This window comes from Microcoleus sp. LEGE 07076 (assembly GCF_015207455.1).
Taxonomy (GTDB): Bacteria; Cyanobacteriota; Cyanobacteriia; order Cyanobacteriales; family Microcoleaceae; genus Microcoleus.
Genome location: NZ_JADEWV010000039.1, coordinates 1 through 40741 on the forward strand (window position 1 = coordinate 1; position 40741 = coordinate 40741).

General features: G+C 45.0%; 38 protein-coding genes. 21 read left to right on the forward strand and 17 right to left on the reverse strand.

The window, feature by feature from the left end; genetic code table 11:
* Positions 1–1859: NACHT domain-containing NTPase (locus IQ270_RS09125; RefSeq protein ID WP_193972903.1), on the reverse strand; the 1859-nt coding region annotated here is incomplete at its 3' end.
* Positions 1860–2150: 291 nt separating this feature from the next.
* On the opposite strand from IQ270_RS09125, the gene IQ270_RS31855 reads away from it, so the two are divergent.
* The 3 genes from IQ270_RS31855 to IQ270_RS09135 all read left to right on the forward strand — a co-directional run bounded on the left by IQ270_RS31855 (position 2151) and on the right by IQ270_RS09135 (position 3094).
* Entirely contained in the window at positions 2151–2285 is a 135-nt protein-coding gene (locus IQ270_RS31855) for a hypothetical protein (RefSeq protein ID WP_255532395.1), read from the forward strand.
* 171 nt (positions 2286–2456) lie between these two features.
* A complete protein-coding gene (locus IQ270_RS09130) occupies positions 2457–2729 on the forward strand; it encodes a hypothetical protein (RefSeq protein WP_193972904.1) in 273 nt (90 codons plus the stop codon).
* On the forward strand, positions 2726–3094 hold the full coding sequence (locus IQ270_RS09135; protein WP_193972905.1) for a clan AA aspartic protease: 369 nt from the start codon (positions 2726–2728) through the stop codon (positions 3092–3094). The genes IQ270_RS09130 and IQ270_RS09135 overlap by 4 nt, the downstream gene beginning before the upstream one ends.
* Here IQ270_RS09135 and IQ270_RS09140 read toward each other — a convergent pair.
* A complete protein-coding gene (locus tag IQ270_RS09140) occupies positions 3087–3356 on the reverse strand; it encodes a helix-turn-helix domain-containing protein (RefSeq protein WP_193972906.1) in 270 nt (89 codons plus the stop codon). The genes IQ270_RS09135 and IQ270_RS09140 overlap by 8 nt on opposite strands.
* A gap of 52 nt (positions 3357–3408) precedes the next feature.
* Here IQ270_RS09140 and IQ270_RS09145 point away from each other — a divergent pair, with 52 nt between their 5' ends.
* Positions 3409–4539 (forward strand): Rpn family recombination-promoting nuclease/putative transposase, encoded by a 1131-nt coding sequence (locus tag IQ270_RS09145; RefSeq protein ID WP_193972907.1) that lies wholly within the window; start codon positions 3409–3411, stop codon positions 4537–4539.
* Between the two features lie 241 nt (positions 4540–4780).
* On the opposite strand, the gene IQ270_RS09150 is transcribed toward IQ270_RS09145, so the two are convergent.
* The 6 genes from IQ270_RS09150 to IQ270_RS09175 form a co-directional block, all read right to left on the reverse strand.
* A complete protein-coding gene (locus IQ270_RS09150) occupies positions 4781–5068 on the reverse strand; it encodes an NfeD family protein (protein ID WP_193972908.1) in 288 nt (95 codons plus the stop codon).
* Positions 5069–6087: 1019 nt separating this feature from the next.
* A complete protein-coding gene (locus IQ270_RS09155) occupies positions 6088–6555 on the reverse strand; it encodes a GNAT family N-acetyltransferase (RefSeq protein ID WP_193972909.1) in 468 nt (155 codons plus the stop codon).
* Complete coding sequence (locus IQ270_RS09160; RefSeq protein WP_193972910.1) at positions 6552–7184, reverse strand: type I restriction endonuclease; 633 nt, start codon at positions 7182–7184, stop codon at positions 6552–6554. The genes IQ270_RS09155 and IQ270_RS09160 overlap by 4 nt, the downstream gene beginning before the upstream one ends.
* A gap of 36 nt (positions 7185–7220) precedes the next feature.
* Positions 7221–8270: a DUF1611 domain-containing protein gene (locus IQ270_RS09165; protein ID WP_193972911.1), complete on the reverse strand. Its 1050-nt coding sequence runs from the start codon at positions 8268–8270 to the stop codon at positions 7221–7223.
* Positions 8271–8633: 363 nt separating this feature from the next.
* Positions 8634–9440 (reverse strand): Uma2 family endonuclease, encoded by an 807-nt coding sequence (locus IQ270_RS09170; protein ID WP_193972936.1) that lies wholly within the window; start codon positions 9438–9440, stop codon positions 8634–8636.
* 224 nt (positions 9441–9664) lie between these two features.
* Positions 9665–10735 carry a dipeptide epimerase gene (locus IQ270_RS09175; RefSeq protein ID WP_193972912.1) on the reverse strand — a complete coding sequence of 357 codons (1071 nt, stop codon included), beginning with the start codon at positions 10733–10735 and terminating at the stop codon, positions 9665–9667.
* Positions 10736–10881: 146 nt separating this feature from the next.
* On the opposite strand from IQ270_RS09175, the gene IQ270_RS09180 reads away from it, so the two are divergent.
* Positions 10882–11322, forward strand: a complete 441-nt coding sequence (locus IQ270_RS09180) for an NADAR family protein (RefSeq protein WP_193972913.1) — start codon at positions 10882–10884, stop codon at positions 11320–11322.
* Between the two features lie 499 nt (positions 11323–11821).
* Here the strand turns inward: IQ270_RS09180 and IQ270_RS09185 are convergent, their stop codons facing one another.
* Positions 11822–12541, reverse strand: coding sequence for a hypothetical protein (locus tag IQ270_RS09185; protein ID WP_193972914.1), 720 nt, complete (start codon positions 12539–12541; stop codon positions 11822–11824).
* Between the two features lie 878 nt (positions 12542–13419).
* Between IQ270_RS09185 and IQ270_RS09190 the strand changes: the two genes are divergently transcribed.
* The 7 genes from IQ270_RS09190 to IQ270_RS09220 all read left to right on the forward strand — a co-directional run bounded on the left by IQ270_RS09190 (position 13420) and on the right by IQ270_RS09220 (position 23908).
* Entirely contained in the window at positions 13420–15993 is a 2574-nt protein-coding gene (locus tag IQ270_RS09190; protein ID WP_193972915.1) for a protein-arginine deiminase family protein, read from the forward strand.
* A gap of 248 nt (positions 15994–16241) precedes the next feature.
* The gene (locus IQ270_RS09195) at positions 16242–16568 is read left to right on the forward strand and encodes a DUF433 domain-containing protein (protein WP_193972916.1); all 327 of its coding nucleotides are present in this window, start codon (positions 16242–16244) and stop codon (positions 16566–16568) included.
* Between the two features lie 4 nt (positions 16569–16572).
* Positions 16573–16917, forward strand: a complete 345-nt coding sequence (locus IQ270_RS09200) for a DUF5615 family PIN-like protein (protein ID WP_193972917.1) — start codon at positions 16573–16575, stop codon at positions 16915–16917.
* A 169-nt stretch (positions 16918–17086) separates the two neighbouring features.
* A complete protein-coding gene (locus IQ270_RS09205) occupies positions 17087–18103 on the forward strand; it encodes a hypothetical protein (RefSeq protein ID WP_193972918.1) in 1017 nt (338 codons plus the stop codon).
* Between the two features lie 383 nt (positions 18104–18486).
* The gene (gene pruA / locus IQ270_RS09210) at positions 18487–21459 is read left to right on the forward strand and encodes an L-glutamate gamma-semialdehyde dehydrogenase (RefSeq protein WP_193972919.1); all 2973 of its coding nucleotides are present in this window, start codon (positions 18487–18489) and stop codon (positions 21457–21459) included.
* A gap of 175 nt (positions 21460–21634) precedes the next feature.
* Entirely contained in the window at positions 21635–23275 is a 1641-nt protein-coding gene (locus tag IQ270_RS09215; RefSeq protein WP_228056199.1) for a glycosyltransferase family 39 protein, read from the forward strand.
* 153 nt (positions 23276–23428) lie between these two features.
* The gene (locus IQ270_RS09220) at positions 23429–23908 is read left to right on the forward strand and encodes a hypothetical protein (protein ID WP_193972921.1); all 480 of its coding nucleotides are present in this window, start codon (positions 23429–23431) and stop codon (positions 23906–23908) included.
* Between the two features lie 134 nt (positions 23909–24042).
* Here the strand turns inward: IQ270_RS09220 and IQ270_RS32120 are convergent, their stop codons facing one another.
* Positions 24043–26088 (reverse strand): S8 family serine peptidase, encoded by a 2046-nt coding sequence (locus tag IQ270_RS32120; RefSeq protein WP_193972922.1) that lies wholly within the window; start codon positions 26086–26088, stop codon positions 24043–24045.
* A 103-nt stretch (positions 26089–26191) separates the two neighbouring features.
* Here IQ270_RS32120 and IQ270_RS09230 point away from each other — a divergent pair, with 103 nt between their 5' ends.
* The 4 genes from IQ270_RS09230 (at position 26192) to IQ270_RS09250 (ending at position 28560) form a co-directional block, all read left to right on the forward strand.
* Positions 26192–27241 (forward strand): lysylphosphatidylglycerol synthase domain-containing protein, encoded by a 1050-nt coding sequence (locus IQ270_RS09230; RefSeq protein WP_193972923.1) that lies wholly within the window; start codon positions 26192–26194, stop codon positions 27239–27241.
* Positions 27192–27434, forward strand: coding sequence for a hypothetical protein (locus IQ270_RS09235; protein ID WP_193972924.1), 243 nt, complete (start codon positions 27192–27194; stop codon positions 27432–27434). Before IQ270_RS09230 ends, IQ270_RS09235 begins: the two co-directional genes overlap by 50 nt.
* 612 nt (positions 27435–28046) lie before the next feature.
* A complete protein-coding gene (locus tag IQ270_RS09245) occupies positions 28047–28367 on the forward strand; it encodes a DUF433 domain-containing protein (protein WP_193972925.1) in 321 nt (106 codons plus the stop codon).
* A complete protein-coding gene (locus tag IQ270_RS09250) occupies positions 28360–28560 on the forward strand; it encodes a DUF5615 family PIN-like protein (RefSeq protein ID WP_193972926.1) in 201 nt (66 codons plus the stop codon). Before IQ270_RS09245 ends, IQ270_RS09250 begins: the two co-directional genes overlap by 8 nt.
* 108 nt (positions 28561–28668) lie before the next feature.
* Here IQ270_RS09250 and IQ270_RS09255 read toward each other — a convergent pair whose 3' ends face one another.
* From IQ270_RS09255 to IQ270_RS09275, 5 genes are all read right to left on the reverse strand, one after another.
* Positions 28669–29070, reverse strand: coding sequence for an HNH endonuclease signature motif containing protein (locus IQ270_RS09255; RefSeq protein ID WP_193972927.1), 402 nt, complete (start codon positions 29068–29070; stop codon positions 28669–28671).
* Between the two features lie 3 nt (positions 29071–29073).
* On the reverse strand, positions 29074–29421 hold the full coding sequence (locus IQ270_RS09260; RefSeq protein ID WP_193972928.1) for a hypothetical protein: 348 nt from the start codon (positions 29419–29421) through the stop codon (positions 29074–29076).
* Positions 29422–29521: 100 nt separating this feature from the next.
* On the reverse strand, positions 29522–29770 hold the full coding sequence (locus IQ270_RS09265; protein WP_228056201.1) for a hypothetical protein: 249 nt from the start codon (positions 29768–29770) through the stop codon (positions 29522–29524).
* Positions 29767–30045, reverse strand: a complete 279-nt coding sequence (locus IQ270_RS09270; protein WP_193972929.1) for a hypothetical protein — start codon at positions 30043–30045, stop codon at positions 29767–29769. The genes IQ270_RS09265 and IQ270_RS09270 overlap by 4 nt, the downstream gene beginning before the upstream one ends.
* A 524-nt stretch (positions 30046–30569) precedes the next feature.
* Positions 30570–33395, reverse strand: a complete 2826-nt coding sequence (locus IQ270_RS09275) for a DUF4347 domain-containing protein (protein WP_193972930.1) — start codon at positions 33393–33395, stop codon at positions 30570–30572.
* Positions 33396–34197: 802 nt separating this feature from the next.
* On the opposite strand from IQ270_RS09275, the gene IQ270_RS09280 reads away from it, so the two are divergent.
* From IQ270_RS09280 to IQ270_RS09285, 3 genes are read left to right on the forward strand one after another with little or no spacing between them, the layout of a single operon-like run.
* Positions 34198–35394, forward strand: coding sequence for an NB-ARC domain-containing protein (locus tag IQ270_RS09280; protein WP_228056202.1), 1197 nt, complete (start codon positions 34198–34200; stop codon positions 35392–35394).
* Entirely contained in the window at positions 35395–35844 is a 450-nt protein-coding gene (locus tag IQ270_RS30855; RefSeq protein ID WP_228056203.1) for a hypothetical protein, read from the forward strand.
* A gap of 11 nt (positions 35845–35855) precedes the next feature.
* Positions 35856–36110, forward strand: coding sequence for a hypothetical protein (locus IQ270_RS09285; protein WP_193972931.1), 255 nt, complete (start codon positions 35856–35858; stop codon positions 36108–36110).
* Here the strand turns inward: IQ270_RS09285 and IQ270_RS09290 are convergent.
* Entirely contained in the window at positions 36100–37044 is a 945-nt protein-coding gene (locus IQ270_RS09290) for an ABC transporter ATP-binding protein (RefSeq protein ID WP_228056207.1), read from the reverse strand. The two genes, IQ270_RS09285 and IQ270_RS09290, sit on opposite strands and share 11 nt — an antisense overlap.
* Positions 37045–37407: 363 nt before the next feature.
* Between IQ270_RS09290 and IQ270_RS09295 the strand changes: the two genes are divergently transcribed.
* Positions 37408–37596 (forward strand): hypothetical protein, encoded by a 189-nt coding sequence (locus IQ270_RS09295; protein ID WP_193972933.1) that lies wholly within the window; start codon positions 37408–37410, stop codon positions 37594–37596.
* Positions 37597–37727: 131 nt separating this feature from the next.
* Here the strand turns inward: IQ270_RS09295 and IQ270_RS09300 are convergent, their stop codons facing one another.
* Entirely contained in the window at positions 37728–38657 is a 930-nt protein-coding gene (locus tag IQ270_RS09300) for a phosphoribulokinase (protein ID WP_193972934.1), read from the reverse strand.
* Between the two features lie 882 nt (positions 38658–39539).
* On the opposite strand from IQ270_RS09300, the gene IQ270_RS09305 reads away from it, so the two are divergent.
* On the forward strand, positions 39540–40673 hold the full coding sequence (locus IQ270_RS09305; protein WP_193972935.1) for an adenylate/guanylate cyclase domain-containing protein: 1134 nt from the start codon (positions 39540–39542) through the stop codon (positions 40671–40673).
* Positions 40674–40741 lie beyond the last annotated feature (68 nt).

Genomic DNA, 40741 nt, shown 5'->3' on the forward strand with positions numbered 1-40741 from the left:
GCATTAAATAAATCCCAATAAAAATACCTACATTCAGATATTAACCTAGCCGTAAAAATACTTTTTTTAAAATCTTCACTTGACAAAGTTACAATATCTTTTCCTAAAGCAACAGCGTCAAGCATTTTTATACTCATACTTGTCCAATTCCAATGAGATATTTCTATAGCTGCTAAGTTAGATTTTCGATCTATCCAGTGAATAATTTCGCCTACAATAGTGATGTCTCTTTGTATTTCTATAACTTTGATATTAATAAATTCAAGATGAGTGCTAGAGTCTTTCAGTATTTCAATTGTCAGCAAAAATATTTCTTTCCACTGCCTCTCTGTAATGTGATTTACGAATTTTTCTAGCTCGGATAGCTTGCAAAACCGCTTCGCTACTAAATACTCTTGAAACGTCAGGTGCGAAAACGACCAAACCTTCTGTGCCCTCTCAATCAACAATCCATGCTGCTTTTCCATCGCCTTCAAAACCACCCCACTATCCCGCTGCCCAATCCCCAAAAACTCCGCAATATATCCCTCAATTTCCGCCTGCTCAAATAGCACATATTGCTCTTGCTCAAACTTCTTCACTGCCAAAAAGCTCAATAACTCCAGCTTCCGCTCTACCGACAAATCACGATAAATCTCATCCCGATCGATCTCCCGCGACTTGTCCCACCGCTCCAGTAGCAACTCTAAGCCATCTTCATAAAGCTCCGATCGCTTCGAGCAAAACTTCCCCGTCTTGTAAAACACCGCACAGGTCAAACTCAGCAAAATCGGCGTAATTGTTAACTCCCGAATCGGCTTATTCGACTCTAAAAATAGTTGTTCTAAAAACTCCTTTGTCTTCGCAAGTCCCGCCGACTCATCCCCCATCACCGTCTTAAACCAATGTTCTGAAAACAATTGCACCTGCGTTTCATTAAAATCCGCCACCTCCACAAACTGAAAGCGTAGAGATTTCCAGTCCATTTCGCCAGTAAAACTCTGCGTTCGACAGGTCACAATTACTTGCACCTGCGGATAGTCACGAGCAAACTTCTTAATTTCCTCGGTGATCTTCTTCCCATTGCCCCCCGTCACCTCATCTAACCCATCCAGCAGAACCAGCACCCGACCTTGCTTGAGTAAGGTTTCTGCATCTGATAACTTCCAACATTTCTCTAGATAAGGCTTTAGGGTATAGGAAACCTCACGTCCATCCCTCACAAAATCCCGCAGCCTAATCAAAAACGGAATCCGGTGCGCTTGTAAATTCCCTGCATTGCACTCCGTTACCCCTCGTTGCAAATATGTCGTTTTGCCCGAACCCGGTTTGCCCACCACCATTAGGTTTGTATTCTTCGCCAGCACCTCTAAGCCTGACACTCGTTCCTGTTCCTTGCCCAAGCCAATGCGATCTAAACCTCGATGGCTGGGATTGTTCATGAAATCTTGTGACAAGTCATGGATTTCCGACTTACGACTACTACTCAGTTCCTCCAGAATGTTGACATCCACAAACAACTCACCCAGCGGTACCCAACTATCCATCCCCCAAAGTGGCATAGTGCCGTGCAACCGTTGAATGTCATCGTGGAGGCGCGATCGTACCTGCTGAACTAACGCATCAATATTAGAGTCTTTGTTTTGCACTGGTTCTGCTGCTTCTGGCTCAGCAATGTCTTCCCACTTTAGCCCTAGCTTTGTGCATACATCCATGAAAACATCGCAATCAATTGGGTTGCCTTTGAGCAAACTCCAGATGGTTTGTCGAGAACAATCCACAGCACCAGCCAGGTAAGTTTGTCCTCCTTGTTTTCGTTTCAATGCTTTTCGGATGTCTTTAATACCTTGTGTAGAAGCTTGGAGTGTTCGCCGTGCCATTAACAAACCTAGAAGTTTATCCTCTCAATTATGGCAAATCTGACAAGTTTGACAAGTCTGACAAGTCTGACAAATAGTCAAACACTTACTCTGACCATGCTTCGGAGCCTTTTTGAAACGATGTAAGAGTCGATTTCAAACTACTCCTGATGAAACTGTCCAACAAAAAGAAATGGCTGAAAGTAATCGAATTTGCAGTGGTTGGCTTTGCGACTTTGTGCGATCCAACAGCAGGCGGGTTACTGTTTCTGCTCAAGCTGTGCTTTCTAGGCCTGACAACATTGCAGAAAGATGATCCGACTGAAACAGACTAATGACAAACGGACAAAACCGCGTTTGTGCGATCGCCAGCAATTCGATCGAGAGCCAGCCATCACGAGGCGATCGCTTCCTCATACTCCAGTTAAGTCTACCAAGGAGCAATAGTTAAATTAGTCTCACGATTTGTAGGTGCGATCGCTCGTCAAACTATCGAGCGATCGCCCGTTTATTGCGATCGAAGTAATTCTCATCCTGACGCTAAAGCTGCTTCAGAATTTCGATTTTGCACTAGGATAGAGAAAGCAGCCGAGGAACTTTAGCTAGGAACTTACTTTTATGACTCATCCCACCCTTAGCCGCGAAGAAATTGCTCAGCGTGGCAAAGAGATATACCAACAACGCATCCGTACCCATATTGAAACAACAGAGAATATCGGTAAAATCATCGCGATCGATCTCAATACTGGTGAATACGAGATTGACAAAGATTTGCTAGCAGCTTGTCATCGCCTGCAAGCCAAACAGCCTAATACCATCACTTGGGCAGAGCGCATCGGTTATGATGCTGTATACGCAATCGGTGGAACATTGGTTAGGACAGCATTGTGATTAATGGAATAGTTGTTGGGCTTCAAGCACGCATGGGAATTATTCTCTACCCTCCGGGACGTGCAGAAATAGAAATCGAATGTGTTATTGATACAGGCTTTGAAGGGTTCTTAACTTTGCCGCCTACTGTAGTTACAGAGCTTCAGTTACCTTACGTTGCACCAATTAATGCAAATTTGGCTGACAACTCCCGCATCGTAACCAACGTTCATCAAGGCACGATCCTTTGGAATGGGGTGGAGCAAGTGATTCCAGTTTTAGCAATGGGTCGTCGTCCTCTCATCGGGACAGCACTTTTAGAAGATTATCATCTTAGTATTGATTTTTGCGAAGGAGGCATCGTACTGGTAGATGACATCATGTAATTTCTGGATCGAGTCGATTGAGGAAAATCAGTAGCTTGTCCTCGCTAAACTGTTGAAACTCTCCGTTCATTAAATGAGATACTTCTAGCTGTGCAATGCCAAGAAGTTGACTAACTTCGCGTTGTTTCAAGTTGCGTTGTTTCAGGATACGGATTACTTGAATCCCGATTTTGCCTCGCATAAAAAGTTCATCTGCATCCTGGAATCCAAGGTCAGCAAATACATTACCGCTGCTTTCTTCAAAAATCGGTTCTTGTGTCATAGTTCTCTCTTGACATGGTATAGTACCAATCTTCGATTCCCATCGACAACTGATGAAAACAGACACCATTTTCTACAGCCTGTTTCAAGAATTTCCCCGCTTTTTCTTTGAACTAATCGATCGCCCTCCAGACGAAGCCGCCGCCTATGAATTCACCTCCCGCGAAATCAAACAACTCGCATTCCGCATCGACGGCTTATTTCTCCCCAAAACCGAAGCACCGGAAAAACCCTTTTACTTAGCGGAAGTTCAGTTTCAACCCGATCCCGACTTGTACTACCGCATCTTTGGCGAACTCTTTCTCTATCTGCGACAATACAAACCCGTCAATCCTTGGCGCGTGGTTGTCATCTATCCCAATCGTCGCATCGAACACGAACAGATGCTGCAATTTCAGGAGCTCCTAACCAGTCAGCGTGTCCAACGGATTTACCTCGATGAATTGCCAGAAGCAGCCGATCAATCGCTGGGAGTGAAAATTGTTAAACTGGTAATCGAGCCAGCAGAGACAGCCGCAGAGCAAGCACGGCAATCGATCGCCCTGGCCCGACAACAGTTATCCGATCCGATCGTTCTACGCGATTTAATCAACCTCATCGAAACAATTATCGTCTACAAACTCCCCCAAAAAAGCCGCGAGGAAATTGCCGCCATGTTGAATTTAAGCGAACTCAGACAAACTCGATTTTATCAGGAAGTCAAGCAAGAAGGTTTAGAAGAAGGACTCGAACAAGGTGAATTGCAGGCGAAGTTAGAAGCCATTCGTCGCATGATCGCGTTTGGAATGAATTTAGAGACGATCGCCCAATTATTAGATTTGTCTCTCGAATTTGTGCGGCAAACAATTAACAAAATCCAACGGGAATCGATGTCACTACCCGAACAAAATATCGACTCGTTTATCGAACTCTTAACTCAGCAGCGATCGCTCTTTTCGGCCGCACAATTAACGGAACTAGCGCAGCTAATTGAACCATTATCCGACGAGAGCGATGTTCTTGCAGCAGCGATTTCATCCTGGGCTGAAAATTACCCTGCAATTGGGGAAGCTCGATCCAAACTGCTCGAACCAATACCGCCAAGTAACGCATCAGAAATAGCAGCAGAAAGCCCAGAAAGTAGCGAATCTCCAATGGGCGATCGGCTTAATAAACAAGCTCTCAAAAATGCTATTTTATTGTAGCGCAGAACAGCTTACCTCTTTTATGATTCGGCGGTTGAAACCGCTACTACACAAACAAAGCCCACCTCCGCGGGCTAAGAAATAAAGAGGGTTTTTAAGCTAAATTGCAAGGCTCTTGTAGGGGCAATCCCCCCGTGGTTGCCCCTAGCCCTAGGCATAGTGCGTCTCTAAAAAACAGAATAGTCAGAGCCCCGACTTCTTTAAGAAGTCGGGGCTCTAAGGTTATGAATTACTTTCTGGTTTAGTCGGCGGGAGCGAGGGAAACTAAGAGAGTGATGTTGTCAACGCCGATGACATAAACCGTGTCTCCAGGTGTGAGGGTGATTTGGCGATCGCACCGTGCGGGCCACCAGCTACCTTGGAAGCGGACGCGACCTGTTTGATTCGGGTAAATCGATTCATCGACGACTGCTTCTTCGTTGAAATAGTTAAAGTTGGTGTTGACGTAATTTTTGAGTAACATATTGTTAGCTGCGCTGTATCCTTGAGTGGAAAAAATTGAACCGAAAGCTTTTACTACGTTGAACATTTTAGTGACTCCTTTTGTGTTAAAATATATGGATGTGTAATTGTCTTTCTGTGCTATTTGATCAGCTGTATTTGCTTGGCTTGAGATTGATTGGCCTGATATTTCATTGTTCTTGTCTGTGGTGCTTCCATCAGGATAAAAGGCAAAAAATTTTTGAAATATTGAAGGCATTTGAGCAGCGGTTGCCGGGAGTCTAAATCGACTAATTCCGAAGTATTGAATTAAGAATTTAGCGGTTTTGTCCTTGGCTGGATTTGCCTCAAGATTAGATGTTGTTAGCTACATTAGCGCTTGGTTGATTCCGCATTACTGTTGCTTTGAAGATGTTTTATTTTTGCGTTGGCTTTTTTGACTCGGTTGTGATTCGTTTGCTTTACACTTACTAATTTGCCACGAGTCGAATGTCTGTGGTGCGATCGCCCTGACACTTTCGGGCTCCGGTACTGGCACAGGACACTTGTGTCCCGATAAACAACGATTTATCAGTATTTTCAGCCTATGACTCTGGCCGCTAGCTGTGCCAATTGAGCAAAGTGGACTACCGCCAGCGGTGAATTTTGAGTTTACGCAATGTCGATCGGCAAATCCGGAATATCGGTACATATCTAGTGCGCGAGTCACACCATCGCCGATAAAATACCGTTATGGGCTTGTAGTGAGGGCCCAACTCCTCTCTCGTCTGATCAATACCCAAGTCCGATCGGAACTCACATCTTGCACCATTCTCGCTCGCACAGGCTGTCCGGCCTCTTCTTTCAAAAATTAAATTTTCTTGTGGGATGGGCGGGAGAGCCCGTCCGTGAAAGGCTAGTTGAGAATGGTGCAAGATATCCGATCGGAACCGATTTTGCGTACTTAGTCATCAAAAATGCACGCTGAGACTGACGCAGACCTCACGAAGCCGTAGGAGTTTTAGATCCGCAGAGTTCGATCGCACCCTGCAATCGCAATTATTCAACAAGTCAAACTTAAAATCAATTCATAAATTCAGCATCTTAAATTCATAAAAGTCATAATTATCAAAAACTTTCTTGATACTGCATAATTGTTACAGGAACTCTGAATAAAATTTTAGCTAACTGAGACAAACCGAACTTGAATTTAAGCGACTGCGGCAAATCTTCCACAGGAACTTCTAGGAACCCAAAGCGACTGTAAAATGATGCGAGTCGCTTTCCCAAACATTCTAAATATAGCGGTTTCGTAGCTTGTTGAATTAAATATTGTGTCAGGTAGCTTCCCAAACCTCGATCGCGCCAATCCTTCGCCACCACCAAACTACCCAACTCTTGCGCGCCCGTAAACTTCCGCAACTGGCCGCAAGCAGCCAATTTCCCATCACATTCGATCACCCAAAATTGCTCCCAGCGCAACTGAGTCGGATCGAGTTTGGCGCTCCAAACTAACTTTCTAATTGATTTGATATCTTGCTCCGACGCTTGGCGGATTCTGCATTCTTGGGGTAAGGAAACAGAACTTGCAATCATGAGTTATAGCTGGAAACTACAGCAGCGATTCGTTTGAAAATGCGGAAAACTTCGTAAAAGTCCTGGCCGCGATCGATTACGAACTCATAAGATAAAGCGTACTGCGGAGTATCTTGTTTAACCAATTTAATGAATCTGAAGTTGCTGCCATTTGTCAGCATCCCAAAAGTTGGTCTGTCAGGATTGGGGTTACTCAGCATATAAAATAGCAATTGGGGAAGTCCCGCATCAAGGGAGTATTGAGCTCGCTTAGCTTCGATCGCCACAACCCAAAAAGATTCAATTAAAAGCAGAATATCAATGCTGCCTCTGACCAGTATACCTTCATCCAAAGTCAGAAGTTCCACCGATTTTTCGGACTCTATGTGAAACGGAGTTAGAAAAAAATCTGCTAAAAATAGCAAAGGAGCTAGTACCACCATTTTCACGGTATCTTCTATCATGGGGTACTCGGCACTGTTAGTATAGCCAACCTTTATTTTGTCTAGATATCGCTTTTCTTCATCAGTAATTTCAGGTAAATCGTCAATCCATTCTCGGAAAAATTGCTCGTCTTCAGCAAGTTGGAAGTTAAATTTTGTTTTGACATCGCGCAGTGTCAGTGCTTTTGCTTGAATTGATTGTGTCATAACTTTGCATCTTCAATTTAAATTTATTCTAGCATACTAATCGTCGATCGCCCTTAACAACACCTCCGCGCCAAACCGCACCGGATCGGTACAAAGCAATCCCGTTTCCGCTTGAACTTCAGCTATTGCTAACAGCGCATCTGCCTCATTTAAGTGGTGAGTATTAAGAGCGATCGCACACACTTTTGTCCCAACAAAAGCACCCGCAGCAGCAGCCACCATTTCGTACAATTCAACCACTTTCAACAAACTAGGAATCGATACGTGAGGGTGATTGCGAATGTGAGTTTGTCCGGCTCGGTGGGCTAAAATTAAGTGACTTGGCTGCGCGCCCCGCAACAGCGGCAGAGTCGCCGTCGAACCCGGATGCAATAGCGAACCTTGCCCTTCTACGTGCAGAATATCGCATTCAGTACCCAGTTTAATCACCGCTTGTTCGATCGCACCAGCAGCAAAATCCACTCGCACAGCATCCAAAGCAATGCCTTCATTTCCAATCATTAAACCCGTTTGTCCGGTTGCTAAAAATCTCGAACGCAAACCCCGCTGCAAACAAGTGCGATTGAGTTCCAAACTGGTTGACATTTTGCCAATGCTCATATCTGTACCGACAGTTAACACGCGGCGACAGCTTAATTTAGCAGCGGCCGCAGAGGCGATCGCCCCAACAGACTTCGGTTCCTGACGCACATCCCAAATCCATTGATTTTCGGTTAACGGAACCGTTATCAAAGGTGCAAGTTTCGCGTGCAAACCGTTGACAACCGACAAACCTGCTGCTACCGCTTGATTAATTTCTGGCAGCCATTCAGCCGGCAAAACACCGCCGGATGGAGCAATACCAATTAGCAGAATATCCGGCGAAAATTGCAGCGCTTCTGCAACAGAAGCAACTATGGGGACTTGTTGGGGAATGCCAGTTAATTCAGATAAAGATTGTCCCGAACATTGGCGGTCAATTACTGCTACAATTTGTGCTTCGCTGTAGCGCAAAAATGCTAAACCAGTTTTGCCGGAAGTACCGAGAATTCCCTCGTGCAACAAGATAGCAACTTTGCCATTTTTGATGGGATAGTTTTTAGTCATTGGTTCACTTTTGAAATTTACGATTGGAGATTTTAGATTATAGCCAAAATCTCAAATCAATTGAGTATTAGATCGTGTTGGATCGAGATAATACAAATAAATCGTTTGTAGTGAGGACTTTAGTCCTCAAATTTATAAGGACTAAAGCAGGGCTGTTTCATTCTCAAGAAAACGATGATTTTGTAGGGGTAGTGCCCCGTGCCTACCCTCCCCATTCACGATTTTGTAGTTGTTTCAGACATAGGGGCAGCCACGGGGGGCGGCACCTACAAGAGAATGAAACAGCCCTGGGACTTTAATCCTGATTACAAACACTTTTTATTTCGGTAATTGAGCCGACATCATATTAAATCCGATTGGGGATTACTGGTTTAAAGCATTCGGATCTTCTCCCAACTCTCGCAATCTGGCCTCTAGTCGCGAGGCTCGCTGGCGTTGCTGTTCTGCTTGCTGTTGAGCAGCTTCGACTTGCTGTTGAGCAGCTTCGACTTGCTGTTGAGCAGCTTCGACTTGCTGTTGAGCAGCTTCTTCCGGTAACAGAATTAGATTGCCCGATTCGTCGAAAAAACGCACCCAAGTTGCTGTTTCTCGATCGACAATTCCGTCCCAAGTCCCCAACCAAAAGCCCAAACTTTGACTCCACAGCCAGCCATGCTCGTTGGGGACTAACGGTTGATAGCGTTGATTGTTATCTAAATGCCATCCCTGCAAAGAATTCGGATCGAAAGGATCGAAAACAAAGTAATCTGGAGTTCTAAAAACCTGCTCGTAAATATCCTTTTTTTTGCCTGTATCCTGATTAGCCGTTGATGGTGAAAGCAGTTCCACAATGATATCCGGGTAACGTCCGTTTTCTTCCCAAACTACCCAGCCTTGTCGGGAAGTATTGCCGTCAACACCCAACACAGCGAAAAAATCCGGGCCTCGATAATCCCGATTGCGAATCTGTTGGGCACTGAAGTAGATAAACATATTGCCACCGACAAAAAAATCGTTCCGGTTAGCTAAACCTTGTTCTGCCGAACGGATTAAAATAGTCATTGCTATGCGGTGGCGGTTGCTTTCCATTTCTGCACCATCATCAAAAATTAAATCAGTGGGCGGCTTGTGTGCTTCATAGAAAAGCTCTGCTTCTATATGAAGTTGCTCTGCAATTGATTCTACTGCCATCATACTATCTCCAGATTTATTTTGAGCGAAATTCATGGTTTTAAAACCCCCGTTTTTAGGTTGAATATTTTTAGGGTTGACTGTAAATCCCCATCCTGAAAACCTCGCACTTCCTCTATCAACTGTCAACTGTAAGTAATGTGCGTCGCTGTGCGATGGTCGATTTTTATTTGTGATGGTTGGTGGCGAGGCACCCTACAACTGTCAACTGTTTAACGATACTTCTATTCTACAAGGTCAATTGGCTGCACTCCCAATCCCGATCGCCCGTTTGGCATCAAACACCCATTTTCGATGCTTGCACCCGTAAAAGGATCGTCAATTAAATTCAAGTGACTGTCCAAATCCAAGTAATCAGCGAGGGGCGAAAGTTGGGCTGCTGCTGTATTTGCGATCGCACTATCGGAATAGCACCCGAACATCACTTGCAAACCACAAGCTTTTGCTGTGTGAATCATCCGCATTGCTTCAGTTAATCCGCCTGACTTCATCATTTTGATATTGATGCCATGTACGCAGGGCGCTAACTTGGGAATATCGGAACTATTAAAGCAACTTTCATCAGCAAAAATTGGCAGCGGCGATTGACGGTACAGTTCCGAGAATTCAGCCAAATCTGCGACTGGTGACAGCGGTTGTTCGACATAATTTATGTTATATTTTTCCAGCCAGCTACACATTTCTACTGCTTCTTTCAAATTCCAGCCACCGTTAGCATCTACACTGATTTGAATGTTAGCCTGCGCTTCCTCCAGGACTGCTATTAGCATAGCTTTATCGGCTTCAATTCCTTCAGGATTGCCCAACTTAACTTTGACAGCGCGGTATTTGATATTTTCGGGATCTTTGCCAAACCAATCGCGAACTCTTTCCCTCGCACTCGTCGGCGAATTTATGCCGATGGTGACGGATGTGGGGACAATGCGCGATCGATCTAATCCCCACATTTTCCACAGCGGCAAGTCTGCTTTTTTGCCCAGCCAGTCGTGCATTGCCATGTCGATGCCGGCGCGGGCGGCCGAGGGTAACTCGACTTCTGTGAATAGTTGTTCAATTTTTTGGCGATCGCACGGACTAAACTTTTCTAGTAGCGGTGCAACTTCCTGCAAAGCTGCTAGCAGAGTTTCGGTAGTTTGGGGCTTAGAACCTGTGGAAAATGGCGAAGCTTCTCCCCAGCCTTCGATGCCTTCGTGTTCGATTTTTACCCATAAATTAGTAGTTTGGGCTGTTGTACCGCGGCTGATCGTAAGCGCAAACCGCTTGCGGACAGTGAAGGTGTGAATTTTAAGCTGCATAATTAATTATAAGTAGTGGATGGCAGGTAAAAGACTTTTACTATTTTACTAAAAATTTGTAACAAACCCAATTGCCACTTGTTGATTGTGGCATAATTATAGGTAGTATAATATCCGCCCTAAATCATAAAATATCAAAAGATATTATGACAATTTACTTTTACAGCACTCGCGGCGAATACGGCAGTTTCTCTAACTTTTCCCGTCACGGATTCGAGTTAGACGGAGAATACTGGCCGACTACCGAACATTATTTTCAAGCACAAAAGTTTCTCGAAACGGAACACTGCGACCAAATTCGCCAAGCAAAAACGCCGAAAGATGCAGCAGAAATGGGGCGCGATCGCTCTCGCCCTCTCCGCAAAGATTGGGAACAAGTCAAAGACGATATCATGCGAAAAGCTGTACTCTGCAAATTTGAAACTCATGCCGATATCCGCGAAATTTTACTCGCTACCGGGGATGAAGAAATAGTCGAAAATGCACCGGGAGATTATTATTGGGGTTGCGGGAAAGATGGCAGCGGCAAAAATATGTTGGGACACATTTTAATGGAAGTTAGGGATATTTTGTGTAGGTTGGGTTGAAGAATGAAAACCAACTTCGGGCCTGTTGAAAGTTGGGTAACGCTGCGCTCAACCAAACCTACGAATAATCCGATCGCACAATAAAACAGGACTTATTTTATAGTAAGTCCTGGGAAGCTGCTAAGTGAGCATTTTCTCAATTTTGTTAAACACTGAACTCAAAAACCTACTTGACAAACTGTCCAATTCTGTGCCAATCTCCTCAGACTGTTCTAGTAGAGGGTTTAGCCTCTCCTCGGAGACTGCAAAGCAGGGGAAACGGTAAAAACCCTGCACCACTTGTTTTTGTTTTAACCACTAAGGTCAACTGGAATTAACTTTTATCGTCCTAATTACAGCATTGTTCGCCAGTCGCTTTCCTGACACCGTTCTCCTAAGGTTGGCGATTCACAGGTAAAACAGCAAAACACCTGTTCTGGTTAACATTTGTTTGTTATTAATGCTGCATTTTTCTATTGTGTGCGATTTTGAGAGAATGTGAGCTGTTGTACAGAATTCTTTACATTTTTTGGATTTGTTTTGGCACACTCGTATCGATTTGTCGCAATCGCTGTTGAATGCGGTTGAATTCTTTTTCTTCTTCTGGGAGCAAGGTATTCTCGATCGGCGATCGCATATCCCACTGCAATTCTGACAATAACAGCAAACAACCGGCCATAATTATGCCTGTGGTTAGATATTGCCAAGGAGCAACAAAAGTTAATAGAGGAATGCTGAATAAGTGAGTTAGTCCGATCGCGATAAAAGTGCGCGATCGCAAACCCAAACCAGTCAACACATACCCGACCGCGCTTAAACCCAACCACAAATCGCACAGGTGCAGCAGCAAACTTCCCCAACCGGTAAAAATGCTGTAATCAGTGATTGCCAAACCAGCGATCGTCAAAATCGCCCAAGAGTAAAGAATCCAGCTAACTCGCTCGACTCTTACCCAAAACAAAGTCAAAACCGCCATGATCGCAGTGCCAATTAGAGTCAAAGTTGACCACATAATCGCCTGAAAGCTCCAACTGATCGGAAAAAACTGAGCCGTAAAAAAAATCCCTCCCGTCACCAAAGCCCAAAGCAGAAAAGTTTGGTCAATGCGGGTATAAAATCCTGAGAAAAGAGTAATATTTCCGACTTGCCAGCGGAGGCGCAACAGGCCTGCGAGGTCTTGTACGTCGAGATGTTGTTGTTTGCAGCGGATTAGAGGTTCACAGGGGTTGAAGAAGGTCATTCGGTGTGAGGGCGAATATTCAGTTTTCCGTATTTTAACAAAACTTCACCCATATTTTTTACATTTTTTCTCATTTTTTCTGGTTCCCAAACTCTGTCTGAGGATATATATCTGTCCGCTCTGCCTTCTGTGGTACTGATTTTGCGTAGCTCCAATATACGTCAAATTTAAATTACAAAAAAAATAACGTATAGCCTTTCGAGCGTAACATCAGGTGCTCTCCTAGGCATAGGCTAGGAGTGGGCATAGGCTAGGAGTGGAAGTATCCCGGATACCTCACAACGCGATCGAACCGCTATATATATGACAATATAATTAACCACAAAAAAATGAAAGCAAATCCAGGGGGCGAAATTGCCCCAGCAGAAGTCATGGGTACCGACCAGCTAATTTCTGATTTGTAGGAGATTTTAGAGCAGCAAAGTGTTATTTTGAGTGCAGAGTGCCGGATGGGTAAAACCTCGGTAATTAAGAAAATGCGATCGCCAGCTAGCTCAGACAAATTACAGATTTATCGCGCCTGATAAAATATTCGATCGTCCTGAGAGTTTTCCCTGGACAGTATTTAAAGATGTCGAAGAGTATTTAAGCCAGCCGTTTTAATCGCAGTTTAAGCAATACTTGGCAAGGAATAAGCTGTTGCGGGATTTAAATTTTGGTCGCAATGTTTTGACAGTGCAGGAAGCTGGAAATGGTGGACTGGGGATTCCTGATTGACTCCGACAAAGAAACCAGGTTTTTCGCTTAATCTATTAACAACTACGAAACATTTTCGTAAAAAACCCGGTTTCTGGGCCTCATGCGTAAGTTTTTAGAATTAAATTTCCCATTTATCCCAATATTAGGTAAAATCATTTGGGTGTCTGAGGATAAACTATATGCAGTTAGTTAAATATATTACGATCGCCATTGTCAATGCTTTCGGTGTCGTCATCGGTATTATTTGGGTTGCTGTGCCCGCAACAGTGGCTCAACCTTCCCTCCACTACCAACTCGCACTCTCAGGGCGACAGTCAGACGGCGACACTCCGCAATCGCTCCCGGAACTCTACAAATTGCGCGATCGCCTCAAAGTAAAATTAGATAATCTTGCGAAAAATCCCGACAGCAGCCTGTTTTCCCCACAACATTATTGGAACCGCCAGCAATCGGAAAATTTGGCACAGCAACTCCAAAACGCTCAAATTCAGATTCAAACCGAAGAAAGAGCTAAAAATAATTGGGAAGACGCTGCTAAAATAGCCGCCAAAGCTGTCGTAATTGGACGCACTTCTCAAGCTTCTCCTGCTACTTGGGAAGAGTCACAACGCCTGTGGGAAATGGCGCTAAACCACCTGCGACTCATTCCTCGCGATTCTTTTTTGGCCGAGCGGGCGATCGACAAAACCATCGAATATCAAGGAAACCTCACTGTCGCTACCTACGAATGGCAAGTAGCACGTTCTCAAGAGAAAATTAGAGCCGAGGAAGAACAAGTAAGAGAGCTAGCCAGAAAAGAGCAAGAGAAAAAAGAATTCGCCCGCCGAGAAATACAGAGAAAAGAACAAGAGAAAAAAGAACTCGCCCGCCAAGAACGAGAAAAGCAAGAATTAGCCCGCCAAGAATTAATCCGCCAAGAACTAGAAAAACAAGAACTCGCCAGACAAGAATTAATCCGCCAAGAACGAGAAAAACAAGAACTCGCCCGCCAAGAATTAGAAAAGCAGGAATTAGCCCGCCAAGAACTCGCCCGCCAAGAACTCGCCCGCCAAGAATTAGAAAAGCAGGAATTAGCCCGCCAAGAACTCGTCCGCCAAGAATTAGAAAGAAATCAGCAAGCAACTCCTCAACCAACTCCTGAATCAACCGCAACTGCAACTCCCGCCCCTGTAGACCTCGCAGCCTCGCCGACCAACTTCTTCTTTGCGGGAGATACTAACAGAGACGGCGAAATTAATCAACTAGACGAAGCCGGAAAAGAACAATGGTCATTGTCTAGCGGGGCGCTAATTGCATTTAACGATCCCAAGAACGATCGCACAAAAATAGCCGCTTGGAAACAAACCAAAGTTAGCGTCCCCCGCCGCGCAGCCATGCTTTCTCAAGTTAACTTAACTTTGTCTGAAAACTTCAAAACCTCTCAATTATTTATCACTGCTGATAGTATCGCCAGCCCTCATATCAACGTTTTCCAGAAAATCGGCGATGGATGGCAAGCTGTAGATATATCCGGTACAAAACCCCTAGTTTTCAGCACGAATATTGTTTTAGGTGTCGAAGCTAAACAATTTGCCGATCGCAATTGGAGTGGCAAAGTCAATCTCAAAGCAACTGCCGAAAACAACGGTCAACAAATCGCCACCACCACAATCCAAATGGGTGTCAGTCCTTGGATAATACCAGCCAATACCGCACCAGTAACAGAAGTTCAAGTCAGCGACAGAGGGGCCGCCAACAGTGAATTTATCTCGCAACTAAAACAAGCAGTAGAACCCACAGGCGCTCGAATAAAAATCATTCAGGGCGACAATGCTTGGATGCAAAATATTCAGAAAAACGGCTACGTTCAACTTCCCGATAAATCCGAGCTGCGTCAATTTAATGTAGCCATAAAAAGCAATCTGGAACCAGACCAAAACCAGCAGGCTAAATCAACTCAACAGCGGGATTTGAAAGTGTTTAAAGTTGGCAGTGTTCGGTCTTTAGACCCTGTTAATCAGTGGTCGGACGGATACGGAAATTTGCAAGTAACGCCACCGATTCCCGGATACCCAATGGGTCGAGTTTATTACGGGAATTCGGGGAATGTTAGTTTTAATCCAGAGGTACTTGATTTTATTCAAGCCCAAAGAATTCAAGGCCCCCCGGTGGATATTGATACTTCTTGGCTTTTGACTCGTCAAGTCGATGAAATTATCAATTTTATTCCGAGTCAAACTTCAGGAAAATATGTAATGGCGATCGTCAGTCCAGAAGCAGGAGTTAGACTATTGGAAGAATTGGCAGGAAAAGGTTACGGCGATGTTACGATAAATCGCGGTTTGAGCAATGAAACTACAGTCAGCGCCGCTTTGAAAAATCAAGCTTTAATTCAACATAATCTCAATTTGCAAAAGCAGAAACTCGATCCGATTTTAGAAAAGTTGAAAAGAGAGTTTTCCCTCGCAGACGACCAAATTATTCAAGTTCCAGCCATGTTTGGCTACAGCGGTTATGCTTGGTGGCCGAATATGGTCAATTCGGTACCTGTCAACGGCAAGTTGTTAGTTTCCAATCCACGCGGGGCGATGATTGACGGCAGAGATTACACTCAAGAAAGATTGCGCCAACTGCTAATTCCGGGTGGTGTTAGTGTTAGTTTTCTGGATGATAGGTATTATCAAGAATTGAAAGGAAACGTGCAGTCGGCGACGAATACTCTGAGGAAGCCAGAACCGCAGCCTTTTTGGCAGTCTTTGCCTAATAATTATTAATCGGGAATTGGGAGTTGGGAATTGGTAATTTGTAGGGGCGGGTTTCACCAACAATACTCGCCTGTAACGAACAATCTCATAAACCCGCCCCTACCCAACCGTAAATCCCAACATACCTCCAAAACTTGCCTTCCTCTGCTAATATTTAGCAAAACTGTCCTAGGAGTTTAAGAGATGGCTACCCTGCAAAAAGCTCGATCGTTATAATATAGATACGACATTCCCAGCAGCCAAACCCGCGATAGACTATGACACTAAAAGAATTAGAACCGCAACTGCTTTCCCTGACTCCGCCTGAGAAAGCTCTAGCAATACAGATATTAGCTCAAAGTTTAGCCAACACCTGGCAGGGAATTGAAAAAACTCCCGGTACTGTCGGCGGTAATGCCAGGATTGCAGGCACTAGAATTTCTGTTTGGGGACTGGTAGAGTCTCGCCGATTAGGTGCAACTGATGCTCAACTTTTAGCAGATTATCCGCATCTTAGCGCTAGCGACTTGAAAAATACTTGGGCTTATGCTGAAGCATTTCCTGACGAGATTGAAGCAGCAATTAATTTGAACGATATAGATTAACATAATGGCAGGTTTGTATGCAGTTGAACAATTCCCTTGGGTAGTAGTTGAATTACTTCGCGCTCTAGGTCACGATGTGCTTACCGTACAACAAGCCAGGAATGCAAATCTGGGCATTCCTGATGAAGATGTCCTGGCTTTTGCTGTTACAAAGGAACGGGCAGTTTTAACACTCAATAGAATCGATTTTATCCGACTGCACGCTTCACAACCCAACCATTCTGGTATCATTGTCTGTAAAGACGACCAACAAGACCGACAGAGGATGGCTGCACGAATTTCGGAGGCTATTGCTAATGTGGAAACACTCACAGGAATGCTGGTTCGAGTCAATCGTCCATCTCGATAAATATCAGATGTTTTAAAAGTTCGTAAATTTACGATCGCCCCAGCCGACAGATTCCTCGATCGAGTTTTTGGGCAGTTTGTCAATAGCCTTGCGGTATTATTTTACTGCGGGCGATCGCACAGATCGCGTAAAATGCTAAATAGCAATCTTTATACGAGAATTTTATCCCATGAGTGACGAAATTGAAAAAAATAAAATATTGAGTCGGCAACCGGAAACAATTGGCAGTTTCGCGGCCGATTCCGCACCAGCAAAAACTCCCCTGAAAAATGCCGCGATCGAAGATGATTTAACAGTCACTTCTGAAGCAGCAGAAATTTCCATTGAAACACCCAAAACCGAAAATAGTTTAACTACAAATACCCCCATAAAAAGTCCGACAAAAAATGCCGTTATACAAGATATTTTTACTGCCAATCTTGAAACAGAAACAGAAACAATTCCAATTGCCAGCGAGGTCGTTGCGGAAAGCATTGACAGTGAAAATTATCCAACTAAACTCAATCAAACGGCAAATCCAGAACCGAAATCAGCTCAAAAGTGGCAAGTTTGGGCAGTTTTTATCAGCGGAATGTTAGTCGGTTCCGTACTCAGTCTCGGCAGTTTACTGGCGTGGAAAATGTATCAAGAAAGAGCGAATATTCAAATCAGACTGCCCGCTGACGTACCCCTCCCCCAAAGCCCAGCACCAGTGCCGGCAGCGCCCGCCAACCGCCTGCCGGGACTTCCCCCAGCACCGGGCACGGCACGGCCACCAGCAAGCGCACCGTCGCCCAATCCTACTCAAATGCCCTCTCTCGCAGGTGTTCAGCCACTTGCTTCGCCGTTTCCCTTGCCTTCTTTTGCTCCTTCTCCTTCTCTTTCTCCTTCTCCCGCTGCGGTGGAAACCCCTGTAACTGAGCGAGTTAACTTTCAAGCCGGCGCTACCGGAGTTATTCTGAGAAATAGTTTGCGCGCCAACATATCCAAGCGCTACTTGCTCGACTGCAATAGCGGCCAAAGCATGACAGTAAAGGTTCAAGAAGGTGATGTTAGCGCAGCAATTATTGCTCCTAACGGTGAAAAATTGGGTACTGCTGGTAGCACAGGTGAGTGGCAAGGTCAATTAGCCAGCAGCGGCGATTATACTATTGAAATTTCCGGCGATCGCCAAGCAAACTACGGAGTTAAAATTGAAGTCAATTAGCAACTATAATTTGAGCGGGGGGCAATTGCAAAAGGGAGCATCAAGCGTGAGAGCTTTTTTAGTGCTGTCGCGAGCTCGCTACATATATTCCAATACGGTTCACTTAAGACAGATCACCCTGGCACCCCCGTTAAAAAGGGGGGGACAAGAAGCTCTTAAAGTCCCCCTACAACCAGGGGGATGCTGCAAGGGATCTCCGGGCATAAATAATGTTAAGTAAACCGTATTGACATATATTCGGCAAGCGAGGTTGCGGGAACTCGCGCGCTCAAAAAAAATGCTTTTCACATTGCGAAAGAGATGCTCCCGCTGCCAAATATATCAAGCCGCCCCGATTGTCAATTACCAGTTACCAACTACCAACTACCAATTACTAATTACCAATGGTCGCACAAGTATCTCCAAGCACCTACGAAGCAAAAACTCAGGAAATAGCTCGACAAATCCTGAAGGCAACTCAAGACAAAAAGCGCTCGTTTTTCGGTCAACTGCAAGACCAAATGCGCTGGGACGACAAACTGATGGATTGGGCAATGGCAAGCCCCGGACTGCGGGTGCAATTGTTTAGATTTATTGACTGTTTGCCCGCCCTCCGCAGCAAGCCGGAAATTGCCCGCCACTTGCAAGAATACCTGAGTGTGGAAGAGGTAGAATTGCCCGAAGCTTTGAAAAAATTGCTCAGCTTTGCTAACGCTGATTCTGTCCCCGGTCAATTGGCGGCGACGACGGTTGCGCCTGCGGTGGAAACTTTGGCGCACAAGTATATTTCTGGGGAAAATATCAGGCAGGTAATTAAAACCTTAGAGCGACTTCGCAAAGATAAAATGGGTTTTACAGTTGACCTTTTGGGGGAAGCTGTCATCACTGAAGCTGAGGCGGAGATTTATCTCAACCGCTATTTGGAATTGATGGCGGAACTGGCGAATGCAGCGAAGAATTGGTCGCAGGTAGATGCCATTGACAAAGCTGACGGCGAAACTTTGCCGCGAGTGCAAGTATCTGTCAAACTAACGGCTTTTTATTCTCAGTTTGACCCGCTGGATGCTAAAGGCAGCGAGGAGAAAGTCAGCGAGAAAATTCGCCTGTTATTGCGCCGCGCCCAGGAGTTGGGAACTGCTGTTCACTTCGACATGGAACAGTATGCCTACAAGAGTTTAACTCTCAGCATTCTGAAAGAGTTATTGTTAGAGGAAGAGTTTCGCAGTCGCACGGATGTTGGGATTACATTGCAAGCATATTTGCGCGACAGCAAACAAGATTTGCAAGATATTATTGCGTGGGCTAAAAAACGGGGCAATCCGATAACTGTACGGCTGGTGAAAGGTGCTTATTGGGATCAGGAAACTATCAAAGCAATGCAGAAAGATTGGCCGCAGCCGGTCTACAACGACAAAGTTGTAACGGATGCGAATTTTGAAGCAATGACGCAGTTGCTGCTAGAAAATCACGAATATTTGTATGCAGCAATTGGCAGTCACAACGTGCGATCGCAAGCCAGGGCGATCGCCATTGCCGAAACTCTCAACATACCGCGCCGCCGCTTTGAAATGCAAGTCCTGTACGGCATGGGCGACAAATTGGCAAAGCTGTTGGTCGATCGGGGTTATCGCGTCCGAGTCTACTGTCCCTACGGCGATTTGCTGCCGGGAATGGCTTATTTGATCCGCCGCTTGCTGGAAAATACCGCCAACAGTTCTTTCATCCGGCAAAGTTCCGAAGAAATGCCGATCGAACAATTATTAGCCGCACCAGTAGCCAACGGCAACGACCAGCTAGTTTACAGCAAAGTATTCCCCAACGTTGCCGATACCGACTACGCCAATACCAAATTGCGGCAACAAGCAGAAACAGCCATCAAATCAGTGCGCGCCAACCTAGGTAAAACCTACTTACCGCTAATCAACGGCGAGTACCAAAATACCGAAACAACAGTTAACTCTCTCAACCCTTCCAACCCCGCAGAAATAGTCGGCAAAATCGGATTGATTTCCGAAGAACAAGCAAAGATTGCCCTAGAATCAGCCAAATCTGCCTTTACCGGCTGGCGGAAAACCCCCGTGCGCCAGCGCGCCGGAGTCCTCCGCAAAGCAGCAGAATTGATGGAACAAAAGCGGCACGAACTGTCAGCTTGGATGGTATTTGAAGTTGGCAAACCCGTCAAAGAATGCGATGCAGAAGTTTCCGAAGCCATAGATTTTTGTCGCTACTACGCCGACGAAATGGAAAGGTTGGAACAAGGAACAAACTACGACGTAGCCGGAGAAAACAACCGCTACACATATCAACCGCGCGGCATTTCTCTAATCATTTCTCCTTGGAATTTTCCCCTCGCAATTCCCGTCGGCATGACAGTTGCATCGCTAGTTGCAGGTAACTGTACCTTACTCAAGCCTGCGGAATTTTCCACAGTAATTGCTGCAAAGATAGCAGAGATTTTGCTAGAAGCGGGAATTCCCAAAGGCGTATTTCAATACGTGCCGTGCAAAGGTTCAACCGTCGGCGCTTACATGGTGAAACATCCCGACGTTCACATGATTACCTTCACCGGTTCTCAGGAAGTTGGCTGTCAGATTTATGCCCAAGCTGCGATTTTGCAACCTGGCCAAAAACACCTGAAGCGAGTAATTGCGGAAATGGGCGGCAAGAATGCAATTATTGTCGATGAAAGTGCGGATTTAGACCAAGCAGTTGCAGGCGTAGTTTATTCGGCGTTTGGATATAGCGGTCAAAAATGTTCTGCTTGTTCGCGAGTAATTGTGGTCGAGTCGGTGTACGATACTTTTGTGGAAAGATTGGTAGAAGCCACGCGATCGCTCAATGTCGGCGCAGCCGAAAATCCCGGCACTCAAGTTGGGCCAGTCATCGATGCAACCGCCCAGTCGCGCATCCGCGAATACATCGAAATAGGCCGCGCCGAAGCCAAAATCGCTTTGGAAATGGCGGCACCCGAAACCGGTTATTTTGTCGGCCCAGTGATTGTGACGGAAGTATCCCCGACTGCAACTCTCGCCCAAGAAGAAATTTTTGGCCCGGTGTTGTCGGTGATTCGGGCAAAAAATTTCAATGAAGCGATCGCAATTGCTAACGGTACAAACTTTGCTTTAACCGGCGGATTGTATTCTCGCACGCCTTCGCATATCGATCGCGCCCAAGCCGATTTTGAAGTCGGAAACCTGTACATAAATCGCGGAATCACCGGCGCAGTGGTATCGCGGCAACCCTTCGGAGGATTCAAACTTTCGGGAGTTGGTTCCAAAGCCGGCGGCCCGGATTATTTGCTGCAATTCCTCGAACCGCGCACAATAACCGAGAACATTCAACGACAAGGTTTTGCACCGATTGAAGGAGTGGATTAGTTAGTTGACGGTTGACAGTTGTCATTAGTTATTAGTCATTGGTTAGCAGTTAATGATTCAACACTTTTGACTAATATACCTCTGGAATTATTGTTGTGGAACAGGCATCCTGCCTGTTCAAAACTTGCTTTTTTGGTGAGGTGTAATGACTGTAATTAATAAATTGTATAGGTTAATGAGTTTTAAAATTTTCCGAAATTGGTGGGTTTTTGCGATCGTTATTGTATTAGTAATCGGCATTTTATTTCGCTTCGCAAATCTCGATCGCAAATTTTACTGGATAGACGAGACCTATACTTCTTTAAGAGTTTCTGGTTACACCGAAGCGGAAATTATCAAACAAATTTCGTACCAGAAAATAATCTCGCCCTCGGATTTACAAAAATACCAGCAAATTAATTCCGAAAAAACCTTAAGCGATACCCTGAATTCCTTAGCAATCGAAGACCCGCAACACCCACCGCTGTATTATATACTAGCGCGATATTGGGCGCAATGGTTCGGCACTTCAGTTACAGCAATGAGAAGCTTAGCCGCCCTGATTAGCTTGCTAGTATTCCCCGCTATTTATTGGCTGGCTTGGGAGTTATTTGAATCCTCTGCTGTGGCTTGGATGGCGATCGCAATTTTCGCGATTTCTCCCTACCACATCTTATTTGCCCAAGAAGCAAGACAGTACAGTTTGTGGACATTAACTACTATTTTATCGAGTGCAGCCTTGCTGCGATCGATGCGCCCCGAGGAAAATCAAAATCCTATTTGGCTGGTTTCTCACTGGACGCTTTACGCAGTCACCGCAGCAATCGGATTGTACACCCACTTGTTATTTGTCTGCGTCGCCGCCGCCCATGCAATCTACGTCGCAGTTATTGCCAACTGGCGCGATGTCAAAACATTTGTTGCCTATTATGTAGCAGCTTTAGTAGCATTAATCGCCTGGATGCCTTCCCTCCTAAATACTGTAGAAAACTTCAATCAAATTAGAAGCACAACAGCGTGGGCCGAACAGACAAGTCTCTTAAGATTAGTTAGCAGGTGGGCGGGCGCAGTCAGCATAGCATTTTTTGATATTGGCATTGATGGAAGTGCCAGCGCCGCACAACTAGCCTTGCTAATTCCCGCTGGCATCATGATTCTAGGTTTAGTCGGCTATGCGATTTATTTTCTGTGCCGGCAAACACCAAAGCGGGTGTGGTTGCTGGTATTGTTATTAATTGCAACAACCGCAATATTTTTAGCTTTACCCGATCTACTTAAAGGCGGAAGGCGATCGGGAAATCCGCGATATTTAGTTCCTTGTTATGTAGGAATTCAGCTAGCAGTTGCTTACCTGCTGTCTGCGAAAATTAGCAACAATCTAGATAACTTTAAACAGCAAAAACTATGGAACATAGTAATATCTGTACTGTTTTTAGCAGGAATCGTATCCGGTGGAGTTAGTTCTCAAGCTGATACTTGGTGGAATAAAGGCAGCGGCTGGCTGGGCGCCGAATTGGCAGTAGCAAGAATAGTTAATCAAGCCAGCAATCCCCTAATTATTAGCGATACAAATATCGCATACATCATGCCTTTAAGTTATCGCCTAGAACCAAAAGTAAAACTGCTAATAGAACCCCGCTGTTATACTGCTTGCTACAAAAACCGAGAGTTGGCATCCAAAAAACCAGAACCCCCGAAAATTCCCGGCGGTTTTGGCGAGTTGTTTTTATACAGGCCCTCCTCAGTGTTGCGATCGGCAATTGGGCAGCAAAACTATCAAATAAATCCGGCGGTTGGTAATGTCGAACTCAATCTGTGGAAAATTACCAAAAAATAATATTCAAAAAATCAGGCAAAAAAAGATCTAGTTCGCGGCGACATACTTCCAAAAAAAGCGATTTTTGGAAGTATGTCGCAAGTAGAGTAGAATATGGCTGCTTTTGGCGGTAAGCTAGAAGTTAAGAATCAAAAAATAACATAAAAATCAACAATGACAGTCACTGAAACTTCAAATATTCGCAAACTGCTGTGCGATCCAGAGTTAGGGCTGATCCCTCACCTAGAAAAGTGCTTGAAAGATTTGCACTCGTCTGCGATCGCCAGCGGAGAGAAATTCAAGGTAGAACCTTACGATATCGAACTGCAAAGCTGCCACACCCAGAAGCATCCCAACGACCAAAGACCGATCGTCACTCAGTCAGTGTTAATCAAGATTCCCCTGACAGGGAAAGTTCAAGATAAGATGCACTTATTTCTGATTGCAAGTGACTTGCAGAACCAAATCGACATCAAAATTATCGATTGGAGTGCCTTAGAACGCCGCCAATATGACATTCACGGCATCCCCTTAAAGCAGCCGATCGTCAAAATTGAGGGCCAGATGAATTACGAGTTAGTATTCGATCGACCAAACTACTGCTGCATCAATCTGTGCCGCCAATTTGATTTGACTTACGCCGCCAATTATTAAGGATCGGACTTGGTGGTTGTAGGACGCTCAGTCCTGACTGCGAACCTATAATAAAGTTTGTAGTGAGGACTTTATTTCTGCTTCAGATTGTGATGAGGAAGGACGCTCAGTCCTGACTGCGAACCGGATCGAATTTAAACCGCTCGATTGGCAGTTTCTGCCAGAATCCTCTTAATATCAGCAGGAGTCAGATTCGGATTGGCCTGCAACATCAAAGCTATCACCCCGGCTACGTGCGGCACTCCCATAGAAGTACCCGCAAAATATCGATAGGGAATTCCAGGTTGAGAAAGCGGCACAGTTGAATAAACGTCACCAGAATCTGCCCTGCCGCCGTCGCCGCCCGGAGCAACAAAATAATTGAGTACCTCCGCTCCCGCGCGGTTAGAAAAATCTGCAAACAAGCCGTTGCGGCTAACAGCACCGACAGCAATTCCTACTTCGTTTGCAAACCGAGCCGGATAATCCACTTGCGGGCGAGCATCATTTCCCGCTGCTGAAATCACCAGTACGCCTCGAGCTTCGGCCGCTTGAATTGCGCTCAATTCTTGATCGTTTAACTGTTGGCCGCCCAAACTGACATTAATCACCTTCGCTCCATTTGCCACGGCATAATTAATCGCATCAATTTCATCCTTAATTTTCCCTACTCCCGCGCGATCGAGTATTTTCAAAGGCATAATCTTCGCAGTTGGAGCCGTTCCAGTAATTCCTACCCCATCTTTTTTCGCAGCAACTAAACCCGAGATATGAGTGCCGTGACTGTTATCGTCCATCGGGTCATTATCGTTGTTGACAAAATCCCATCCCCGGAAATCGTCAACAAAGCCATTACCATCATCATCAACGCCGTTGCTAGCTTTATTGCGACCGGCCGCGTCAACGCCGGTTTCTCCCGCATTGCTCCAAATATTCCCGGTCAAATCCGGGTGATTGTAGTCAATTCCGCTGTCGATAACTGCTACTACAATGCCGTCTCCAGTCAAGCCTTGCGCCCAAACTTCTGGAGCTTTAATTAAATCTCTGCCCCACTCGTCGCCGCCCAAGTCGGGAACGTCAGGAAAAGTTGCAACACCGACAGCTTTGGCAACTGCGGCTGCGGCATTCACCAAACCGAAGCCGGAACGAGTGTCAAAACCGGGCAAGTTGCTAATATTGTTGGCTGAAATAGTTGGAGGGGTTGCAGACAGATTTAGGGTAAAGTTTGTACTGTCTCGATATTGATAAACTCGGACAAAGTAAGTTCCTGCTGCCAAACTTTTGATGTCGATCGACTCCGGCAATAAATCCGGTTCTTGAGAAGAAGCAATAATATCGGTAAAGTCAATAGAATTGTCGCCGTTAATGTCTTTAATTACCGCAACGTCAAGGTCGGCACTCAAACCGCTGACGGTTAATTTAAAGTCGCTAGTTGTAGGCAAAGTAAAGCGGTAAAGGTCGTCTGGGTGGGCGTTGCTAACCGAGTCGGCGATCGTTTGAGTGCTGCTCAAAACGCCTAAATCGCGAGCTTGACTCAGTTGGTTTCCCAATACGCTATTTGCTGAGATGAATGTATCTGCGAGGTTTTGTGGAGATGCGTTGGCTACCAAGCCTAAAATAGCGTTGGATTGGCGAATTTTAATTAATGTATTGGAAATGCCGGGGGCGATCGCGATTTCTTCGAGAATCAAGTCAGCTTCGGTAAGATTGTCAGTCAGTCCGATCGCATCCACAAAACTGTTAAAGTCAGTAATGATATCAGCAGCAGCCGGATCGGAGACTGCCGTGTCGCTGCGGAGGACAAAGGTATCTGCGCCCAAACCCCCTGTCAGCGTATCTTTGCCCGCATCGCCCACTAAAACGTCGCTACCGGAGCCGCCGTTGAGGGCATCGTCTCCCCTACCTCCCTGCAGGGTATCGCTGCTTTGATTGCCAAACAGCAGGTCATTGCCGGCACCGCCGTTGAGCAAATCATTTCCGACACCGCCGAAGAGTGTATCGGAATTGCCGCCGCCGAGGAGTCTATCGTTACCGTTATCGCCGCTGAGACGCTCGGCATCCGAGGAACCGACAATAAAATCGTTACCTCCGAGGGCAAAAAGTCCGTTAGGATAAGGAGTCAAAAAGCCCGGAGTTAATGCGAAACTGTTGGGACTATCATCTAAAAGATAGGAGAGATTGTCAGAACTCGGGCCGGCCATAGAATTTTACTCCTTAAGTACGATCGATCTAAATTTTAGATTTAAAACATGAAATTGTGGCTGAGGAATCTACAATCCCAAATTCACTAATCAGGATCGGAAAATGGGAAAACAAAACTTGGATCGAATTCAGAATTTTTTCAAGCTGGCGAAATCGCGTTTAAAGCCTTATTTGCGCTATGTGATTCTGGGCGGGACTTTTTTATTTATTGCCAAAGCTTTTTTTACTCACTGGCGAGAAGTCGCGAATATCCAACTTCGAGCCGAAAGTTTTCCCTTGCTGGCGATCGCCCTCGGTGTCACTTTACTGTCTCTGATTTTTGTTGGCTGGGTGTGGATGTTAATTTTGCGGGAATTCGGTCAATCTGTAAATGCAGGGTGGGCGATTCAAGTTTTTCTAAAAACTAATATTGCCAAGTATTTGCCGGGGAATATTTGGCATTTTTGGGGTCGCATCTTGGAGGCGAAAAAGGCTGGTATTTCGTCGAAATTTGCTACTCTCAGCGTGTTGCTGGAACCGCTGCTGATGGCTTCTGCGGGGGTGCTGATTGGGTTGATTTGTTTTGACAAATTCAATGGGTTTTTGCGAATTGTCGGTTCTGCTGCGATTTTAACGGCGATTCAGCCCCGAATTTTAAATCCGATCGTTCTATTTGTGGAGCGGTTGAAGTTATCCAAGAACAATGGGGAAAATTCCCAGGCTCAGGAGGCTGCGGGCGATCGACCAATTTCGCGTTTAGAGTCTAGCTCCAATCTAGCTAAAAAAACATCTGGTGTCAAGTCCCCGGGCGAAATTAATTTACCAATTAAACGCTATCCTTTAGTGCCGTTAATCGGACAAATGTGTTTTATCGGATTGCGGGGCTGCGGTTTTTTGCTAACGGTAATGGCTTTAAATCCGGTAAACTTTATCGATATTCCCAGCTTGTTGGGTGCTTTTTGTTTGGCGTTTGTGGTGGGTTTAGTGGTACCGGGTGCGCCGGGGGGAATGGGAGTATTTGAAGCAACGGCGATCGCCCTGCTGTACGATCGTTTTTCTACGGGTATAATTTTGAGTGCGGTGGCTTTGTATCGGATAATTAGTATTCTGGCGGATGTTTCGGGTGCTGCGTTGGCAAAGATCGATCGCCAGCGCGATCGGCACAGTAGGTGAGTGGGAAAATATACAATGCCAGCAGGCTTACCAGGGAGCATCTCATGTTTGTAAAAACACTTATTCTGGTTCTTTGCTTCTGACTCTTTCCTTCTGCTTTCTGTCTCCTGTCTCAAAACTCGAATCACATATTTTTACTGGGTTGTTGGTGTTTGAAGGTGTACCGCAGTTAGATTGGTTGGCTAGTTGGTGAATAGACATTGTGCTATTAAAGGAAAGGGCGATCGGCTGTGGAACTAAACCGATTGTAATTGCTAAAACAAAGATAAACTTCTCTTTATCTATAACCAGATTATGACTGTTATAGCAATCCTAAGTGATTTACTCGTTCTACTCGTTACCAGGCTCTGCCTGGTAACGCAGATAGGCGAGGCTCTGCCTCCATTTTCGCAGGAGGCTCTTCAAAAGTGACATCGATTCCTAGGCTCTTAGCCTTTTAACCAGTTATTGAAAATGATTTAGGATTGCTATATTGAACAGATTTATGCGATCGTCAAAACTCTTCCCCAAAACCAAGCTAGCGAAATTCTCACTTTCGCTGAGTTTATTCGTGCCAAGTACCTGAATGCTCACCAATCCACCGATACAGTAGATTCTTTAACTCCTTGGACAGAATTGGTTTATTCCCTCGCTGGAACCTGGGCAGAAGACTTTCTTACTCTGGAAGAGATTCGTACCGAGTCGGGGGAAGACATTTTGCGGGAGAGCTTTTAGATGTACATAACAAAGGGGCGATAGAACTTCGTCTGTTTTTGCTAAAATTAAATATCTTTAAATATTATCAATTAGGAGCCTTTGACGCTTTATGTCTAAGCAATCAGTCATCACAAAGTATATTGAAATTACACCGGGAGTGCTGGGTGGTAAACCACGCATTGCAGGTCATCGAATTTCTGTAGCACACATAGCTGAAATGTATCTTAATATGGGAGAGTCGATCGAAGAAATCGCTAGGGACTATAATTTGTCGCCGGCTTCGGTTCATGCGGCCATGACTTACTATTACGATAATCGAGGAGAAATTGACCGCCGCACTGCTGAATCAGATGCTTTTGTCGAAGAGTTGAAGCGTCAGAGTCCACCTTCTCCTTTGCAGGAAAAGCTGAGGGAAATTAGAGGTGAGTGAACGCATCCGCTTTCATTTAGATGAGAATGTTAAATCGGCTGTGGCGCGAGAGTTGCGTAAACGATTAATTGATGTTACAACAACTATTGAGGCGGGATTGCTTGCTCAGACTGATGAATCGCAGTTAGCATTTATCTGCGAACAAAAGCGGATAATTATGACTCACGATGAGGATTTTTTAACGATATTATGACTTACGCATAGGGCCCAGAAACCGGGTTTTTGCGAAAATACTTCGCCGCAGCCAACAGATTCAGTGAAAACCCGGTTTCTTTAGTCGTAGTGCGTATCGATCGCCCTATTATGAACTAGAGAGCGATCGCCTGCGTTCTGCCAGTCGCTCGTCACTGTTAAGCTGTAGCAAATTGACAGTTGTGCGCCCTTCTGGAGTTAACCCAATAATCAGGGCATCATCATCCAAGGTAAAGTGTTCGGGCCAGTTCTGCGTCCGGGGGTTGAAGAGGAAACTAAAAGCGCTAGTCTGGGGATCGAAAGAACCGAGGTCTGTTGCTTTATATCGGTTGCATCGCCAGCAAGCGAAGGCGAGATTATTCTCATCAGTTGTACCTCCGTGTTTTACAGCAATTATATGGTCAACTTCGTGAGGGAAAAAACTCAAAGAAATTCCCAGCAGACAATACTCGCAGCCGTAGGAAGCGCGTTCTTCAATATATCGGCGAAGGGTGGCAGAAATATAAGTCACAAATCAAGATTGGCGGGTGAGATAAGGTAGGTTGCCCATTTTGAGCATGATTACTAGATGTTCAATCCGCTCGTATTCATCTAGTTCTGCTTGTTCTGGGGAAGTCAGTTCACCAGCTTTGCTGCGGGCTACCAATATCCGCAGGCGTTCTTGCATTTCAGGAGTGGGACGGAAGGCTGCGATTTCTTCTGCTGTGGGCGCGCTAGCAAGAAAGTTTAAAATATAGCGGTAGGTGCGGGAGGGCAACACTGGTTGCTCGACGCACAGGCGCAAGAGTTCTGGCAGTTGTTCGCCCAATAGTGCGAGTTGCTCTGAGAGCTCGTCGGGAACTTCAATGGTGATGGTTGTCACTGGTAAAACCCTCAAAGTACAGGAGCTATTAATTATTATAGGGCTTTATGAGGAAGGGCGATCGCACTTTAGGGATGAGGCGTAATTGCAATAATTGTGATTACACCTTTTCCGGGCCCATAATACCAGAAAACTCGAAATGCTGCTGGGGTCTTGTTTTCGACGTAGACCTCAAATACTTCCTCTTCATTAGGGCCAGATATTTATGAGTTTTCAAGCTGGGATGGCGTAAATTAGTTGCCATTAATCCAAGTGTTTTTAGCACTTGATTGTATTTTTTGACATCTAATTCCTGAAGATTAACCAAGCTATCTCTAGCTGATGAAGAAAATTCGATCCGAAAATTCATTCGTCTTCAATCTCCAAATCGGCATATTCCGAAAAGTCACCCAAATTATGTACTTCACCTTTAGCTGCTTGGGCGAGGCCGCACTTAACGGCGGCTAATGCTTGGGGGTTTTGCCACAACCACTGTTCGCGATCGGGTATGTTGGTTATTGGGTCTAATAAAATTTGTCCGGCTTCGTTGACAAGAACTCGATATTCTGTTGATTTGGGTTCGAGATTTAAACTTAGGTGTCCTTGGGTATCTGTGCTGATTAAGTTTTTTAGAATCCAAAACATATCTTTCAGCTATTATAAAGTTGGGTAAAACTCCGTAGGAAAGAGTTTTACTCAATTATAACAAATTAGGTGTTGTTTGTCTATTTGCACTGGAGCCCAGAAACCGGGTTTTTGCGAAAATACTTCGTTGCTACCCGTAGATTCGGTAAAAAACCCGGTTTCTTTGTCGGAGTGCGTAAGTCGTGCACTACAAATACTAAGGCTTTGATGCGTTACTGACATCCCCGAATATTCCTTCTAATTCCTGACCATTCATTGGCTAAACTAGATTGACTACTAGAAATTTTCCTACCCAACATTTGAGGATTTCTTTCATAAAAAATCAGGTCGGCTTTATAGTCACATATTTTTACTGGATTGTTGGTGTTTGAAGGTGTACCGTAGTTAGATATGTTGGCTAGTTGTTGAATAGACATCATACCGTTATGGGTCCGACCACCAATTACCCTAGGATAGCTAGAAACCCCAGCCCTGGCTGCCGAACCCAATTGCACAGATGCCTCGATCCATTCCGTGCGATCGATCTAGGCTTTGAAGAAAACGCTAGCATTCAGGGCATCTTGAGCTACCCCAGAGACTATACCCAAATAATTATCACCCGCTTTGATAGCCGTAGAAGCCACAGGTGCTGCGCCGTCAAGCTGCAAATTCACACGCTCAAAAGTCAGAGCAGAAAATGTGAGTCCTTCGCTCAAACCAATTGAATCTCCAGGGCGGAAGTCCGCAATCACATCTGTTTGATTAATCCGAGTTGAATCTTCATCTACGGCCAAGAAGAAAGCATCATTTCCATCACCGCCTGTAATAATGTCTTGGCCGCGATCGCCTATGAGTATATCGTCGCCAGCACCGCCATTGAGAATATCATTTCCCTTACCGCCCCGCATAACATCATTGCCATCTCCTCCTATTAGGCTGTCATTGTCATTATTGCCGCTGAGAAAGTCGTTACCAGCACCGCCATCAATGCTATCGGAGCCTTTTCCGCCCAACAAAATGTCGTTGCCACCCAGTCCGTTAAGTGTATCAGCACCTTGATTGCCACTGAAGATTTCATCGTTATTCGTACCTGTTAAAGAGTCATTTCCTGATAGGGCTACGATTCCTTTGCCCATCGCCTCTGGCGGTATAACAGTATCAGCATTGTCTGTGAAGAAGTAAAATCCAGGCCCGCTAAGATTTTGTGGCAGTCCCGTCGGTTCGCCGCCGTCTGTAGCATTGGGTTTGGGTGAAAAGATGGATACTAACGGTGCAGGAGTTGGGGTTGGAGTTGGAGTTGTTGGAGTCGGAGTTGTTGGAGTTGTTGGAGTCGGAGTTGTTGGAGTTGGAGTTGGAGTCGGAGTTGTTGGAGTTATTGGAATTGGAGTCGGAGTCGGAGTCGGAGTTGTTGGAGTTGGAGTTGGAGTCGGAGTTGTTGGAGTTATTGGAATTGGAGTCGGAGTCGGAGTTGTTGGAGTCGGAGTCGGAGTTGTTGGAGTCGGAGTCGGAGTTGTTGGAGTCGGAGTTGTTGGAGTTGGAGTTGTTGGAGTCGGAGTTGTTGGAGTCGGAGTTGTTGGAGTCGGAGTTGTTGGAGTCGGAGCTACAGCGATGTCAACTTTCGCATTATTGTTCGTAATATCAGGGTCATTGCGATCGGCAGCAGCGATCGCGACTGTGTTACTAATAGTTTGCCCACCACTACCAGGATTGACTGTAGCTTTGAGAGTCAACGAGGTAGTACCATTAACCGCTAACTTGCCCACATCCCAAATACCTGTTACAGGATCGTAAGTGCCTTGGGTTGGAGTGTTGCTTGTAAGACTGAGAGTTGTAGGTAACAAACTTGTCAACTTGATATTGGCAGCATCATTGCCTAATCCCACATTTTTTGCACTGACAGTGTAGGTAATGACATCCCCTTCTTTGGGTGCAGGATTGTCCACCGTAAGAGTTACACCCAAGTCAGCATTTAATTTCCAACCTATATCTTCCAGTACGCCAAGTGTAAGAGGCCCAGGGTCATGGATAGCTACTCCCAAACCCCGAACGTATGTCATCAACGAATTAGTGCCATCTCCATAGGTGGCTTCGTCTAAATGACCGATGCTTTCACTGCTGTTAAAAATGCTAGGTGCGTAAACCTTAAGTTTGGTGCCACCATTTCCTACGACAGCTTTAGGGCCATTGAAAAACAAGTTATTGCTGATTAGCTGGTTTCCTAGTGCGATAGAAGGCACGGGAAACAGCGCTGTGTCAGTGATTTTCTGACCTGAACTATTCTCAATAAATCTGTCGTAGATTCTGGGATAGTTACTGGTACTAGACAAACTGCCCTGTTGATTGCCTGTATTGTACAGAAAAGAGTCAGCGAATCCCATTCCGTGAGCAATTTCATGGAGGAGTGTACTAACCAAATCCGTTTGATTAGCACCGGGATTAGCATCGGTTCCAAAGTACCAAGAAATTCCCGGCGAACTAGCGCTGGGATCGTTGTTAACACGGACGTTTATTTCAGGGGAAATTCCATTCAAATCATTGCCTGCTAATTGGTTGGCTAACGCCATTCGATAAATAGTATTTGTTAACGGTGCGCCCGGAAAATTTGCTGTGCTAAAGCCTCCTCCTTGTGCCAAAAAACCAGTTACAGTTTCCCAAGTTGCGTCAATTACTACGTCTACTTTCGAGGTGTCGATTACTCGGTTCCAGATATTAACTGCGTAATCAAACGCATTTTTAGCTTGTGGAGGAAATAGTGTATCGTAAGTGACTTTAATCGCCAAAATTCCTTGGTAAGCCTCTTGCACCTGTGGCCCAAACGCCAAAGAGACATCCATCGCCCCAGTGGCATACCCCAATTCCCAATCGCCGCCTTTCTGGGCACTACCAGTCAGACTCGTAGAAGCTGCCACATTAGCCCCTGTTAGCTGACTCAACCGCTGTGCGAAAGCAGCACCCAAATCTCCCTTTGCTACATTGCAGCCATACAGAAGAATCTCAGCATTACTTGCCAGCCCTTTTGCCCATTCCTTTACCCACATCACAAAGTCGCAATTTCGGGAGGGGGAAAGAGACACTACACCCCGGTTTTCTTCATTTATGATATTGGTTGGAGTGGAAGCGTTCAATGTATCCAAAGTCAACATCGTATTGCCGAGTTGCAGAGAACCGACAGCGCCGTGGGATACAATGTGAACTGCTGAGAACTTACCGCCCCGCAGTTTTTGAGCAATTTGTTCTACCCCGTTGCAGTTAGAATCCAGCAGGATTACTTCTGTTCCAGGGGTAACGCCGTCAACTAGAGTCTTCCAATTAGGGACAGCAGTATCGATAAATGCGATCGCTTTCGGAGTTTCAGAGATTTTGTGTGACATGATCTACCTTTAGCTATTTGGAAAATGGGAAATTATGGACTTACAACTTTGTCATTTGCTTTAATTGAGCTTAAGATTGTTTAAATTAAACTCAGTAATTTTGCAGCAAAAAAGCTTGCTTGAAGAGGTTTCTTTTTGAATCTAACTATTACTTGTGTTAACATAGCGACTCTAAATCAGTTTGGCAAAAGCATCATACTTTTTGAAGTCAGGAGAATTAAAAAGTTGATATTGGAAGAAAATCTCCACCAATCGTTTAACTGAAGCAAAACTCTTAGAGCAGTAAAATCAACGCCTAATAAAGTTTTTAACTTGTAGCCCAATTCCGTCAACAGGATTTCTCGCTATACCTAATCTTTGATGGTTTTGAGGATCGGTGCTGCTCAAACTTCCATCAATCGTCGGCCCTAAGCTAATATTCGTCATCATCCCATCTCCTCAAAAATATAGTTGCGTCAAAACCAGCAAAGCCCGCCTAGCAAGCTTTCCTAAATACTTATCAGGGCCTTCCTCTGCTTTTTATGCAAATCGCCCTATTTTTGTAACAAAACTTTACATTGCTCCCAACAGCAGATAAGCTGTATCCCCGATCGCCCCTCAAATGCACCCTCAAACCTAGCTGACAGCCAAGCACATCATTTCAGATTACTCCACAATCCTTGCTCTGCATAGGCTAAACGGCTCACCATTTGGCTCAGCAAAAAAGGCTCATTTAGCTCATTTGTCTCATTTGGCTCACTTCTGGGTTCACCAGATCGTGTAACATCCTTGACAAACGCAGAGTTTCCGTAGAGGAGTACCAATGGCAGGTTTGCTCAGAGCATCCGAAGAAGGATTGAAAATCATTGATATGGTGCGACGCAATCTCGAATGGAACAAAAGCGAGGATTCTTGGTGTCTTGCAGCTTTAATTTCAAAAGCCACCTTAAAGCGTTTTTGGAGCCGAAAAGGAATTAGACGAGAGAACTTTATCAATATTTGCAAAGCTGTAGAAATAGAAAATTGGGAATACATTGCTGAGGGCTACAAAAATATCAAAACAGAACCACTCTTTGCCGCCGCGATCGCAGATATCCCCCTAGACAACCAAACCGATCGCACTTTCCCCCTCCCAGAAAACTTACCCCCCGTCAGAAATTGGGTACAGCGCACCAAAGAACTCGAAATCTTAAAAACTACGATCGTTAACTCAGACATCACCGCCATCTCAATAGTCGGATTACCGGGCACCGGCAAAACCACCCTCGCCAGCCAACTAATTCGCCAACTCCACACCGAAAATACCCCCTTCACCTGCGCCGCTTGGCAATCATTGCAATCCGCAACAGGCAAAGCACCCCCCTGCGATCGCACAATTGACTCCCTGCTATTCACCCTCTCCAACGGCGACATTACCCCCGCCACCAACGCTCAAAATGACTGCGGCAAAAACACCGAAAATCTGCTCAAAATCCTCAGAGAAAAACCTTGCTTAATTGTGTTCGATCGCGCCGACACACTTTTGAAAGCAGGAGAAGCAAAAGCCGCAGGTTATTTCGCCGAAGATTGTGCAGAATATGCTTGGTTATTCAAACAACTATTAGAAACAGAACATCAAAGCAAAATCATCTTCACCAGTCGCGAAAGCTTAGCCGAATTGCCGCCAACTGTCACCCGCGAAATTCAGCTCAACGGATTGGATCGAGATGCAGCAATTTCCCTGTTGCAATCGTTTAATCTGACTGCAAATCCAGAAGAATTAGCCGAAATGGGCGATCGCTATTCTGGACATCCCAAAGCCTTACAACTCGTCGCAGCCTTGATTCGAGACGATACCGAGTTTCAGGGAAATGTCGGGAATTTTTTACAACACAGAGACTGGTTGCTGATTCGAGATATTGAAAGTGCGATCGATGAAATCCTAGCGCGTCTGAGCGACAGCGAGCAAACTTGTCTGGGTCGAATTTCCGTCTATCAAACCTCAGAATATCCCCTATCTTTTGCCGGAATTAGCGCTTAAATGCCAGAAGTTAGCAAATATGAGCTTAAAGAAAATATTATTCAAGCACTGAAGCGGCGACAATTGCTATATTGCGATCGCCATCTCAAATCCTATCACTTGCATCCCCTAGTCCGAGAAAAGGGCGAGTACCTGCTAAGTCAAAATCCCGAAAATCTGCGTACCGCCCACAGCCAAGCTTATAATTATTATATCAGTATTCCCCTCAAACCAGAATCGGAATGGCAAAGTATTGAGGATATTCAGCCCTTAATTAGAGCGCACTATCACGCGCGTCAGGCGGGAAATTTAGATGCAGCAAATGCGATTATTTCTGAAGTTTATGAGTATTTGCAGCAGTGGACTTGTGCAGAGTTGGTGTGTGGAAACATAGAGTTGCCATTGTTAGCGGAGGTAAAAAACATTACCCTTTCAGGGGCGGGCAAGATACCCACCCCACAAGAAATTTGATGTATTGTGGAATGGGCCAAAAGCCCGTTTTCTTAGTCCGCGGAGGCGGACATCGTTTGTGTAGACGCGGTTTCAACCGCCGGGTTTTTAGATATGTTATCGAACGGGCCGAGAAGCCCGTTTTCTTATTCCGCGAAGGCGGACTTTGTTTGTCTAGACGCGGTTTCAACCGCCGGGTTTCTTGGTTTCAACCGCCGGGTTTCAACCGCCGGGTTTCCACCGTCTACCGATTTTCAACCGCCGATATTATAGATTTCAACCACTAGAATAAATCCCTCTTTCTTGCAGTTGCTGCATAAAAAACTCTTCCAAAGAAGGTTTAGCCAAATTCATCCCAATTAGCTGCCCTCCGGTAGCACTCAGACTAGAAATAAACTCTTTCGGATCGCCCTGCAAATGCCCGTACCACAAATCATTATCAACTTCCATATCCGGTATCCATTTTTTGAGGATATTCAAGTGGCCGCCCCTGCCTTCAACCCGGTAAGTTTCAGTATTACCCAAAAGTTCGTCGATCGCACCAACACAGATTAACTCACCGCGAGCCAAAATTGCCACCCGATCGCAAATCTTCTCCACATCCGAGAGTACGTGCGAATTAAAAAAAATCGTTTTTCCTTGATTTTTCAGCGATAAAATTATCTCCCGCATCTGATAGCGCCCCATCGGATCTAAACCAGACATCGGCTCATCCAAAAATACCACATCGGGATTATTAATCAAAGCTTGAGCCATGCCGATCCGTTGCAGCATTCCCTTAGAATACTGGCGCAACTGTTTTTTGATTGCCGCCGATTGAGATAGCCCAACTAAGTCTAACAAATGCGGAATTCGCTGCCGCTGAATTGAGGGGGGGATTTGAAATAAGCCCGCCGCAAATTGCAAAAATTCCCAGCCCGTGAGATAATCGTAAAAATAAGGATTTTCTGGCAAATAGCCGACTCGTTGCTTCACAGTGCGATCGCCCAAAGGTCTCCCCAACAACAGCCCCCTGCCAGAAGTCGGCCGCGCAATCCCCAGCAAAGTCTTCAGCAGCGTAGTTTTTCCCGCTCCATTCTGCCCTAACAGCCCGAAAGTTTCCCCCTCAGAGACAGTCAGAGTGCAACTTTTGAGCGATTCTATTTTTTCGTTCATCCAGAAGCCGGTACGGTAGAACTTCCCCAGATTAAATATTTCCACCACTGGGGTAGCTCCGGGCATCTCGGTGGAATGTGGCGCATCTATAAGAGGTTCCATTTTTTTTATATAAATAAGCAGCACCTGATTATATTCTATTGCATAACACAGAGTCATTAGTCATCAGTCATTAGTCATCAGTCATTAGTCATTAGTCATTAGTCATTAGTCATTAGTCATTAGTCAACAGTCAACAGTCAACAGTCAACAGTCAACAGTCATTAGTTATCACGAAGAAGGAAGAAGGAAGAAGGAATGAAGAAGGCAGAAAAAGATACACACAACAAGCTTTTTAATAGCCCGTATTTTAGATTGAATTAGGTGGATTTACAGAATTGCTCTTTTTAATGTTAAACTAATATTACCTGCCATTGATTTTTACTGAATATGGAACGTTCAAAAATTATTGCTATTATCACCGGCGTGATTTCTATAGTTTTAGCAGTTGCCTACCTGCTACTCGTTACCGCCCTCGACTTCCGAGGCGAAATGTTACCCGCACCTCAAAGTCAATTGCCATTCTCAATGCAGCTTCAGCAATTAGCGACTTTTAATCTGAATTTGTTAGTACATTAGTCATTAGTCATTAGTTAGTTGGCAGTAGTCAGTTGGTAGTAGTTAGTGGGAATTGGCAATTCGGAATTAGAACCAACAGCAAAAAATAACATATAACAAATAACAACTAACAACTGCCAACCAATAACTAACTAATATAAATGAATGGCTTTTATCATGTGATATGCAACTAGCAACTGCGTCAAAGCTAGCGGGTAACTTTGCAAAACTTCCCCAGTTGTGCCGATCAGTTTGCCAATTTCCGGGTTGCCTTGGGCAGCGCAAAATCCCCGCAGGTGGGGCATTTCGTTGCACAAAATCTTTTCCAGTTCGTTTACTTGCTCGCTGGTGGCGTGAGAGTCTACTTCCAACACGTCAACCGGTTTTCCCATATCCCGATCGAGTCCCAGGCGAATTGCAGGTTTAAAATTCTCGCTGCTTCGAGCTAACATCTCTGTAAAATCAGGGTGAGGAATTGTCGGTCTCAGGACTAAACGGACACTCAAATTGACTTCATTGTCCTCTTCTGGTAAGTAAAAAGTAACTACAACATCAGCAAACTTACGCTGGGGACGAATAAAGTCTTCCGAATCATTTTCCCGCTTGTTCATTTCTGCAAGCACCTGTTCTTCAGTATAACCGCGCTTCATGGTATCGCGCTTAACTTTCCACTGAGTTCGCAACTCTTCTGGGGGAGCGAGATAGACTTTTACATCGTAAGCATCGCGGATTGCACGAGTTGAGTAACCTAGCAAACCTTCAACTATTACAAATTTGCTGGGCTTGATGTATTCGGGGGGATCGAATGTACCTGAGTTGTGGTTGTAAATGGGTTTGAGAATTGCTTGTCCGGTACGCAGCAGGCTTAGGTGCTGCTGCATTATGTCTAGGTAATTGCAGTCGGGATGCAGTGCTGTGAGCCCGATTTCTGCCCGCTGCTTTCTGTCGTACCTATGATAGTCGTCCGTGCAAATCACAGTGACATTTTCTGGTCCCAATACTTGGGCAATTCCCCGTGTCAGGGTGGTTTTGCCCGCTGCGCTGTCTCCGACAATACCGAGAATGATTGGTCGATCGCTCATTGTTTTTACCCCGACGGACAATAGAAAATTTTTTGTGAGTATTAAATTTTATCAAAATTATGTTCGATCCGATCGCTTCGAGCATAGTTTGACTTGAGTCCCCCCCGGATTCTCCCCAACGTGTAAAATTATTGTAAAATTTCTTAATAAAATGCGGCACCAGAGACTCCCAGAACATCTAATTAAAACATCACGCTGATTTGTCAACCGCCTGCGAGGTCGATCGCGGTTTTGAATCTGGCTACCGTCAAAATTTAGAGAAAATTACCGCTGCCAAGTGTCCCGCTCGTCTTTGAGTGTACTACAAATTGCAGCCGCCTTGGGACGGCTGGGTTCTTGTTAGTTGTAAAACGGGCCGCTAGTAGTGCATCAACTTGTTGCTATATCTACGCGGAGGGCGATCTAATTTACCGGGAATATAAAGTTTTAGCCAAAGCTTTACCCGTGCCTGACAAATTAGGATAAATTTGAATTTAGGATTTACTCCCGCCCTCAACAACCAGTTCTTTCTACTCTTTGCGATCGGCAGCAATGAAGTATTTTCGTGAATAAACCCGATGTTGACGCACCTGTGCGTAAGTTTTAAATTCCAAGAAATTTTAAATTTAACTAATACCCATTCCCAAAATAATGCAACTGTAGGCGGGAACATTTCCGGCTTTCTAAAAAACATTTTTTGTTTGAGTGCGAGCTTTTCAAGAGTTCCCTTGGTTAGATCGGCTCTTAAAAAGCTCAGTCAGGCGATCGCACCTATTAAAGCTGGGGCACACAGGGTTCCACTGTAGACCAGCGATCCAAACCCCGATCCAATAACCGATTCGGGGTCTCAAATATCAAATCTCAAATCTCAAATCTCAAATCGTATAAGTCCGTAACAACCCGATGAATCAACCATATTCTAAAAAACTTAAGGGCAGTATTTTAATTGTTGACGACAGCGTTAATAATTTAACCTTATTGGAGCGAATTTTATCGAGAAAAGGTTATGAAGTACGACTTGCAAATAGCGGAAAACTGGCAATCGAGTCTGTACACTCAAATCTACCTGACTTGATTTTGCTGGATATTATGATGCCCGGTATCGATGGCTACGAAGTTTGCACTCGCTTGAAAGCAAACGATCGCACTCGCGGCATTCCGATTATTTTTTTGAGTGCATTGGTAGAAGTTTTTCATAAGGTGAAAGCCTTTGATGCTGGCGGGGTAGACTACATTACTAAACCTTTTGAAGCCGTGGAAGTGGTAGCTAGGGTTGAAAATCAATTGCGGCTGAAGGAACTCGAAGTGCAACTTACCGAGAAAAATCAGATGTATCGCCGGGAAATCGCCTATCGGGAACAGGCAGAAATTGAAACGCGGTTACTGTTGGAAACAACCAAGTTGCAGAAAGAAGAAATTGAAGAACTGCTATTAAATATTTTGCCGCAAGCGATTGCAGAGCGCTTGCAGGAGGGACAAAGCATAATTGCTGACAGCTTTTCCGATGTCAGCGTTTTATTCGCTGATTTGGTGGGATTTACAAATTTTGCCTCTCAAAACACTGCTACAGAAACGGTTAAAGTTTTGAATCAAATTTTTACTCAATTTGACCAGTTGTCGTTAAGGCACGGTTTGGAGAAAATCAAAACTATTGGCGATGCTTACATGGTAGTCGGCGGCTTGCCGGAACCGCAGGAAAATCACACTTTGGCGATCGCCCAAATGGCACTGGATATGCAAGCTGCTGTCGCTAGCTTCAATAAAAAAACCAATCACAGCTTTAGTCTCCGCATTGGAATCAATATTGGTGCAGTGGTGGCGGGAGTCATTGGTTTAACTAAATTTAGTTACGATTTGTGGGGGGATACGGTGAATGTTGCTCACAGAATGGAATCAAACGGTATTCCGGGGGAAATTCAGGTGACAGAGGCGGTTTACGAGCGTTTGAAAGATAAATTTTCGTTTAAAAGGCGCGGTGCTATTGAGATTAAAGGTAAAGGGGAAATGATAGTTTATTTATTGTTGGGCATAAATTAGTCATTAGTCATTAGTCAGTTGGCAGTTGGCAGTTGGCAGTTGTCAGTTGTCAGTTGTCAGTTGGCAGT

Bases quoted from the DNA above. Each gene is read 5' to 3' on its own strand.
- IQ270_RS31855 (WP_255532395.1), top strand. From the start codon at position 2,151: ATGATCCGACTGAAACAGACTAATGACAAACGGACAAAACCGCGTTTG.
- IQ270_RS30855 (WP_228056203.1), top strand. From the start codon at position 35,395: ATGCCAGAAGTTAGCAAATATGAGCTTAAAGAAAATATTATTCAAGCA.
- IQ270_RS09130 (WP_193972904.1), top strand. From the start codon at position 2,457: ATGACTCATCCCACCCTTAGCCGCGAAGAAATTGCTCAGCGTGGCAAA.
- IQ270_RS09190 (WP_193972915.1), top strand. From the start codon at position 13,420: ATGCAGTTAGTTAAATATATTACGATCGCCATTGTCAATGCTTTCGGT.
- IQ270_RS09175 (WP_193972912.1), bottom strand. From the start codon at position 10,735: ATGCAGCTTAAAATTCACACCTTCACTGTCCGCAAGCGGTTTGCGCTT.
- IQ270_RS09290 (WP_228056207.1), bottom strand. From the start codon at position 37,044: ATGCCCGGAGCTACCCCAGTGGTGGAAATATTTAATCTGGGGAAGTTC.
- pruA (WP_193972919.1), top strand. From the start codon at position 18,487: ATGGTCGCACAAGTATCTCCAAGCACCTACGAAGCAAAAACTCAGGAA.
- IQ270_RS09150 (WP_193972908.1), bottom strand. From the start codon at position 5,068: ATGTTCAACGTAGTAAAAGCTTTCGGTTCAATTTTTTCCACTCAAGGA.
- IQ270_RS09180 (WP_193972913.1), top strand. From the start codon at position 10,882: ATGACAATTTACTTTTACAGCACTCGCGGCGAATACGGCAGTTTCTCT.
- IQ270_RS09275 (WP_193972930.1), bottom strand. From the start codon at position 33,395: ATGTCACACAAAATCTCTGAAACTCCGAAAGCGATCGCATTTATCGAT.
- IQ270_RS09230 (WP_193972923.1), top strand. From the start codon at position 26,192: ATGGGAAAACAAAACTTGGATCGAATTCAGAATTTTTTCAAGCTGGCG.
- IQ270_RS09215 (WP_228056199.1), top strand. From the start codon at position 21,635: ATGAGTTTTAAAATTTTCCGAAATTGGTGGGTTTTTGCGATCGTTATT.
- IQ270_RS09285 (WP_193972931.1), top strand. From the start codon at position 35,856: ATGGGCCAAAAGCCCGTTTTCTTAGTCCGCGGAGGCGGACATCGTTTG.
- IQ270_RS09205 (WP_193972918.1), top strand. From the start codon at position 17,087: ATGAGTGACGAAATTGAAAAAAATAAAATATTGAGTCGGCAACCGGAA.
- IQ270_RS09165 (WP_193972911.1), bottom strand. From the start codon at position 8,270: ATGACTAAAAACTATCCCATCAAAAATGGCAAAGTTGCTATCTTGTTG.
- IQ270_RS09195 (WP_193972916.1), top strand. From the start codon at position 16,242: ATGACACTAAAAGAATTAGAACCGCAACTGCTTTCCCTGACTCCGCCT.
- IQ270_RS09155 (WP_193972909.1), bottom strand. From the start codon at position 6,555: ATGATTGCAAGTTCTGTTTCCTTACCCCAAGAATGCAGAATCCGCCAA.
- IQ270_RS09140 (WP_193972906.1), bottom strand. From the start codon at position 3,356: ATGACACAAGAACCGATTTTTGAAGAAAGCAGCGGTAATGTATTTGCT.
- IQ270_RS09300 (WP_193972934.1), bottom strand. From the start codon at position 38,657: ATGAGCGATCGACCAATCATTCTCGGTATTGTCGGAGACAGCGCAGCG.
- IQ270_RS09145 (WP_193972907.1), top strand. From the start codon at position 3,409: ATGAAAACAGACACCATTTTCTACAGCCTGTTTCAAGAATTTCCCCGC.
- IQ270_RS09220 (WP_193972921.1), top strand. From the start codon at position 23,429: ATGACAGTCACTGAAACTTCAAATATTCGCAAACTGCTGTGCGATCCA.
- IQ270_RS09280 (WP_228056202.1), top strand. From the start codon at position 34,198: ATGGCAGGTTTGCTCAGAGCATCCGAAGAAGGATTGAAAATCATTGAT.
- IQ270_RS09270 (WP_193972929.1), bottom strand. From the start codon at position 30,045: ATGTTTTGGATTCTAAAAAACTTAATCAGCACAGATACCCAAGGACAC.
- IQ270_RS09245 (WP_193972925.1), top strand. From the start codon at position 28,047: ATGTCTAAGCAATCAGTCATCACAAAGTATATTGAAATTACACCGGGA.
- IQ270_RS09295 (WP_193972933.1), top strand. From the start codon at position 37,408: ATGGAACGTTCAAAAATTATTGCTATTATCACCGGCGTGATTTCTATA.
- IQ270_RS09265 (WP_228056201.1), bottom strand. From the start codon at position 29,770: ATGAATTTTCGGATCGAATTTTCTTCATCAGCTAGAGATAGCTTGGTT.
- IQ270_RS09160 (WP_193972910.1), bottom strand. From the start codon at position 7,184: ATGACACAATCAATTCAAGCAAAAGCACTGACACTGCGCGATGTCAAA.
- IQ270_RS09305 (WP_193972935.1), top strand. From the start codon at position 39,540: ATGAATCAACCATATTCTAAAAAACTTAAGGGCAGTATTTTAATTGTT.
- IQ270_RS09200 (WP_193972917.1), top strand. From the start codon at position 16,573: ATGGCAGGTTTGTATGCAGTTGAACAATTCCCTTGGGTAGTAGTTGAA.
- IQ270_RS09185 (WP_193972914.1), bottom strand. From the start codon at position 12,541: ATGACCTTCTTCAACCCCTGTGAACCTCTAATCCGCTGCAAACAACAA.
- IQ270_RS09170 (WP_193972936.1), bottom strand. From the start codon at position 9,440: ATGGCAGTAGAATCAATTGCAGAGCAACTTCATATAGAAGCAGAGCTT.
- IQ270_RS32120 (WP_193972922.1), bottom strand. From the start codon at position 26,088: ATGGCCGGCCCGAGTTCTGACAATCTCTCCTATCTTTTAGATGATAGT.